This window comes from Streptomyces sp. NPDC093094, assembly GCF_044754345.1.
Classification (GTDB): Bacteria; Actinomycetota; Actinomycetes; order Streptomycetales; family Streptomycetaceae; genus Streptomyces.
Window position 1 is genome coordinate 110,973 of record NZ_JBIVOX010000003.1, and the last position, 55,224, is coordinate 166,196.

Consider the following 55,224-nt stretch of genomic DNA (forward strand, 5'->3'; position numbering starts at 1 on the left):
CCCCTCCTGGCTTCCGGGCCTCGGGTCCCGGGCCCCTCCTGGCTTCCGGGCCTCGGGTCCCGGGCCCCTCCTGGCTTCCGGGCCTCGGGTCCCGGGCCCCTCCTGGCTTCCGGGCCTCGGGTCCCGGGCTCTTCCCGGAGGTCGGGCCCCGGGCTCTTCCCGGCGGTCGGGTGCCGGGTCCCGGAACGCCGGAGGATCCGGGTCGCTCCCCGCGCCGAGTGGCCCGTACGGGGTGACCCGAATCCTGTGGTCGCCGGCTGCCGGGGTTCAGCCCGCCAGGACCGGCCGGCGGTCCGCCGCCGGTGCCTCCCGCGTCGAGCGGGCCTTCAGGCCGGCGCCCAGGAGCACCGCACCCAGGCCGATCACGGCCCACCAGGTCAGGGTCAGGGCCGGTCCGGCCGCGGCGGCGCCGTCGAAGTACGACACCGAGCGGATCAGGGTCGTGCCCGCGCCCGGTGGCATCCACTGGCCGACGGCCCCGGCGGGCTCCGGCAGCATCTGCGGGGCCGAGGCCGCGCCGGAGAACGGATTGCCCAGCAGCATCAGCAGCCCGGCCGTCACGCCGATCCCGGCCGGGCCGACGAGCGCGGCGAGGCCCGCGACCGCGCCGCCGACAGCGAGTGCCGAGAGGCCCAGCACCCCGGCCTCCGCCCACCAGTTGCCGGTGAGCACGCCCAGCCAGCTGTGCGCGAGGGCGGCGGTGACCACGCCCACCAGGGCCGCGGCGCCCACCAGTGCGGCCACCGCGCGCACGCCCCGCAGGCCGCTCAGGGTGACCAGGGAGCCCATCGCGATGCCGGCCAGGGTCAGCGGCAGCACGCTCGCGCCGAGTCCGGCGCCCCTCGGGTCCCGCTCGGGTGCGGCGACCACGTCGACCGTGCGCGGCGGGGTGCCGCCCGGGGCCTGCCCGGCCACCGCCTGCTGGAGCAGCTGGGCGACCAGCGGGCTCGCGGCCGAGGCGGTGAGCAGCTCGGGCCCCCGGCCGGTCACGACGACGGCGCCGTAGACGGCCCGGTCCTCGATCGCCCGGCGGGCGGCGGAGGCGTCGGCGTACCGGTGGACGTCGAAGGCGCCCCCGTGGCCCTCCAGCTGCCGCTCGACCTGTGCGGTCGCCGCGGCGGGCCCGGCCACCCCGACGGGCAGGTCGCGGGGTGCCGTCCGGGTGGCGGGCCAGGCGAAGGCCCACAGCGCGAGGGCGGCGACGAGCGGCACGAGCAGGACGACCGCGATCGCCCGGCGCGCGGGTGACAGAGGTGCGGCGGACATGGGTTCCTCCGGCATTTAAAAAGAAGGATCGTTCGTTTTACCTGTTCCACCGTGCGCTCCGGAGTGGCGGCTTGTCAAGAAGGAACGTTCGTTTTAACTTGCTGCACATGGCCCGCGTATCCCAGGAACACCTCGACGCCCGCCGCCGGCAGATCCTCGACGGCGCGGCGCTGTGCTTCGCCCGCAACGGCTTCCACGCCACGTCCATGCAGGACGTGCTCAGGGAGGTCGACCTGTCCGCCGGCGCGGTCTACCGCTACTTCAGCGGCAAGGAAGAACTGATCGCCGCGATCGTCTCGGAGGTGCTGGACGAGGTCCGCGCGGCCTTCGAGGCGGCGGCCGGGCAGACTCCGCCCCCGCCGCTGGACCGCCTGGTGGGCGCCGTCCTCGGCCGGACCCTGACCCTGCGCGAGAACCTGGTCCTCGACGGACAGCCCGCCTTCCCGCGCCTGGTCGTCCAGGTGTGGTCGGAGATCCCGCGCAACGACGAGCTGGCGGCCGTCCTGCGCGAGGGCTACACCGCCGTGCGCGCGGCCTGGGGACGGCTGGTCGAGCTCTACCAGGAGGACGGCAGGATGCGCGCGGACGTCCCGCCGGACCATGTCGCCCGCACGATGATCGCCGTCGTGCTCGGATTCATCGCGCAGCAGGCGCTGTTCGGGCCCGCCCCGGTCGACGTCCTGCGCGACGGACTGCGCGCCCTGATGAGCATGACGGACGCCGGGCCGGAGGCATGAGGGCCACCGGTCGTACGAAGCCCGGGGACCCCAGGGTGGTTAACGCGCCCGAAACGCGGCGCAACTAGCCTGCCCCACCACGCCACCAGGGACTTTGCCCCGTGGCCGCGGCATCCGGACCCCGCACGGTCCGCAGCGAGGAGGTGAGGTGGGTATGCAACTGACCCCGCACGAGCAGGAGAGGCTGCTGATCCATGTGGCGGCCGACGTCGCCGGGAAGCGCCGGGCCCGCGGTCTGAAGCTGAACCACCCCGAGGCCGTCGCCCTCATCACCTCGCACATCCTCGAAGGGGCCCGCGACGGACGCACCGTCGCCGAACTCATGGCCTCCGGACGGAAACTCCTCACCCGTGACGACGTCATGGACGGCATCCCGGAGATGATCCACGACGTCCAGGTCGAGGCCACCTTCCCGGACGGCACCAAGCTCGTCACCGTCCACGACCCGATCGTCTGAAGGGGCGGCGATGATTCCCGGCGAGATCCTGTTCGCGGACGGCCCGGTCGTCTGCAACGAGGGCCGCGAGGTCACCCGGCTCACCGTCCTGAACACGGCCGACCGTCCCGTCCAGGTCGGCTCCCACTACCACTTCGCCGAGGTCAACCCCGGCCTGGAGTTCGACCGCGCCGCGGCCCGCGGCAAGCGGCTGGACGTGGCGGCGGGGACGGCCGTGCGGTTCGAGCCCGGCATCCCCGTCGAGGTCGGACTGGTCCCGCTCGCCGGCGCGCGGATCGTGCCCGGACTGCGCGGGGAGACCGGAGGTGCCCTCGATGCCTGAGATCTCCCGCGCCGCGTACGCCGACCTGTTCGGGCCGACGACCGGTGACCGCATCCGTCTCGCCGACACCGATCTGCTGGTCGAGATCGAGGAGGACCGCTCGGGCGGACCGGGACTCGCCGGTGACGAGGCGGTGTTCGGCGGCGGCAAGGTCATCCGCGAGTCCATGGGCCAGGCGCGTGCCACGCGTGCGGACGGCACCCCGGACACCGTGATCACCGGCGCCGTGATCGTCGACCACTGGGGTGTGGTCAAGGCCGACGTCGGCATCCGCGACGGCCGGATCACCGGCATCGGCAAGGCGGGCAACCCCGACACCATGGACGGCGTCCACCCCGATCTGGTCATCGGTCCCGAGACCGAGGTCGTCGCGGGCAACGGGCGCATCCTCACCGCCGGCGCCGTCGACGCGCACGTCCACTTCATCTGCCCGCAGATCGCCGACGAGGCGCTGTCGTCCGGGATCACCACCCTCGTCGGCGGCGGCACGGGCCCCGCCGAGGGCTCCAAGGCCACCACCGTCACGCCCGGCCCCTGGCACCTCGCCCGGATGCTGGAGGCGATGGAGGCGTACCCCCTCAACATCGGCTTCCTCGGCAAGGGCAACACCGTCTCCCACGAGGCGATGCTGTCCCAGATCCGCGGCGGCGCCCTCGGCCTGAAACTGCACGAGGACTGGGGCTCCACCCCGGCCGTCATCGACGCCGCGCTCACCGTCGCCGAACGGACCGGCATCCAGGTCGCCATCCACACGGACACCCTGAACGAGGCGGGTTTCGTCGGCGACACGCTCGCCGCGATCGCCGGGCGCGGCATCCACGCCTACCACACCGAGGGCGCGGGCGGCGGGCACGCGCCGGACATCATGACCGTGGTGTCCGAGCCCCATGTGCTGCCCAGCTCCACCAACCCCACCCGGCCGTTCACCGTCAACACCGCCGAGGAACACCTCGACATGCTGATGGTCTGCCACCACCTCAACCCGGCCGTCCCGGAGGACCTCGCCTTCGCCGAGTCCCGGATCCGGCCCTCCACCATCGGCGCCGAGGACATACTCCACGACCTGGGCGCCATCTCGATCATCTCCTCCGACTCCCAGGCCATGGGCCGCGTCGGCGAGGTGATCATGCGGACCTGGCAGACCGCGCACGTGATGAAGCGGCGCAGGGGAGCCCTGCCGGGTGACGGCCGCGCCGACAACCACCGGGTGCGCCGCTACGTCGCCAAGTACACGATCAACCCCGCGCTCGCCCAGGGACTCGCCCGGGAGATCGGCTCCGTGGAGACCGGCAAGCTCGCCGATCTCGTGCTGTGGGAACCGGCGTTCTTCGGTGTGAAGCCGCTGCTCGTCCTCAAGGGCGGCCAGATCGCGTACGCGCAGATGGGCGACGCCAACGCCTCCATCCCCACCCCGCAGCCCGTCCTGCCGCGCCCCATGTACGGCGCGATCGGCCGGGCCCCGGCGTCCAACTCGTTCAACTTCGTGGCCCCCGCGGCGATCGAGGACGGACTGCCCGGACGGCTCGCGCTCGGCAAGAGGTTCGTCGCCATCGACTCCACCCGCGCGGTGACCAAGGCGGACATGCGGGAGAACGACGCCCGGCCGCGCGTCCAGGTCGACCCCGACAGCTTCGCCGTGCACATCGACGGCGAACTCGTCGAGGCCGCCCCGGCCGCGGAACTGCCCATGGCCCAGCGCTACTTCCTCTTCTGACGATGTCCAGAGCCGCACTGCTCGTCCTGGCCGACGGCCGCTTCCCCGCCGGAGGGCACGCCCACTCCGGCGGCGCCGAGGCGGCCGTCAGGGCCGGGCGCGTCACCGACGCCCGCAGCCTGGAGGACTTCTGCCGGGGCCGGCTGCACACGGCCGGGCTGGTCTCGGCCGCCCTCGCCGCGTCCGCCGCGCTCGGCACCGACCCTGGGGAACTGGACGCCGCCGCCGACGCCCGCACCCCGTCACCGGCCCTGCGCGCCACCGCGCGCAAGCTGGGCCGGCAGCTGCTGCGGGCCGCCCGCGCGACCTGGCCCTCGCCCGAACTCGAAGCGCTCGCGGGGCGGTTCCCCAAGGGAGCCCATCAGCCGGTCGTGCTCGGGACCGTCGCCCGCGCGGCCGGACTCGGGCCGCTCGACGCGGCGCACTGCGCGGCGTACGAGAGCGCCGGCGGGCCGACGACCGCGGTGGTACGGCTGCTCGGCCTCGATCCCTTCGAGGCGACGGCCGTGCTGGCCCGGCTCGCCCCCGAACTGGACCGGGTCGCGGACCGGGCGGTGGAGGCGGCCCGCCGCGCGCTCGACGAAGGCGTCGACGCGCTGCCCGCGGCCTCCGCGCCACTGCTGGAGATCTCGGCCGAACTGCACGCGGCGTGGCCGGTGCGGCTGTTCGCGTCCTGAGCCCGGCCCCCTCACGTACGACAGGAGCCCGAAGCCATGCACCTCGACCACGCCCACCCCGGTTCCCCGGCCATGAGCGCCGACGCGCGGCGGCCCGACGGGGCCCGCCGCGCCCTGCGCATCGGGCTCGGCGGGCCCGTCGGGTCCGGCAAGACCGCGACCGTCGCCGCGTTGTGCCGCGCGCTGCGCGACGAGCTGTCGCTCGCGGTCGTCACCAACGACATCTACACCCGCGAGGACGCCGAGTTCCTGCTGCGGGAGGCCGTGCTGCCGCCCGAGCGGATCACCGCGGTGGAGACGGGGGCCTGCCCGCACACGGCGATCCGCGACGACATCTCCGCCAACCTGGAGGCGGTGGAGGACCTGGAGGACGAGGCCGGGCCGCTGGACCTGATCCTCGTCGAGTCCGGCGGCGACAATCTCACCGCCACCTTCTCCAGAGGGCTGGTCGACGCGCAGGTCTTCGTGATCGACGTGGCCGGCGGCGACGACATCCCGCGCAAGGGCGGACCCGGTGTGACGACCGCCGACCTGCTGGTGGTCAACAAGACCGACCTCGCGCCGTACGTCGGCTCCGATCTGGCGCGGATGGCCGCCGACGCCAGGGCGCAGCGTGCCGGACTGCCGGTGGTGTTCCAGTCACTGAGGGACGGGACGGGCGTCGCGGACGTCGCCGCCTGGGTGCGCGGACAGCTCGCGGTCTGGCGGGCCCGCGCATGAGCGGCGTACGGGCCGCGGCCCGGGTCCGTGCCGTGGCCGACGGCCGCGGCGGCACCTCGCTGCCCGTCCTGGAGAGCGAGGGCCCGCTGGCGCTGCGGCGGACCCGGGGGCACGAGGGGGAGGCGAGCGTGATGCTCGTCGGCGCCATGAGCGGCCCGCTCGGCGGCGACCACCTCACCGTCCGCGCCGAGGCCGGCGAAGGCGCCCGGCTGCGCGTCGGCTCGGCCGCCGCCACGATCGCGCTGCCGGGCCAGTCCAAGAGCGCCGCCCGCTACGACGTACTCCTCGACGTCGCCGATGGCGCCGAACTGCACTGGCTCCCCGAGCAGCTGATCTCCGCCCGCGGCAGCGACCTGCACGTCACCACCCGGGCCGACCTCGCGCCGACGGCCCGGCTGGTGCTGCGCGAGGAGCAGGTCCTCGGACGGGCCGCGGAGGAACCCGGACGGCTCACCAGCCGTCTCACCGTACGGGTCGCCGGGCGTACGCTGCTCGACCAGGAGCTGGCCTGCGGGCCCGGGGCGCCGGGCGGCTGGGACGGCCCGGCCGTCCTCGGCGGACACCGGGCGGTCGGCCAACTGCTCGTCGTACGGCCGGAGTACGCCGCGCGGCCGGTGCCCGCGCGGACGCTCGGCGACGGCGCGGTCCTCGTGCCGCTGGCCGGTCCGGCCGTCCTCGTCGGCGCCGTCGCCCCGGACGCCCTGCGGCTGCGCCGGACCCTGGACGAGGCGTTCGCGCTGCTCGGCACCGATCACCGCTGAACGGAGACACGGGCCCGGTTATCGGATTGGCAAAGAAGCCCGGCCCCCTCTGTTGTCAGGGACCCCTCAGCCGAAAGGATCGCCCGTACTTGTGTCGAAACGTTGTACGGGGAGGCTTACTTGACAGGCAAGAGAGCGAAGGGGCGCACGGCCGCGATAGGTTCGGCCGGAACGCTGATCGCCGCCACGCTGATCGCCGGGGCAGTGACCGCGCCCGCGGCGAGCGCCAGCAGCACCGGCACCCGCCACCGCGCCCACAGCGAGGCCCAGGGCGTCGCGATCGCCGCGGCCCGCGCGGCCAAGGCCGGGATCGACTGGAAGGACTGCCCCGCCGACTGGGGCCTGGAGAAGCCGATCCAGTGCGGCTACGTCTCCGTCCCGCTCGACTACGCCAAGCCGTACGGCAAGCAGATCAAGCTCGCCGTCGACCGCATCGGCAGCACGGGCACCCCCGAGGAGCGCCAGGGCGCCCTCCTCTACAACCCCGGCGGCCCCGGCGGCTCCGGCCTGCGCTTCCCGCGCCGTGTCACCACGAAGTCCCCCGTGTGGGCCAAGACCTCCAAGGCGTACGACTTCGTCGGCTTCGACCCGCGCGGCGTGGGCAAGTCCGCGCCGATCTCCTGCGTGGACCCGCAGGAGTTCGTCAAGGCGCCCAAGCTGGACCCGGTGCCCGGCTCCGAGGCGGACAAGCGTGTGCAGCGGGGACTCGCCCGTGACTACGCCGAGGGCTGCCACGAGCGCAGCGGCGAGATGCTGCCGCACATGACCACGCCGAACACCGCGCGCGACCTCGACGTCATCCGCGCCGGGCTCGGTGAGCGCAAGCTCAACTTCCTCGGTGTCTCCTACGGCACCTACCTCGGCGCCGTCTACGGCACCCTCTTCCCGACCCATGTGCGCCGCATGGTCGTCGACAGCGTGGTCGACCCCTCCCGCGACAAGATCTGGTACCAGGCCAACCTGGACCAGGACGTCGCCTTCGAGGGCCGCTGGAAGGACTGGCAGGACTGGGTCGCCGCCAACGACGCCGCCTTCCACCTCGGCACCACCCGCGACGCCGTCCAGGCCAAGTGGCTCCAGCTGCGCGCCGCCGCCGCGAAGAGCCCCCTCGGCGGCGTCGTCGGCCCCGCCGAGCTGATCTCCTTCTTCCAGAGCGCCCCGTACTACGACTCCGCGTGGGTCTCCACCGCGACCGTCTTCAGCAAGTACGTCGCCGGTGACACCCAGGCCCTCGTGGACGCGGCGGCGCCCGATCTGACGGACATCGCCGGCAACGCCGCGTCGGAGAACGGCACCGCCGTCTACACGGCCGTCGAGTGCGCCGACGCCAAGTGGCCCACCAGCTGGAAGAAGTGGGACCGCGACAACACCCGGCTGCACAAGAACCACCCGTTCATGACCTGGGCCAACGCCTGGATGAACCTGCCGTGCGCCACCTGGCCCGCCAAGCAGCGCACGCCCCTGGAGGTCAGGTCCCACAAGGGTCTGCCGCCGGTGCTGATCGTCCAGTCCGAGCGGGACGCGGCCACGCCCTACCAGGGTGCCGTGTCGCTGCACAAGCGGTTCAAGGGCTCCCGTCTCATCACCGAGAAGAACGCCGGTTCGCACGGTGTCACCAGCCTGGTCAACTCCTGCATCAACGACCGGGTGGACGGCTACCTGCTGACCGGGGCGCTGGACTCGGCCGACGTGACGTGCGCGCCGCACGCCACGCCCAAGCCGTGACGCTCCGCTTCTGAGGCCGCGGATCCGCCGCGGATCCGCCGTGGCCGGTCGCTCAGGTGCCCGCGCCCCTCTCGGGGCGTCCTACCGGGCGGCCAGCCACGCGTCCTCGGCCGCGTAGTCGAAGAGATCGCCGTACGTGGCGTACATCTTCGGGTACGCCTCCCGCCAGTCCCGCCCTGCCAGGCTGCGTTCGATCCACCCGACCGTCTCCGGCAGGGCCTCGGCGTAGGTCGTCACCGGGCGGTGGCCCAGCTCCCGCAGCGCGGCCGACATGTCGCAGACGACCGGCGCCGGCACCGTCCAAGGGGTGTCCCCCACGGCCGGTGCCGGCGGCGGGCCGTCCACCAGGACGGTCTCCGTCTCCACACCCATCACCGCGTCGACCGACGCCGCGATCTCCGCGACCGTCGGAGCCTCGCCGTCACAGGCGTTGAGGACCCGTGAGCCCGGGCGGGCCGCCGCCAGACGGATCAGCTCGGCCAGCGTGTGCACGCTCACCGGGTGGAAACGGCTCTCGCCGCCGTGGGCGACGACGCGCCTGCGGCGGCCGTCCAGGTTGCGCTTGACGAAGTACAGCTCGCGCGGGGTGCGGCAGTGCGGGCCGTGCACCGCGCCGGCGCGCAGCAGCGTGGCCGGCAACAGGTCTCCGGCGGCGAGGAGTTCGCGCTCGACGGCGACCTTGCGCGTCCCGTAGGTGGCGTCGCCCGGGGCCACCGTCGCCTGGGTCTCCGGGATCGGCACCGGGTAGTGCGGGAAACCGCCGGGCTCGGACTGGGTGTCGAAGCCGCGGCCCTTGTCGTCCTCGTAGACCGCCACGCTGGAGATCACCACCGCCGAGCCGACCCGGCCCGCGAGCCGGGTCAGCTGCCGGGCGTGCCGCTCCCGGAAGGCGACCATGTCGACGAGCACGTCGCAGCCGTCGCCGATCACCGCCTCCAGGGCCGTGTCGTCCTCGCGGTCCAGCGTCACCGCGCGCACGCCGTCGGGCCAGGCCCCGTCACGGCCGCCGCCGCGGGAGGCGGCCGTCACCTCCCAGCCGTCGTGCGCCAGTGCCGCCACCGTCGGCCTGCCGATCTGCCCCGTCGCCCCGATCACCACAGCTCGTCCCATGGAGCGACCGTAGACGTACGACGGCCGGCGGGCCCAGGGGATCTGCTCCCGGCAGAGCCCGTCGCCGGGTCAGCGGAGCCGGGGGAACCTGCGCTCCTTCGTGGCCGCGGCCGCCGCCTCGGCCTCGGCCTTGGCCACGGCCGCGTACGTGTCGACGTACTCCTGCCCGGACAGCGACAGGATGGCGTACATGATCTCGTCGGTGACGGCGCGCAGCACCGCCTTCTCGTTCTCCATGCCGGCGTAGCGGGAGAAGTCCAGAGGTGCGCCGAAGCGGATGACGACGGGATGGACGTTCGGGATCACCTTGCCCGGCGGCTGCGCCTCGAAGGTGCCGATCATCGCGCACGGGATCACCGGCACGCCCGCCCTGAGCGCCATCACGGCCACGCCGACCTTGCCCTTGTACAGCCGGCCGTCGTGCGACCGGGTGCCTTCGGGGTAGATCCCCAGCAGCTCGCCCTTGTCCAGGACGCCGAGCCCCTCGCGGATGGCCGCCCGGCCCGCCTCCTTGCCCGAGCGGTCGACCGGGATCTGTCCCGCGCTGCGGAAGAAGAAGGCGGTCAGCCGTCCCTTGAGACCGGGGCCCGTGAAGTACTCCGCCTTCGCCAGGAACGTGATGCGCCGCTTCAGCACGGCCGGCATCAGGAAGTGGTCGGAGAAGGACAGATGGTTCCCGGCGACGATGGCCGCCCCCGAGGACGGCACATGCCCGAGACCCTCGATACGGGGCCGGAAGACCAGTCTCAGCAGCGGTCCCAGCAGCACGTATTTGAGTACGTAGTAGAACAAGGGGTCGCTCCTCACATGGGCGAATCGCCACAACCGCCGCGTCCTCGCAGGTCACCGGCCCGTTGGTGAGGTGACAGTCTAGGCGCGGGTGCCGTCCGCCGGAACAGCGCCCGGCGGACGGCGAGGAGTTTTCCCGGACGGACCGTCAGACCAGCACCTTCTCCAACGACCCGATCGCCGAGCGCAGTTCCTCCTCCGTGACGGTCAGCGGCGGGGCCAGGCGGATCGTCGAGCCATGGGTGTCCTTGACGAGGACGCCCTCCCGCATGAGGCGTTCGCTGATCTCGCGGCCGGTGCCGATGGCCGGGTCGATGTCGACGCCCGCCCACAGACCGCGCGCCCGGAAGCCGACCACGCCCTTGCCGGCCAGCGCGGACAGCCCGTCGCGCAGGACCGCGCCCAGCTCGGCGGCCCGGCGCTGGAACGCGCCCGTCTCCAGAAGTTCCACCACGGCCGTGCCGACCGCGGCGGCCAGCGGGTTGCCGCCGAACGTCGAGCCGTGCTCGCCCGGGTGGAGCACCCCGAGCACGTCCCGGCGTCCCACCACCGCCGACACCGGCACGATGCCGCCGCCCAGCGCCTTGCCCAGCAGCACCAGGTCCGGGACGACGTCCTCGTGCTCCACGGCGAGCGTGCGGCCCGTGCGGCCGAGGCCCGACTGGATCTCGTCGGCGATGAACAGACAGCCCTTGCGGCGGGTCAGTTCCCGTACCCCGGCCAGATAGCCGTCGTCCGGGATCAGGACCCCGGCCTCGCCCTGGATCGGCTCGATGAGCACCGCCGCGGTCGTCTCGTCGACCGCCGCCTCCAGCGCGGCCAGGTCGTTGTAGGGCACGACCTTGAAACCCGGGGTGAACGGGCCGAAGCCGGCGCGGGCCGTCTCGTCCGTGGAGAAGCTGACGATCGTCGTCGTACGCCCGTGGAAGTTGTCCGCGGCGACCACGATCGTCGCCCGGTCCGCGGGCACGCCCTTCACGTCGTACGCCCATTTGCGGGCCACCTTGATGCCGCTCTCCACCGCCTCGGCGCCGGTGTTCATCGGCAGCACCATGTCCTGCCCGGTCAGCGCAGCGAGCCGCTCGGCGAACTCGGCGAGCCGGTCGTTGTGGAAGGCACGCGAGGTGAGGGTGAGCCGGTCCAGCTGCCGGTGCGCCGCCTCGGTCAGCGCCGGGTGACGGTGGCCGAAGTTGAGGGCCGAGTAACCGGCCAGCATGTCGAGGTAGCGGTTGCCCTCGACGTCCTCCACCCAGGCGCCCTCGGCGCTCGCCACGACCACGGGCAGCGGGTGGTAGTTGTGCGCGAGCACCGGTTCCTCGGCCTGGATCAGCTCGGCGGAGGAACGGGCGCGGACAGGTGCGGTCATCAGCGGATCTCCTGGGTGCAGCACTTGATTCCGCCGCCGGCCTTGTGGAACTCCGACAGGTCGACGGGGACGGGGGCGTAGCCGTGGTCGGCGAGACGCCCGGCGAGCGCCTCGGCCTGCGGCGCGATGAAGACATGGCGGCCGTCGGACACGGAGTTCAGGCCGAACGTCATGGCGTCCTCGCGCGTGGCGAGCACCGCGTCCGGATACAGCCGGGCGAGCACCTCACGGCTGCCCGGCGAGAACGCCTCCGGGTAGTAGACGACATTGCTGCCGTCGGCGGAGTCGTCCAGGACGAACAGCGCCGTGTCCAGGTGGTAGAAGTACGGGTCCACCAGGCTCAGGCTGATCACCGGATGGCCGAAGAACTCCTGCGCCTCGCGGTGCGCCTCGCGCGTGGTGCGGAAGCCGTGTCCGGCGAGCACGTGGCGGCCCGTCCACACCAGGTCGCCCTCGCCCTCGCACACCGACTCCGGACGGTGCACGTCGTAGCCGGCCTGCTTGAACCAGGTGTCGTAGTGCAGGGACTCCGGACGCCGCTCGGGCGCGTGGAAGAGCGAGCCGAAGACACGGCCGTCGACGACGACCGCGGAGTTCGCCGCGAAGACCATGTCCGGGAGACCGGCGACCGGCTCGACGGTGTCGACCGCGTGCCCGTGGGAGCGGTAGACGCCGATCAGCGTCTGCCACTGCTCCTGGGCCAGGTCCACGTCGACCCGGACGTCGGGATGCATCCAGGGGTTGATCGCGTACTGCACGGCGAAGTGTCTGGGTTCGCAGACGAGAAAGCGCCGCCGGCGCGGCACACGGGTGTCGGTCACAGAGGGGTTCCTCCGCTTCCTGAGGCGATCCGTTGGGTTAATGACCAAGGTAGGAAGCGACGGATGTGTACGACAAGCAAGGAGAGCTGCGTGTCCGCGCAGGAATGCTGCGTGTCGATCAGGTCCGACGCACGTCTGCTGCGCTCTCGGGGGCGGGCTGGGACGCACCCGCCTCCGGACTCTCCGGGATCAGATGGGACAGCACCATCACACTGATCGTCTTGCGGATGAACGGCTCGGTACGGATGCGCTCCAGCACCTCCTCGAAGTGCTCCACGTCCCGCGCCCGCACATGCAGCAGCGCGTCCGCGCCGCCGGTCACCGTCATCGCGGCGGTGATCTCCGGATGGTTGCGCACCACCTCGGCCAGCCGCCGGGGCGGGGCCGCGCCCTCGCAGTACACCTCGACGTACGCCTCCGTGCGCCAGCCCAGTGCCGACGGCTGCACGGTCGCCGTGAACCCCGTGATCACCCCGGTGTCCCGCAGCCGGTCCACCCGTCGTTTGACCGCCGTCGCCGACAGTCCGACCGTCGCGCCGATCTCGGCGAAACTCGTCCTGGCGTTCGCCATCAGGGCGGTGATGATCTTCCGGTCGAGCTCGTCGAACGAGGCGGTCCTGCTGTTCACGCCGCCACTGTATCCAGCGGGAACGCGCCCCCGCGTGCGGCGCGGACGGGCCTCCCGCCCCAGGCCCGTGCCCGGCCGGTGCCGGGCCTGTGTCCGGCCCGTGCACGGCGGGAACGACCCGTGCCGGGCACGTGTCAGGGCAGCCGATCACCCCTACACTCCACCTTCATGCTGCGCGCCCTGGCTGTCGACGACGAACGCCCCTCGCTGGAGGAACTGCTGTACCTGCTCAACGCCGACCCGCGCGTCGGCAGCGCCGAGGGAGCGGCCGACGCCACCGGGGCCCTGCGCCGCATCAACCGCGCCCTGGAGTGCGGACCCGACGGTCCCGAGGCCATCGATGTGGTCTTCCTCGACATCAACATGCCGGGCCTGGACGGACTCGACCTCGCCCGGCTGCTCACCGGCTTCGCGCACCCGCCGCTGGTCGTGTTCGTCACCGCCCACGAGGACTTCGCCGTCCAGGCGTTCGACCTCAAGGCCGTCGACTACGTCCTCAAACCCGTACGCCGCGAACGTCTCGCGGAGGCCGTCCGGCGTGCCGCGGATGTGCGTGCCGCGGATGTGCGTGCCGCGGATGTGCGTGCCGGGAGCGTGCGGCCCACCGGCCCGCACGCCGGTGCCGCCCCGCGGATCCCCGTGCACGCACCCGACCCCGACCACATACCCGTCGAGCTCGGGGGAGTGACCCGGTTCGTCGCCGTCGCCGACATCACCCATGTCGAGGCCCAGGGCGACTACGCCCGGCTGCACACCGCCAGGGGCAGCCATCTGGTCCGCATCCCGCTGTCCGCCCTGGAGGAGCGCTGGCGCGCCCGCGGCTTCGTCCGCATCCACCGCCGCCACCTGGTCGCCCTGCGCCATGTCGGCGAACTGCGCCTGGACGCGGGCACGGTCAGCGTCATGGTCGGCGCCGAGGAGCTCCAGGTCAGCCGCCGCCACGCGCGCGAGCTGCGGGACCTGCTGATGAGGAGGGCCTGACCGTGCCGCAGGACCCCGCCGAGACCCGCGTCGTCGTCATCGGCCCTCCTCGCCGTACCCGCCGCACCCTGCACGCCTCGGGCTACTACCGTCCGCGCACCGAGATCGACGAGCAGACCACCCTCGGCCACACCTATGTCCGCTCCCTCATGCGCACCCAGCTGCGCGCCGGACTGACCGCCTTCGCCGTCCTGGTCCTGCTGGTCGGGCCGCTGCCCCTGCTGTTCGCCGCCCTGCCGGGAGCCCGCCGCCTGGAGTGGGGCGTCCTCGGCTTCGGCCTGTACGTCCCGCTGGTGCTGCTCGCCCGCTGGTACGTGCGCCGCGCGGAACGCAACGAACGCGACTTCGTCCGTCTGGTCGAGGACCGATGAGCTCCCCGGCGGCCGATGTCCCATGAATCCCGGCTACGCCGTGCCGGCCGTCGCCCTGGTGGTGGTCGCGACCGTCCTCGTCGGCGCCTTCGGCCTGCGCATCTCCCGCACCACCTCCGACTTCTACGTCGCCTCCCGCACGGTCGGCCCCCGCCTGAACGCCGCCGCCATCAGCGGCGAGTACCTCTCGGCCGCCTCCTTCCTCGGCATCGCCGGACTGGTCCTCGTCCAGGGCCCCGACATGCTCTGGTACCCGGTCGGCTACACCGCCGGCTATCTGGTCCTGCTCCTCTTCGTCGCCGCGCCCCTGCGCCGCTCCGGCGCCTACACGCTGCCCGACTTCGCCGAGGCCCGGCTCGCCTCCCCGGCGGTACGGCGGCTCGCCGGGGCCTTCGTCGTCGGCGTGGGCTGGCTCTACCTGCTGCCCCAGCTCCAGGGCGCCGGCCTCACCCTGACCGTCCTGACCGGCGCCCCCGACCGGCTGGGCGGCGTGATCGTCGCCGTCGTCGTCACGGTGACCGTGGCCGCGGGCGGCATGCGCAGCATCACGTTCGTGCAGGCGTTCCAGTACTGGCTCAAGCTCACCGCCCTGCTGGTCCCCGCCCTCTTCCTCGTCCTGGCCTGGCAGCACGACGGCGGCCCGAGCCGCGCCTTCGAGGAACCCGCCGCCTTCCGCGAGCAGCGCACGGTCCGGGTGGACGACCGCCTCGACCTCAAGCTGGACCGCCCCCTGACGGTCACCGTCAGCGGCACGGTCGACGGCCGCGCCCTCGACGACCGGCGCGTCACCCTGGACACCGGCACCCACCGCATCGGAGCGGGAACCCGCCTCACCTTCGCGGCCGGCACCGCCGTCCCCGACGCCGACCGGGGCGGTGACGGAGGCATGTCCACCTCACTGGCCGCGGGCCGCGCCGAACGCCCGCTGTACGCCACGTACGGGCTGATCCTCGCCACCTTCCTCGGCACCATGGGGCTGCCCCATGTCGTCGTCCGCTTCTACACCAGCCCGCACGGCGTCGCCGCCCGCCGTACCACCGTCGCCGTCCTCGCCCTGGTGGGCGGCTTCTATCTGCTGCCGCCCGTCTACGGCGCCCTGGGCCGGCTCTACGCCCCGGAGCTGACCCTCACCGGTGACGCGGACGCCGCCGTCCTGCTGCTGCCCGGCCGGATGATCGGCGGTGCCGGCGGGGACCTGCTGGGGGCGCTGCTGGCCGGAGGGGCGTTCGCCGCGTTCCTGTCCACCGCGTCCGGGCTGACCCTGGCGGTGGCGGGCGTCCTCACCCAGGACGTACTGCCCACCCGGGGCGTACGGCACTTCCGGCTGGGCACCGGCCTCGCCATGCTGGTGCCGCTCGCGGCGAGCGCCCTGGCCGGCGGGCTGCCGGTCGCCGACGCGGTGGGGCTGGCCTTCGCGGTGTCGGCGTCGTCGTTCTGCCCGCTGCTCGTGCTCGGCATCTGGTGGCGCCGGCTCACCCCGCCGGGCGCGGTCGCCGGGATGCTGGCGGGCGGGGGAGCGGCGTTCCTGGCCGTCGCCGCGACGATGTCCGGCTTCCCGGCGACGGGCGGACTGCACGCCCTGCTGGCCTGGCCCGCGCTGTGGTCCGTGCCGCTGGGCTTTCTCACCATGGTCCTGGTGTCCCTGGCGACCCCGGGCCGGGTCCCGGCGGGCACGGCCGCGATCCTGGCGCGGTTCCATCTGCCGGAGGAGCTGAGAGCCGAGGAACTGAGAACGGAGACGAAGGCGTGAGCGGCTTCATGGCGGGTCTGTGCGTGGCCGTCCTGCCCCTGCTCGCCACGGGCTTCTGGCTGGGCCGGCGCACGGCCCGCCCCGGCAGCCGGGGCACCGGCCTCGGCACGCCCGTCGAGCACGCCACGTTCCAGACCCTGCACACCGCGTCCCTCGCCGCGCCCCCGCTGCGGGCGGGCCTCACCGAGGAGACGGCCCGCAAGTCGGCCCGCGGACTGCGCTCGCTGCTCGGCACCGACGCGCTGTGCCTGACCGACGAGGAACGCGTCCTGGTGTGGGACGGGGCCGGCGCGCACCACCGTACCGAGATCATGGAACGGCTGGCCGGATCCCTGGACACCGGCCGCGGCGAGGCGTTCCCGCTGACCTGCGACACTCCCGACTGCCCGGTCCGCTGGGCCGTGGTCGCCCCGCTCACCGTGGACGACCGGGTCCACGGAACGCTGGTGGCCTGCGCGCCCCGTGAGTCCGCCGTCCTCGTGCGTGCCGCGGGGGAGGTCGCCCGCTGGGTCTCCGTCCAGCTGGAGCTGGCGGACCTCGACGACTCCCGCACCCGGCTGATCGAGGCCGAGATCAAGGCCCTGCGCGCCCAGATCTCACCGCACTTCATCTTCAACTCGCTCGCGGTGATCGCCAGCTTCGTGCGCACCGACCCCGAGCGCGCCCGTGAGCTGCTCCTGGAGTTCGCGGACTTCACCCGCTACTCGTTCCGCAGGCACGGCGACTTCACCACCCTCGCCGACGAGCTCCACGCCATCGACCACTACCTCGCCCTGGTCCGGGCCCGCTTCGGCGACCGCCTCTTCGTCACCCTGCAGATCGCCCCCGAGGTGCTGCCGGTGACCCTGCCGTTCCTCTGCCTCCAGCCGCTGGTCGAGAACGCGGTCAAGCACGGTCTGGAGGGCAAGGCCGGCGCCTGCCGGATCAGCATCACCGCGCAGGACGCGGGCGCCGAGGCCCTGGTGGTCATCGAGGACGACGGCGCCGGCATGGACCCCGCCCTGCTGCGCCGGATCCTCGCGGGCGAGGTCAGCCCCTCCGGAGGCATCGGCCTGTCCAACGTCGACGACCGTCTCCGCCAGGTCTACGGCGACCGCTACGGCCTCGTCATCGAGACCGCGGCGGGAGCCGGCATGAAGGTCACCGCCCGGCTGCCGAAGTACCAGCCGGGCGTGCACTCGGGGCCCCGGCTGTCCCGGGAGTGAGACTCAGGTGCTGCGCGTGGCCACCATGCCGAGGGTGATCAGGCCCAGCACGACCCAGCCGAACCACAGCCAGCCGTTGCTGCCGAGCACCGCCGTGTAGGCCGTCACCACGACGAGTCCGCCGACGGTGAGCACCCCCATGGTCTTCGTGGAGCTGTCCGTGGAACCGGGCATCGCGACACCCTTCTCGTCGTCCGTCCCCTCCATGGTGCCCCCGATCCGCCGCGATGCGCCCTGCACGGCGAAATGCGTGCCATGTCCAGGGGCCTTTGGGGCGGGGGCGACGCTCAGCGGCTGTTCGCGTTCAGCGAGGCCAGGTAGGCGTTGTACGCCTCCAGCTCCTTGTCCCCGTCACGGTCGGCGGCCCGGTCCTGGCGCCTGGCCTGCCGCTGGTCCGAGCCGTACCACTGGAACAGCAGGGCGATCAGCACGAGCACGGACGGGATCTCGCTGAACGCCCACGCGATCCCGCCGGCCGCGTTCTGGTCGGACAGCGCGTCGATGCCGAGCGAGGCGGGCGGGTTCGCGTACGTCTCCACCATCGGCGTCGAGCCCATCATCAGCGCGATGCCGAAGAACGCGTGGAACGGCATGCCCGCGAACAGCTCCAGCATCCGCATCAGATAGCCCGGCCGGTGCGGGCCCGGGTCCACGCCCATGATCGGCCAGAAGAAGATCACTCCGACGGCGAAGAAGTGGATCATCATCGCGGTGTGGCCCCCGCCGGTCCGCATCAGAGTGTCGAACAGCGGGCTGAAGTACAGCGCGTACAGGCTCGCGATGAACATCGGGATCGTGAACGCGGGATGCGTGATCACCCGCATGTACCGGCTGTGCAGCAGCGCCAGCAGCAGCTCGCGCGGCCCCTTGCGCCCCCGCCCCGCCACCGGCAGCGCCCGCAGCGCCAGCGTGACCGGCGCGCCCAGCAGAATCAGGATCGGCGACAGCATGCTGATCACCATGTGCTGCACCATGTGCACGCTGAACATGACCATGCCGTAGTCGTTCAGCCCGGTGCACATCACGAGCCCGATGGTCAGCACACCGCAGAGGAAGGCCGCCGTCCGCCCCGGCGACCATGCGTCCCCCCGGCGGCGCAGTCTCACGACGCCCCACAGATACAGTGCGATCCCCAGGAGGCAGGCGACGAGGAAGAACCCGTCCGGCGACCACTGGAGACCTCGTCCCAGCGTGAACGGCGGCAGATCCATGGTCGTGCCGTGCCCGCTGTGATCCATCGCGGTTCCTGCTTTCGTGGGGGGTTGTGCGCTTAAGTCCGGCACCAAGACTAGAACTGCCCCCGGCCGCACTTGCGACCGGGGGCAGAACAGCGCACCAGGGGCGCGGGGAACCGCGCGAGAAACCGCGACGGAGTCCGCACCCGCCGGACGGCCGGAACCCCGCCGGACGCTAGAGCACGCACTCCGCCTCGGCGTACCGCTCGGCCGGCACCGTCTTCAGCGTCTCGACGGCCTCGGCCAGCGACACCATCACGATGTCGGTCCCCCGCAGCGCGGTCATCATCCCGAACTCGCCGCGGTGCACCGCCTCCACCGCGTGCCAGCCGAACCGTGTGGCGAGCACCCGGTCGTAGGCCGTCGGCGTACCGCCGCGCTGCACATGGCCGAGGATGACCGGCCGGGCCTCCTTGCCGAGGCGCCGCTCCAGCTCGATCGACAGCTGCCGCGCTATCCCGGCGAACCGCTCGTGGCCGTAGATGTCCTTGCCGCCCTCGTCGAACTCCATGGAGCCGGCCCGGGGCTTCGCCCCCTCCGCCGCCACGACGATCGCGAACCGCTTGCCCGCCTCGAACCGCTCGCCGACCACCGCGGTCAGCTCGTCGATGTCGAAGGGCCGCTCGGGGACGACGATCGCGTGCGCGCCGGCGGCCATGCCCGAGTGCAGGGCGATCCAGCCGGTGTGGCGGCCCATGACCTCGACGACCAGCACCCGCTGGTGCGACTCGGCGGTGGTCTTGAGCCGGTCCAGCGCCTCGGTCGCCACGCCCACGGCCGTGTCGAAGCCGAAGGTGACGTCCGTGACAGCGATGTCGTTGTCGATGGTCTTCGGCACGCCCACGACGGGCAGACCGCCGTCCGACATCAGCCGGGCCGCCTTCAGCGTGCCCTCGCCGCCGATCGGGATGATGGCGTCGAGCCCGAGCTCCGCCACATGCCCCTTGGCCCGCTCCACACCGTCCCGCAGATGCGACGGCTGGACGCGGGAGGAGCCGAGGATCGTGCCGCCGCGGGCGAGGATGCCGCCCACCGCGTCGAGGTCGAGCTTCATGTAGTCGCACTCCAGGAGGCCCTTCCAGCCGTCCCGGAAACCGATGACCTCGTCGCCGTGGTCGGCGACGGCGCGGTGCACGACGGACCGGATGACGGCGTTCAGGCCGGGGCAGTCGCCGCCGGACGTGAGGACACCAATGCGCATAGCCCGAATACCTTTGCAACGTGGGCCGGGGACCGGACCACGTCGTCCGGCTCGATCCCGGTCACCCTACCGGCGCGAGGGGGTTCCACCGCACCGGGCGTCCGCCTGGTGGACGCGCCCGCACATGTGAGCGGACGGCCTGTCAGTCGGGCCCTCGCGCCGGTGTGCCAGGGCCCTCGCGCGGGCCTTCGGAACCCGGTCGGCGGCAGACGCGAAACCGCCCGGAGCCACGGGCTCCGGGCGGTTCGGCGGCGATCCGGCGAAACGGTTACGCGGGCTGCTGCGCGGCCGCGATGCGCTCGGTGCGCAGCGCCTCGTACCAGCGGTCGTCGATCGGCGGCAGCGCGTTGACGTCGAGCGCCAGCTTCAGCAGCAGGTCGGCGATCTGCGGGTTGCGGGCGAGCACCGGTCCGTGCATGTACGTGCCGAACACGGTGTCGTTGTACGCCCCCTCCGTGCCGTCCCCGGTGCCGTTGCCCCTGCCCAGGCGGACCTGGGCGAACGCACGGGCGGTGGGGCCGAGGTGGGTGACGCCCTGGTGGTTCTCGAAGCCGGTCAGCTGGGGCAGGCCCAGACGCGGGTCGATGTCCGCGAGGACGTCGCCGACGCACCGCTCGCCCGTCCCGCGCTCCGTGGTGACGTCCAGCAGACCGAGACCGGGCTCCCGCTGGCCGAGGTCGTTGACGAACTCGTGGCCGAGGATCTGGTACCCGGCGCACACCGCGAACACGATCGCGCCGTTCTGCACCGCCTGGTAGAGGTGCCCGTCGCGGCGCAGCCGCTCGGCGGCGAGCCGCTGGGGCCGGTCCTCGCCGCCGCCGATCAGGTAGATGTCGCCGGACGTCGGGATCGGCTGGTCGCTGCGCACGTCCATCCGGGCCACGTCGAGGCCGCGCTGGCGGGCCCGCCGCTCGACGACGAGCGCGTTGCCCTGGTCGCCGTAGGTGCTGAGCAGGTCGGGGTAGATCCACACCAGCCGCAGTTGGTTGTCGCTCATGAAGTGATCGTCCTCCCTGTTCAGTTGCCGACGATCCGGCGCAGGTCCTGGAACGCGGTGTAGTTCGCGATGACCTCGATCCGGCCGGGCGGGGCCTGCTGGACGGCCTGGTCGAGGTTCTCGCAGACCTGGAAGTGCTGGTTGGCGACCTCCAGACGCACCGCGAGGTCCAGCTTCCGGTCGCCGATCACGAAGATCGGATGGCCGGTCAGGCGCGTGTAGTCGACGTCCCACAGCCACGAGGTGTCGGTGCCGTCGGCGCCGCGCGCGTTCACGGACAGGATCACCGGGGTCGGCGGCGGGTCGATCAGGGAGAACGTCTCCAGCCAGCCCGCGGGGTTCTTGGCGAGCAGCAGACGCAGGTCGCGCTGCATGTACTGCACCACGTCGTAGCGTCCGGCGACGGCCTGCACCTGGTACATCCGCTCCAGCGCGACCTGCGGCGGCACCCCGAAGACGGCGGCGACGGCGGCCGAGGAGGCGGCGTTGGCCTTGTTGGCGCGGCCCGGCAGCTGGAGGTGGATCGGCCAGGCGGAGCCGTGCGGGTCGAGGACGTGGTCCCCGGACAGCGCCCAGGTCGGGGTCGGACGGCGGAAGCCGCAGTCGCCGCAGAACCAGTCGTCGCCGGGACGCTGCATCACACCGCCGCAGGACGGGCAGGACCAGGCGTCGTCCTTCCACATCTGGCCGGCCGCGACCCAGATCACGTTCGGGGACGAGGACGCCGCCCACACGACCAGCGGGTCGTCGGCGTTCGCGACGATCACGGCCTTGCAGCCCGCGAGCCCCTCGCGCCAGTTCTCCGCGAGCATGCGGGTCTCCGCGGCACGGTCGAGCTGGTCACGCGAGAGGTTGAGGAGCGCGATGCACTTCGGGTCGGTGTCCCGGGCGACACCCGCGAGGTACTTCTCGTCGACCTCGATCACGCCGAACTTCGACTCCGAGCCGCCCGCCAGCGCCGAGGTGATGCCGGCCGGCATGTTGGCGCCGAGCGCGTTGGACACGACCGGTCCGGCCGCGCGCAGCGCCTCGGCGATGAGCCGGGTGGTGGTGGTCTTGCCGTTGGTCGCCGAGACCAGGACCACGTCCAGGTTCTGCGCCAGCCGGGCGAGCAGGTCGGGGTCGAGCTTGAGGGCCACCCGGCCGCCGATCACCGAACCACTGCCGCGTCCCGCGGCACGGGATGCCGCCGCGACCGCCTTGCCCGCGGTCACGGCGAGCTTGGCCCGCGGCGTGAGCGGGTCCGAGTTGCCTGCCATCAGTCCTCGATCCTCCTTGCGTACGCGCCGCGCCGAAACGTCTCTACGGCCACGTGGTGTGACCTCAGCCTATCGAGATCCACTCACGTGCCTGAATCGCGGCACCGTCACGATCCAGGCACGCACCGGACGCGACCTGCCAGACCGTACCCTTGCGGACATGCGAAACGGCTCGATCCCGGGCGCCCGCGGGCGCGTCCGGCCCCTCACCCTGCTCGGCGGCCCGGCGCTCCACACCCCCTGCGCGGAGGTCACCGACTTCGGTCCGGAACTGGCGGAGCTCGTGGAGGACTTGTTCGCCACGATGTACGCCGCGAACGGGGTCGGCCTGGCGGCCAACCAGGTGGGCGAGCCGCTGCGGGTGTTCGTCTACGACTGCCCGGACGACGACGAAGTACGACATCTGGGGCATGTCGTGAACCCCCGCCTCGTCGCGGTGGACGGCGTGGAGATCCGCGGCCCGGAGGGCTGTCTGTCCCTGCCGGGCCTGGAGGCGGGCACGGTCCGCCACGACCACGCCGTGGTGGAGGGCTTCACGAAGGACGGCGAGCCGGTCACGATCCACGGCACGGGCTGGTTCGCCCGCTGCCTCCAGCACGAATGCGACCATCTGGACGGAACGGTCTATGCGGACAGGGTGAGCGGCTGGCGCCACCGAAGGCTGATGCGCCAGGTGTCGAAAGCACCCTGGAGCTGACGCGGTTCGGGGTGCGGGGCCGCGCCCGTGCGGCCCGCCGCACGGGACCCGTGTCCCGGGCCCCGCGACGCCGGCGTGATCCGGGCGGCGGCCCTGGGGCCCTTCCGGCGGATCTCCGCGGCGTCGCGGAGCTCCGCCGGAAGGCCCCTAGAAGCCGGGTCCCCCGACCCGGTCCCCGGCGGCGGCCAGCCGTCCCCACAGCAGGTCCGCGAGGCTCCGCACCAACTCCGCCCGGGAACAGGGCCGTTCCCCCAGCCACCAGTCCCCGGCCGCGTGCATCATCCCGACGATCCCGTGTCCCCACACCCGGGCCAGCTGCGAGGACCCGGGACCGAGGTCCAGCCGCTCCTCGATGACCGTGGCCAGTTCCTCGCCCATCCGCCGCAGCACCGGAGCGGAGTACTTGCCGACGTCGAACCCCGGGTCCCCCGGCTGTCCCCCCTCCGCGGGATGCATCAGGAACCGGTACACCTGGGGCCGGGCCTCGATCGCGGCGAGGTAGGTGTCGAGCGTCGCCTCCACCCGCTCCCGCCGGTCCGCCGGCGCGTCGAGCGCGGCCCGCAGCGAGTCCAGCAGGGCGTCCGTGTGCCGCATGGCGAGGGCGGCGTACAGGCCCCCCTTGTCGCCGAAGTGCCGGTAGAGGATCGGCTTGGTGATGCCGGCCTCCGCCGCGATCGCGTTCATCGACGCCTGCGGGCCGTCCCGGAGCACCACTCGGTCCGCGGCCTCCAGCAGCTCGCGCCGTCGGCGGTCGGCGGACCTCTGCTGCTCGGTCCGCTGCGTGGTGTCCATGTGCTCTCCCCACCCGTGCTGTTTCGGTGACGCCAGCGCAAACTAACACCCGCCACGCCCCCCGCATCGAACGGGCTGCCGACGGAGCGCGACGAGTTGACTTTTTCTACCCGCGAGTAACAGACTTCGGTTACCGCAAGTAACACGCAGGTGCCGCCGCTGGAGGGGACATGGCCGAGTTCACCATGGAGCTCAACGACGAACAGAAGGAGGTCCGTGACTGGTTGCACGGCTTCGCCGCCGACGTCATCCGTCCCGCGGCCGCCGAATGGGACGAGCGTGAGGAGACTCCCTGGCCGGTCATCCAGGAAGCGGCCAAGGTCGGCATCTACTCCCTGGACTTCTACGCGCAGCAGTACTTCGACCCGACCGGCCTCGGCATCCCGACGGCCATGGAGGAACTGTTCTGGGGCGACGCCGGCATCGCCCTGTCCATCGTCGGCACGGGTCTCGCCGCCGTAGGCGTCCTCGCCAACGGCACGGACGAGCAGATCGGCACCTGGATCCCCCAGATGTACGGCGACGCGAACGACGTCAAGGTCGCCGCGTTCTGCTCCTCCGAGCCCGACGCCGGATCCGACGTCGCCTCGATGCGGACGCGGGCCGTGTACGACGAGGCCAAGGACGAGTGGGTGATCAACGGCACGAAGACCTGGGCGACCAACGGCGGCATCGCCAACGTCCATGTCGTCGTCGCGGTCGTCGACCCGGAGCTGGGCTCCAAGGGCCACGCCTCCTTCATCGTCCCGCCGGGCACACCGGGTCTGTCCCAGGGACAGAAGTTCAAGAAGCACGGCATCCGCGCCTCGCACACCGCCGAGGTCGTCCTCGACCAGGTGCGGGTCCCCGGGTCCTGCCTGCTGGGCGGCAAGGAGAAGCTGGACGAGCGCCTCGCCCGGGCACGGGAGAGGGTGAGGTCGGGCGGCGAGCGCGTGAAGAACGCGGCGATGGCCACCTTCGAGGCGAGCCGCCCCGCGGTGGGGGCCATGGCGGTCGGCACCGCCCGCGCCGCCTACGAGGTGGCGCTGGAGTACGCCATGACCCGGGAGCAGTTCGGCCGCCCGATCATCGACAACCAGGGCGTGGCCTTCCAGCTCGCCGACATGCGGACGTCGATCGACGCGGCCCGGCTGCTGGTGTGGCGCGCGTCCTGGATGGCGGTCAACGGCAAGCCGTTCACGGCGGCCGAGGGCTCGATGTCCAAGCTGTTCGCCTCGGAGACCGCCAAGAAGGTCACGGCCCAGGCGGTCCAGATCCTCGGCGGCAACGGCTTCACCCGGGAGTACCCGGTGGAGCGGATGCACCGCGACGCCGCGATCTACACCATCTTCGAGGGCACCAGCGAGATCCAGCGCCTGGTGATCGCCCGGACCCTGTCCGGGATGTCCATCCGCTAGCGGGGAGGGGGCGCGGGAGCCGCGCCGGTGGTCAGCTCCGCCCGCTGCTGTGGGCGATGCAGGCCACGTCGATCCGGTCGGCGAGCTTCGCCAGCTCGATCGTCAGCGCGGCGACCGTGTCCTCGTCGAGGCCGTCGTCCCCGGCCTCGACGAGATGCACCCACCGTGCCCCCACCGTTCGCAGCAGCTTGCTCACATCGGCCGCAGCCACCTGGAGGGCCCCGCGGTCATCGACGATCAGAGGCAGAGTCACTTCGCGGTTCACACCGGCGATCGTAGCCGCGCGGTGCTCACGCACCGTGCCAAACCGTGGTGATGTTGCAGAACTCGCGGATTCCGTGCCCGGACAGCTCACGGCCGTAGCCCGACCGCTTCACGCCGCCGAACGGGAACGCCGGATGCGAGGCGGTCATCCCGTTGAAGAACACCCCGCCCGCCTCCAGATCCCGGGCGAACCGGTCGGTCTCGGCCTCGTCTCGGGTCCACACGTTCGAACTCAGCCCGAACGGCGAGTCGTTCGCGATCAGCACCGCCTCGTCCAGGTCCCCGGCCCGGTACAGCGTGGCGACCGGTCCGAACGCCTCCTCGCGGTGGATGCGCATCTCGCGGGTGATCCCGGCCAGCACGGTCGGCGGGTAGTACCAGCCGGGCAGCTCCGGCCGGCGCAGCCGGTGACCGCCGCACAGCACCTGGGCCCCGGCGCGCGTCGCGTCGTCGACCAGCTCCTCCAGGTCGTCCCGCCCCTGCTCCGTGGCGAGCGGACCGATCTCGGTGTCCTCCTCGATCGGGTCGCCGACCTTCAGCGCCTTCATGCCGGCCACGAACCGTTCGGCGAAGGCGTCGTAGACGTCCGTGTGCACGATGAACCGCTTCGCGGCGATGCACGACTGCCCGTTGTTCTGTACCCGCGCGGTCACCGCGGTCCGCGCGGCCCGGTCCAGGTCGGCGGACGGCATCACCACGAACGGGTCGCTGCCGCCCAGCTCCAGCACCGTCTTCTTGATCATCTCCCCGGCGGTGGAGGCGACGGCCCGCCCCGCGGGTTCGCTGCCGGTCAGGGTGGCGGCCTTCACGCGCTCGTCGCGCAGCACGGCGTCGACCTGGGAGGAGCCGATCAGCAGGGTCTGGAAGCAGCCCTCGGCGAAGCCCGCCCGGTGGAAGAGGTCCTCCAGGTACAGCGCGGTCTGCGGCACGTTCGAGGCGTGCTTGAGCAGGCCCACGTTGCCGGCCATCAGCGCGGGCGCGGCGAAGCGGATCACCTGCCACAGCGGGAAGTTCCACGGCATCACCGCCAGGACCGGGCCGAGCGGCCGGTAGCGCACCCGCACCCGGGACGCCCCCGAGTCCGCCGCGTCCGAGGCGGCGGGCTCCTCGTCGGCGAGCAGCGCTTCGGCGTGCTCGGCGTACCACCGCATGGCCTTGGCGCACTTGGCGGCCTCCGCGCGGGCCTGCTTCAGCGGTTTGCCCATCTCGGTCGTCATCACCCGGGCGATGTCCTCGTCCTCGCCGAGGAGGCCGGCGGCCCGTTCCAGCAGGCGGGCGCGGTCGGCGAAGGCGCTCGTACGGTACGTGCGGAAGGTGGCCTCGGCGAGCTGGAGCCTGCGTTCGAGCTCCTCCTCGCCCATGGGCTCGTACGTCTTGAGCGTCTCGCCGTTCGCCGGGTTCACCGTCGCGATGGGCATGACCGGACCTCCCTGGGTGCGCACTGTGATTCGACCTTCGCGCGCCGCGGGCCGGGCCGCAACGCGTGGGCGTCTGCTCAGGGCGAGTGCTCCGCCAGCCGGTCGAGAAACGCGGCCTGGGCGGCGACGATCAGCTCGCGCGCCCGGTCCAGCCCGTACCAGGCCACCCGGTCCAGCTCGGGGAACTCCTGCACACGGCCCGAGCGCGGCGGCCACTCCAGGGTGAAGGTGCCCGGGACGACCGTGCCCGGGTCGAGGTCGGCCTCGATCGCCCACACCGTGACGGTCTTGCCGCCCCGCTGCCGGACCTCGCCCAGCAGGACCGCCTCACCGTCGGGCGGCTCCAGACCCAGCTCCTCGCGGAACTCGCGCCGGGCAGCCTCCCAGGCGGGCTCGTCCGGCTCGTACTCGCCCTTCGGGACGGTCCACGCCCCTGCGTCCTTCTTGGCGTAGTAGGGGCCGCCCATGTGCCCCAGCAGCACCTCCAGCCGGCCGTCGGAGCGCCGGAACAGCAGCAGGCCCGCGCTGCGCCGGCCCGCCGTCACGGCCGCACCTGCGGATGCGCGGCCAGCAGCGTCTCCACCGTGTCCGCCTCCTGCGGCCGCTTGTCCTCCCGGTAGCGCACCACGCGGGCGAAGCGCAGGGTGACCCCGGCCGGATAGCGGGAGGAGCGCTGAAGGCCGTCGTAGGCGATCTCGACGACGAGCTCGGGGCGCACGGTCACCCCCCAGCCGTGCTCCCGCACGGCGAGCCCGCGCAGCCGCTCGGTCTGCCAGGCCAGCATCGCGTCGGTCATGCCCTTGAACGTCTTGCCCAGCATGGCGTACGAGCCGTCCGCGCGCAGCGCCCCCAGATGGAGGTTGGACAGTCTGCCGGTACGGCGTCCGTGGCCCCACTCGGCGGCGAGCACGACCAGGTCGAGCGTGTGCACGGGCTTGACCTTCAGCCAGGACGCGCCGCGCCGGCCCGCGCTGTAGGGGGCGTCGAGCGCCTTGGCCACGACGCCCTCGTGGCCGCGCCGCAGGGTCTCGGCGAGGAACGCCTCGGCCGCGGGCGTGTCGTCGGGGCCTTCGGCCAGCGCACGGCGCACCCGCATGGGCTCCGGCACCAGCCGGGCCAGTTCCGTGTGCCGTGCGGTGAACGGCAGGTCGAGCAGGTCGCGGCCGTCGACGGACAGCGCGTCGAAGAAGACGGGGGAGACGGGCACCGCCTCGGCGGCGGCCCCCACGTCGACGCGGGAGCCGACCCGTCCGGCGGTCTCCTGGAAGGAGCGGGGCCGGCCCTCGGGATCGAAGGAGATCACCTCCCCGTCCAGCACGAACCGCTCCCCGGCGAGCCCCAGCGCCGCCGCCGTCACCTCGGGCAGCCGGTCGGTGATGTCGTCGAGGGCACGCGTGTACAGGCGTACGTCGTCGCCGTCGCGGTGCACCTGGACGCGGATGCCGTCCAGCTTCTCCTCCACCGCGCACGCGCCGAGCCTCTCCACCGCCTCGGCCACCGAGGACACGGAGTGCGCGAGCATCGGCAGGACCGGGCGGCCGACGGTGAGCCGGAAACGGTCCAGCGCGGGCGGCCCGTCCGCCAGCAGCGCCCCGGCGACGGCCTGGAGGGACCCGGCGAGCATCACCGCCCGCCGCACGTCGGCGGGCGGGGCCCCGGTCGCCCGGGCCAGCCCCTCGACGGCGACCGCGTCCAGCGCGCCCTGGCGGACCTCGCCGGTGATCAGCCCCAGCAGGAACCGCTGCTCGCCCTCCGTGGCCAGACCCATCAACTCGCCCACCAGCCGGGACCGTTCGGCCTGCGAACCGGTGCCGGAGACCGCGCCGAGCGCGGTGAGCCGGGCGTCGGCCTCCCGCACGGTCAGACCCGGCGCGGCGGCCGGCGGGACCGGTCGGCCCAGCACCTTCCAGCCGACACCGAGCCGCCCCTGCGGCAGCCGGCCCGCCAGATACGGGATCACGATCGGCACGTCCTCGGGCTCCGCCTCCCGGAACAGCTCCGCGAGCAGGGCGGTCTTGCGGGAACGCGCCGAGGCGGCGGCGACCTCCCGGGACACGTCGGCGAGCCGGGCGAGCAGCATGCAGCCATGGTGCACCGCGGACGCAGGGACTACACCCCGGCCGCCGCGTCCAGGTCCGTCATCAGCAGCTCCGCGTTGATCGCCGCCCCGGCCCGGTAACCGCGGCCGGCCGCGTTCACCACCTGCTCGGCGAAGCCCGAGACGTTGCCGGCCGCCCACAGCCCGGGCACGCCGGTCAGACCCCGCTCGTCGATCACGGGGTAGGAGCCGAAGGGCGTCTCGGTCATCTCCGCGCCCAGCTTCACGAACAGCTCGCCCTGCGGCACGGCCCGCGGCGCGACGAACACCACCTCACGCCCGTACGCCGTCCCGTCGGCGAGGCGTACGCCGGTGAGCCGGTCGTTCTCGACGGTCAGCCCGGCCACCGGGCCGGGCACGACCTTCACCCCGGCCGCCGCGAGACGCCGCAGGTCCTGCTCGGACAGCTCGGACTCGGCGACCTCGTGCAGGAAGAGGACCACGTCCTTCGACCACTGGCTCACCATCAGCGCCTGGTGCACGCCGAGCGGGTTCGCCGCGAGCACGCCGAAGGCCCGGTCGCGGACCTCCCAGCCGTGGCAGTAGGGGCAGTGCAGGACGTCCTTGCCGAAGCGTTCGGCGACGCCCGCCACCTGCGGCAGCTCGTCCTTCAGCCCGGTGGCCACCACCAGCCGGCGGGCCCGCACGGTGCGTCCGCTCTCCAGCGCCAGCGTGAAGTGCTCCTCGTCGCGCGCCACGTCCACCGCCCGGTCCCGGACCAGGTCCACGCCGTAGCGGGCGATCTCCTCGCGGCCGACCGCCAGGAACTCGGCCGGCGGCATCCCGTCCCGGGTGAGATAGCCCTGCATGTGCGCGGCGGGCGCGTTGCGCGGCTCACCCGCGTCGACGACGAGCGTGCGGCGCCGGGCGCGGCCCAGCACCAGTGCCGCGGACAGGCCCGCCGCGCCGCCGCCGACGACGATCACTTCGTAGGTTTCCGGGTTCTCGGTCATAGGGACCACCTCCATGGCCGACGGTCGCGCGCCCGCTGCCGTATTGACAAACGAAGTTGCCGAAACTGCAATCTCTGTCATGACGACCGATGACGTACTGGCGGAAGTGGGACCCCGGCTGCGCAGACTGAGGAGGGAGCGGGAGGTGACCCTCGCCGGGCTCTCGGAGGCGACCGGCATCTCCGTGAGCACCCTGTCCCGGCTGGAGTCGGGCCGGCGCAAGCCGTCCCTGGAACTGCTGCTGCCGATCGCCCAGGCCCATCAGGTCCCCCTGGACGAGCTGGTCGGCGCGCCGCCGGTCGGCGACCCGCGGGTGCGGGCCGCCCCGATCGTGCGGCACGGCCGGACCCACTGGCCGCTCACCCGCCAGCCGGGCGGCCTCCAGGCGTTCAAGGTGCTCGAACCGCGGCGGGTCCAGGATCCGGATCCGCGTACGCACGAGGGCTACGAGTGGCTGTACGTCCTTTCGGGGAGGCTCAGGCTGGTGCTCGGCGAGCACGACGTGGTGCTCACGGCGGGGGAGGCCGCCGAGTTCGACACCCGGGTGCCGCACTGGTTCGGGTCGACGGGTGAGGGGCCGGTGGAGTTCCTCAGCCTGTTCGGGCCGCAGGGGGAGCGGATGCATGTGCGGGCGCGGCCGAAGCAGGACTGATCCGGTCGGGACGGATGGCCGGGACGGATGGTCGGGACGGATGGCCGGGACGGTTCCCCGATCTGCCCGGAGCAGTTCCCCGATCTGCCCGAGACTGTTCCCTGATCGGCAAGCGACCGCTTAGTATGCGAGGCGACCCGGTCGGACGAAGCAGTCTGTGGAGGCCCCGCATGCAGGCATGGCGAGTGCACGAGAACGGCGAGCCGAACGAGGTGATGCGGCTCGACGACGTCGAGCGGCCCACGCCCGGCGACGGCCAGGTCCTGCTGAGGGTGCGTGCAGCCAACGTCAACTTCCCGGACGCGCTGCTGTGCCGCGGCCACTACCAGGTCACGCCGCCGCTGCCGTTCACCCCGGGCGTCGAGATCTGCGGCGAGACCGAGGACGGCCGCCGCGTGATCGCCAACCCGGTGCTGCCCCACGGCGGTTTCGCCGAGTACGCCGTCGCGGACGCCCGGGCCCTTCTGCCCGCCCCCGACGCCCTGGACGACGCCGAGGCGGCCGCGCTGCACATCGGCTACCAGACGGGCTGGTTCGGCCTGCACCGGCGCGCTCGCCTGGAGGCCGGCGAGACCCTGCTGGTCCACGCCGCCGCGGGCGGGGTGGGCAGCGCCGCCGTCCAGCTCGGCAAGGCCGCGGGCGCCCGCGTCATCGGGGTCGTCGGCGGCGCCGGCAAGGCCGCCGTCGCCCGGGAACTGGGCTGCGACGTGGTGATCGACCGGCGCGAGGAGGACGTCGTCGCCGCCGTCAAGGAGGCCACCGGCGGCCGGGGCGCCGATGTGATCTACGACCCCGTCGGCGGCGCCGCCTACACCCAGTCCACCAAGGTCGTCGCCTTCGAGGGCCGGATCCTGGTCGTGGGCTTCGCCGGCGGGACCGTCCCCACCCCGGCCCTCAACCACGCCCTGGTGAAGAACTACTCGATCCTCGGCCTGCACTGGGGCCTGTACAACACCAAGAACCCCAAGCTGGTCCTGCGCTGCCACGAGGAGCTCACCGAACTGGCCGCCCGGGGCGCGATCAGGCCGCTGGTCAGCGAGCGCGTCCCGCTCGACGGTGCCGCGGCGGCCGTGCAGAAGGTGGCGGACGGACTGACGACCGGCCGGATCGCCGTCGTGACGGGCGGGGAGGCGGCATGACCGACGCCGCCGGACTGCGCCGCCTCACCCAGGAGTTCCTGGCCGAGCATCCGCCCGCGACGGCCGACCGGACGGAGTTCCTGCGGGCCCGCTTCGACGCCGGACTCGCCTGGGTGCACTTCCCCGAGGGCCTCGGGGGACTGGGCGCCCCGCGCTCCCTCCAGGCCGTCGTGGACGCCGAGCTGGCTGCCGCGGGCGCCCCCGACAACGACCCGCGCCGCATCGGCATCGGCCTCGGCATGGCCGCGCCGACGATCCTCCAGTACGGCACCGACGAGCAGAAGCAGCGTTTCCTGCGGCCCCTGTGGACCGGCGAGGAGGTCTGGTGCCAGCTCTTCAGCGAGCCCGGCGCCGGATCGGACCTGGCCGCGCTCGGCACCCGGGCCGTCCGCGACGGCGACGTGTGGGTGGTCGACGGCCAGAAGGTGTGGACCTCCAGCGCCCATGTCGCCCGCTGGGCCATCCTCATCGCCCGCACCGACCCGGACGTGCCCAAGCACCGGGGCATCACCTACTTCGTGTGCGACATGACCGACCCGGGCGTCGAGGTGCGCCCGCTGCGCCAGATCACCGGCGAGGCGGAGTTCAACGAGGTCTTCCTCACCGGCGTGACCGTCCCCGACTCCCGCCGTCTCGGCGAGATCGGCGACGGCTGGCGGGTCGCCCAGACCACGCTGAACAACGAACGCGTCGCCATCGGCGGCATGCGCCTGCCCCGCGAGGGCGGCATGATCGGCCCGGTCGCGAAGGCGTGGCGGGAACGCCCGGAGCTGCGCACCCACGACCTGCACCAGCGCCTGCTCGGGCTCTGGGTCGAGGCCGAGGTCGCCCGGCTCGCCGGTGAACGCCTGCGCCAGCAGCTCGTCGCGGGCCAGCCGGGCCCCGAGGGCGCCGGCATGAAGCTCGGCTTCGCCCGCCTCAACCAGGAGATCAGCGGCCTGGAGGTGGAACTCCTCGGCGAGGAGGGCCTGCTGTACGACGACTGGACCATGCGGCGCCCGGAGCTGGTCGACTTCACCGGCCGCGAGGCCGGCTACCGCTATCTGCGCTCCAAGGGCAACAGCATCGAGGGCGGGACCAGCGAGATCCTGCTGAACATCGTCGCCGAGCGCGTGCTGGGCCTGCCCGTCGAGCCGCGCACCGACAAGGACGTCGCCTGGAAGGACCTCGCCCGATGACCGATCTGCTCTACTCGGAGGAGGAAGAGGCGCTCCGGTCCGCCGTACGGGATCTGCTGCGCGACCACTGCGACACGGCCGGGGTCGTCGCCCGTGCGGAGTCGGACGCGCCGCACGACCTGGCGCTGTGGAAGTCCCTCGCCGACGGCATGGGCCTGGCCGGACTGCTCGTCCCGGAGGCGCTGGGCGGGCAGGGCGCCTCCCACCGCGAGGCCGCGCTCGTCCTGGAGGAGCTGGGCCGGGCCGTCGCCCCCGTGCCCTATCTGACCAGCGCGGTCGTCGCCACGGAGGCGCTGCTGGAGTGCGGGGACGAGGACCTCCTCGCACAGCTGGCCTCGGGCCGGACGATCGGCGTCCTCGCGGTGGGTCTGCACCTCGCGCCCGGCGCCCCCTTCGCGGCCGTACAGGTGACGGACGGTCTGCTGCACGGCGAACTGACCGGCATCGCGGACGCGTCGGCCGCGGACGTCCTGCTCGTGCCGGCCGAGGACGGCGGGCTCCACGCCGTGGCCGCGGACGCCGCCGTGATCACCCTCCGGCCGTCGCTGGACCTGACCCGGCCCGTGGCGACCGTGACCCTGGACGGTGCGCCCGGCCGCCGTCTGGGCGACGCCGGACCCGCCGTGCACCGTGCCCTGCGGGCCGCCGCCGGGCTGCTGGCGTCCGAACAGCTCGGCGTCGCGGACTGGGCGCTGACCGAGACCGTGCGCCATCTGAACGAGCGCACCCAGTTCAACCGGCCCGTCGGCGGCTTCCAGGCGCTCAAGCACCGGCTCGCCCAGCTGTGGCTGGAGGTGGTCAGCCTCCGTGCCGCCGCACGGGGCGCGGCCGACGCCCTCGCCACCGGCGAGGACACCGACGTGGCGGTCGCCGTCGCCCAGGCGTACGCCGCCGGGGTCGCCGTGCACGCCGCGGAGGAGGCCGTGCAGCTGCACGGCGGCATCGGCATGACCTGGGAACACCCCGCCCATCTGTACCTCAAGCGGGCCAAGGCCGACTCGATCGCCTACGGCACGGCGGGCGCGCATCGCACGGCGCTGGCCGAACTGGTCGACCTGCGAGCTCCCTGACGCCCGTCCGGCACCACCCTGGAGAAGCCCGCCCCGCACGGGGCGGGCTTCTTCGTGCCACGGGCGCGTCGCGCCGTGGCACAGGGACCGGCTCCCCCGTGCGCGCCCGCGCGGGCGGCCGGTGAACGGATGACGGCGATCCGGCCAACTCCCGCTCCGCACAACCTGCTTGAGGTGTCCACGTCGCATACTCGCCGGGACCGGCACGGCATCCACCCAGGGAGTCAGCGCATGGCCCTCACCACCCGCCGCAGAGCCCTCACCACCCTCGGCGCCGCCCTCGCGGGCACGGGCGCCCTGCCCGGCGCCACCGCCCTCGCGGCCGAGCGCGGGAAGCACCGCCCCTCGCCCCTGTGGCGAGCCCACGCACACAACGACTACGAGCATCCGCGCCCGCTCCTCGACGCCCTCGACCACCGGTTCGGCAGCCTGGAGGCCGACATCCACCTGGTCGGCGGCCAACTCCTGGTCGCCCACGACCCGGAGGACCTCGACCCCTCCCGCACGCTGGAGTCCCTCTACCTGGAGCCGCTCGCCGCCCGCGTCCGCGCCCACCACGGCTCGGTGTACCGCGGGTACCGCAGGCCCCTGCAGCTGCTCGTCGACATCAAGACCGAGGGCGCCTCCACCTACCTCGAACTCGACCGCCGACTGAGCCGCCACCGGCACCTGTTCACCACGTACGCCCACGGCCGCGTCCACCGCGGTCCGGTCACCGTGGTCGTCTCCGGCGACCGCGCGGCTCGCGCGCCCATGGAGGCCCAGACCGTCCGCCGGGCCTTCTACGACGGCCGTCTCGCCGACCTCGGCGGCGCCGCGCCCGCCTCCTTCGTCCCGCTCATCAGTGACAGCTGGGCCCGTCTCTTCACCTGGTCGGGCACCGGCCCCTTCCCCGACGCCGAGCGGCGGACGCTGCACGCCGTCACCGGAGCCGCCCACGAGCGCGGCCGGACCGTCCGCTTCTGGGCCACGCCCGACGTGCCCGGCCCGGCGCGCGACGCGCTGTGGAGCGAACTGCTCACCGCGGGCGTCGACTTCCTCAACACCGACGATCTGGCCGGCCTGGAGGCGTTCCTCGACGCCCGCCGGGACGTCTGACCCGCTCCGACATCACACGTTCGGAGGACACGTCAGCCGCCCGGACGAACCCTCCGCTACGCCACACTTGCGGCCGAACGCCGTGAACCGGGCGTCACCGGTGTGGCGGAGGAGGTTGACGATGGCGATTTCCATCTCAGTGGTGCTGCTGCTGTTGATCCTGACAGTGATCTTCCTGCGCAACGGGGGGCTGAAGGTCTCCCACGCGCTGGTGTGCGCGCTGCTCGGCTTCTATCTCGCGAGTTCGAGCATCGCGCCCACCATCCACAGCGGGTTCACCGCGACGGCGGGGCTCGTCGGCAGCCTGAGTCCCTGACCCTCAGCCGCCGGAGAACACCCCGATGCCGTTGGGCACCGGCCGTTCCACGCCGCCGCTCGGGTGGTTGAGCGGGGCGACGCCGTCCGCGGTGCGGGCGACCAGGGTCGTGGAGCCGCCGCCGTCCAGGCTGAAGGCGTGCTCCGCGCCCAGGTCCCGCAGCGTCCGGGCGAGTTCGGCGACCGTCAGGCCCGTGCGGTACTCGGGCGAACCGTCCAGCGCGAACAGCAGCACCCGCCGGCCGCCGTCGGCGATGCCCACGGCGGTACGGACCGCGGCGGTCCGGTCGTCCAGACCGGGCAGGGGCAGCCCGTCCCGCAGCACCGGGTAGCCACCGACGGCGAAGCCCAGCGGGACGGGCGACACGGCCGCCCCGAGCCGGTGCGTGACCGTGACCGGCTCACCGGGCAGGAGCGTCCGCAGCCGCCGGGCGCCCGCCTCACGCCCGACGAGGACGGTCGTGCCCTCGGGGATCGGCCCGTCGCCGGGGACGCCGGCCGTGGACGCGACCTTTCCGTCGCGGACCGTCACCTCGTAGGTGTCCGTGCTGCAGGGGGCCGCCCGCTCGGTGTCGGTGCCGCAGACGGCCCGCATCCGGGAGGCGCTGCCCCAGTCCGCGGTGAACGCCCCGACGGAGCCGACCGGGAGCGCGTACTGGTTGAGGCCGCCGAGCGGCAGCCGGTCCTCGGCCGTGGTGACCGTGCCGTCCAGGGTCAGCCGGTCGAGCCGGGCCCTGTGGTCGCGGCCCACGCCGATGACGTCCTCGGTGATCGTGCCCGGCGGCAGGGCGGGACCGAACCGCTGCCCGTTCGGCACCGCCGCCTTCAGCGCCCGGCCGTCCGCGATCGCAGGGCCCACGCTCGCACCCGTGGCCGGGACGCCCGGATGCTGTGTCTCGGTGATGTTGAAGAAGTCGCCGTTGACCCCCGCGACGGCGTCCTGGGCCGTGGCGAGCTGCGACACGGCGGCCCGCGCCGCCACCGCTCCCGGGTGCAGCAGGCCCAGCCGTAACCGGGGCTGGTCCAGGTCGACGTCCAGCACATGGGCGCGCACCGGACCCTGCGCGCCCCGGAGGTCGTACTGCTCGTGGACGAGCCCCGGCGCGAGCGTGCGGGGCGCCGCCCGCTCACCGGCGCCGGCCGGTGCCGCCCCTGTCAGGGCCGCACCGGCCAGCGCGCCGCACAACGCGAGAACCCTCAGTGCCCGCCCACCCGCGTGGAACCGTCCGCGCCGACCCGCCACAGCACCCCCTGATGTCCCGTCAACTGTGGCAGGGCCGGGGGAGGGGCCGCCAGAAGGCCCACCCGTGCGGGTGACTACGTCCCGATCACCCGGGACCGCGTCAGGAAACGCACCCCCTCCGGCGCCTCCAGCGAGAACCCGCTGCCCCGGCCCTCGACGACGTCGACGATCAGCCGGGTGTGGCTCCAGAGGGCGTACTGGCTGCGCGACATCCAGAACGTCACCGGCTCGGCGACACCGTCCACCGCCAGCTCGGCCAGCAGGACGTCCGCGTCACCGGTGCGGAACTCGCCCGCCGGGTAGCACATGGGCGCGCTGCCGTCGCAGCAGCCGCCGGACTGATGGAACATCAGCGGTCCGTGCCGGTCCCGCAGCCGGCGCACCAGATCGGCGGCCTCGGCGGTGAACTCGACGCGGGGGATCTCCTCGGACATGGCGGGCCGCTCCTAGAAGAAGCCCAGCCTGCGCGGGGAGTAGGACACCAACAGGTTCTTGGTCTGCTGGTAGTGCTCCAACATCATCTTGTGCGTCTCACGGCCGATGCCCGACTGCTTGTAGCCGCCGAACGCGGCATGCGCCGGATAGGCGTGGTAGCAGTTGGTCCACACCCGGCCCGCCTGGATCGCACGGCCCGCGCGGTACGCCGTGTTGATGTCCCGCGTCCACACGCCCGCGCCCAGCCCGTACAGCGTGTCGTTGGCGGTCTTGATCGCGTCGTCGAAGTCGTCGAACGACGTCACGGACACCACCGGCCCGAAGATCTCCTCCTGGAAGATCCGCATCCGGTTGTCGCCCTCGAAGATGGTCGGCTGCACGTAGTAGCCGCCCTTCAACTCGCCCTCGTGCTCGATGCGTTCACCGCCGGTGAGCACCCGGGCGCCTTCCTGGCGGCCGATGTCCAGATAGGAGAGGATCTTCTCCAGCTGGTCGTTGGACGCCTGCGCGCCGATCATCGTCTCCGTGTCGAGCGGATGGCCCGGCCTGATCAGCTCGGTGCGGGCGACGGCCGCTTCCAGGAACTCGGCGTAGTGCCCCCGCTGGACGAGCGCCCGCGACGGGCACGTGCACACCTCGCCCTGGTTGAGGGCGAACATGGTGAAGCCCTCCAGTGCCTTGTCACGGAAGTCGTCGTCCTGCGCCCAGACGTCGTCGAAGAAGATGTTCGGCGACTTCCCGCCCAGCTCCAGGGTGACCGGCTTGATGTTCTCCGAGGCGTACTGCATGATCAGCCGCCCCGTCGTGGTCTCGCCCGTGAAGGCCACCTTCGCCACCCGGGGGCTGGACGCCAGCGGCTTGCCGGCCTCCACGCCGAACCCGTTGACCACGTTCACCACGCCCGGCGGCAGCAGGTCCGCCACCAGGCTCAGCCAGTAGTGGATCGACGCCGGGGTCTGCTCGGCCGGCTTGATGACGACCGCGTTGCCCGCGGCCAGCGCCGGAGCCAGCTTCCATGTCGCCATCAGCAGCGGGAAGTTCCACGGGATGATCTGCGCGACCACACCCAGCGGCTCGTGGAAGTGGTACGCCACCGTGTCGTCGTCGACCTCGCCCAGCGAGCCCTCCTGCGCCCGGATCACCCCCGCGAAGTAGCGGAAGTGGTCGATGGCCAGCGGGATGTCCGCGGCCAGCGTCTCCCGCACCGGCTTGCCGTTCTCCCAGCTCTCCGCCACCGCGAGCGGCTCCAGGTACGCCTCCATGCGGTCGGCGATCTTCAGCAGGATGTCGGCGCGCTCGGTCACCGACGTGCGCCCCCAGGCCGGCGCGGCCGCGTGCGCCGCGTCCAGCGCCCGCTCCACGTCCTCCGCGGTGCCCCGCGCCACCTCCGTGAACGGCTGCCCGTTCACCGGGCTCGGGTTCTCGAAGTACCCGCCGCGGGCCGGCGGCACGTACTCCCCGCCGATGAAGTGGTCGTAGCGCGACTGGTAGGAGACGATCGCGCCCTCCGTGCCGGGCGCCGCGTAACGGGTCATGGTGGTCTGCCTCCCGGTGAACCGCTGCCCGCCGTTGGGCAGCTTCCGGCCGTGAGGCTAGGGACGGCGAGGTTGCGAGGACGTTGCGTGCGTGCGGGGGAACGGGGCTCGGCCACGGGGCGGGGCTGCGCAGGGAGCTGCGCGGAGGCGGAGGGGCGGGTGCGCCGTGGGACGGGGCTGCGGGGCAGGCGGGAGCCGGGCGGTGGGGCGGGGGCTGCGGAGAGGGGAGCGGGTCCGCGCAGGGGAGCGGGGGCCGCACGAAGGGGGTGCCCGGTCACCCGGTGTGTCTCGGCGGAGGCACGCCTCGCAGCCGGGCGGCGGCTCTTCCCGCCGGTCCTGGGGGACGGCCCGGCGCGCGGAGGCCGCCCGCCCCGGCCGGGTCGCCGCCCTGCCGTGCAGGGGTGCCGCCCGGCGGCCGGAGCGCAGGTGCGGCAGGTGCGGTCAGCTCGGCCTCCAGCGAGGTGAGCCGTGCATGCACCGCTGCGGTCGGGCGCACCGCGGCCAGCGCCCGCCACGCCTCCAGGTCCTCCTCGCCCCACGGCGCGTACGCCCAGTCGGCCAGCAGGTCGGGATCCGCGCGGTCGATCAGCGCGCCGCGCAGCCCGTCCGCGATCCGGCGCCGCAACCGGACCACCGCCGGGGCCCGGGAGGCCGGGAGCAGTGGGCCGGTGTAGGCCGCCGCGGCCGCCGTCACCGCGCCGCCCACGAGCCGCCGCTCCACCATGCCGACGTCCGACCGCACCGGCACCGTCAGCCGGTACGGCCGCGACGCCAGCAGCCCCGCCCCCAGCACCCCGCGCAGCCGCGCCAGTTCGGCCCGCAGGGTCACCGGGGTCACCGACTCGTCCTCGTACAGCGCGCACAGCAGCTCGTCGCCGGTCAGCCCCTCCGGATGACAGGCCAGCAGCACCACGATCTCGCTGTGCCGGCGGCCCAGCCGGACGCTCCGGCCACCGGTGCGCAGCCCCGCCTCGTCCCGGCCCAGCGCGGTCAGCTCCAGCACGTCCCCGTCGTCGGAGGAGGGCCGCTGCGGGGCCAGCAGGGCCAGCTGGGACTCGGCGGCCCGCGCCACCGCCTGCACGAACCCCAGGCTGTGCGGGTGCGCCAGCCCCTCCCCGCCGGTGATGTCCACCGCGCCCAGCACCCGCCCGGTCCGCGGGTCGTGCACCGGAGCCGCCGCGCAGGTCCACGGGTGCACCTGCCGGCTGAAATGCTCCGCCGCGAACACCTGCACCGGCCGGTCCACCGCGACCGCCGTGCCCGGGGCGTTCGTCCCCATCACGGACTCCGACCAGCGCGCACCCGGCACGAAGTTCATCCGCCCCGCCTGGCGCCGTGTCGAGGCATGGCCCTCCACCCACAGCATCCGGCCGTGGGCGTCGCACACCGCGAGCAGGTGCTCCCCGTCCACCGCGAACGTGCCCATCAGCTCCCGCACCAACGGCATCACCCGTGCCAGCGGATGCTCGGCCCGGTACGCGCCCAGCTCGCCGTCCGTCAGTTCCACGCTGGCGGTGCCGTCCGGTCCCACACCGGCCCGGGCCGAGCGCCGCCACGAGTCCGCCACCACGGAGCGCACCGGGCGGGGCACCGTGCCCGCGCGGGTGAACGTCTCGTGCGCGCGGCGCAGCATCCGCGCATGCTCGTCGGGGTCGGCACCTGGCTCCAGGGCCACCCAGGGATCGGTCAACTCGGCCTCCCGGAAGGCGATGCGGATGGGGACATCGTCACTCCGGGTGTCCGCCCCGACAACCGTTTCGACGGTGCTCACCCGATCGACGGTCCGGGAACCGGCCGGGGGAGGGCGGGGACCCTGCGGTCGGTGGGGCGGGGTCCCGGTCCGGTGTGCCCGGTCAGGCGCGGCGGACGAGTCTCATGTACCGGTCCCAGTCCCAGTGGCGGCCGGGGTCCGTGTGGTCGCTTCCCGGGACCTCGTGGTGGGCGATGATGTGCGAACGGTCCCGGGGAATGCCGTACTTGGCGCAGATCACCGCGGTCAGCCGGGCCGATCTCTCGTAGAGGGCGTCGGTGAAGCAGGCGGGCCGGTCGATCCAGCCCTCGTGCTCGATGCCGATGCTGCGGGTGTTGTAGTCCCAGTTCCCCGCGTGCCAGGCGATGTCGGTCTCCGGGACGCACTGCGCGACATGACCGTCCGCCGAGCGTACGACGTAGTGGGCGGACACCTGCTTCCTCGGGTTCTGGAAGACGCCGAGCGTGGTCGCGTACGAGGCTTGGGTGACATGCACGACGACGAAGTCGATCGGGTGCCCGGTGGGGCGGTTCGCACGGGTGAGGTTGTGCCGCGTCGCGGGCTCCCAGGTGGCCTGGGGGTAGTCGATGCCCTGGATGCGCGCGTCCGCCCGGGTCTCGGGCAGCAGCGCGTACGGTACGGCTGCCAGGGCGGCGCCCTTCAGCAGACGGCGTCTGCCGGGGTGGGGGGTTGTGGTCGTCGGGGGCGCTGTGGCCCGTTCCAGCGGGGTGGCCGGTTCCATGGAGGTGTGCCTTTCGGAGTCTCGGGCGGCTCGTCGGAGAGGAACTTGTTCATCTGGGAGAGCCGATCCGCCCAGGGGACGGTTCGTCCGAGGGCTGATCCGTTTCAGAGCTGGTTCGTTCGAGGGCTGGTTCGTCGGGGAGCCGGTCCGGTCGGCGGGAGCCGGTTCGTCCGACGGAGTCGGGTTCGTCCCAGGGGCCGGTGCGATCGCGGGCAGGCCGGTGACCGCGGGCAGGCCGGTGGCAGGGGCAGACGGCAGGAGCAGGGGCGCGAGAGGTGTGCGGTGGCTGCGCACATCGCCTCGCGTGAATCACCGTACGGTGCGCGACGGCCGGGAAGAAGGACGACATCGCGGCCGGTGGACGACGGGGTGGGTGTGGACAACTCGCTCACCCACAAGGGTGATCGGGCTCGGCGCGGCGACGGAGCTCTCCGGGTCTGCGGCTCGGCCGCCCGCGGCACGTGAGGGCGGTCCGCTCCGAGGCCGCCCGGCACGTACGCCGCGCCGCCCGCCCTTCACGCTCGCTCGGCGATCCCCGCCGGATCGTCCAGCACCCCTCGCACCACCCAGTGCGCCGCCCCCAGCAACGGCCCCTCCGGACCCAGCCGGGACACGGACACCGGGCAGGCCGGGCCGGCCGTACGCCCGGCCAACTCGGCCTCCAGGGAGGGCAGCAGCCACGGCGCGAGACCGGCCAGCGCACCGCCGAGCACGACACCCCGGGGGTCCAGCAGGTTGACGGCCCCGGTCAGTGCGATGCCGAGCGCCTCACCCGCCTCGCGCAGCGCACGGCGCACGTCGGTGTCCCCGTCCGCCGCCCGCCCGGCGAGCAGGCCGACCCGGTCACCGCCCGGCTCCAGCCCGGCGGCACGCAGCACGGCCTCCTCGCCGGCGTACTGCTCCAGGCACCCGCGCCCGCCGCACGCGCACTTCGGCCCGTCGGGCCGGACGGGGACGTGTCCCAGCTCGCCCGCGAAGCCGCGTGTCCCGCGCAGCAGCTGCCGGTCCACCACCACCGCGGCACCGATGCCGATCTCGGCCGAGACGTGCAGGAAGTCGGGAGGGGTGTCCTCACCGAGCCAGAGTTCGGCGAGTCCCCCGAAGTTGGCCTCGTTGTCCACGGTCAGCGGATACGGCACCGGCAGCAGGGCGCCGAGGTCCACCTCGTGCCAGTCGAGGTTGGGGGCCCGTACGACGGTGCGGGCGTCCCGGGCCACCAGTCCGGGCACGGCGACGGCCAGCCCGGCCGGCCACAGGCCCTCGGCGTCCGCCTCGGCGACCACGCTCCGCACCAGCTCGGCCAGCTCGGCGACGACCGGCTCGGGGGAGCGGCCCCGGTTGGTGCCGTGCCGTACCGTTCGGACCCGGACCCGGCCGCGCAGATCGACGGCGCACACCGCCAGGTGGTCCACGCCGATCTCGGCGCCGATCCCCGCGGGGCCCTGGCCGCTGACGGCGAGGGCGGAACCCGGCCGGCCCACCCGGCCCGGACGCTCGGGGCCCAGCTCCTCCAGCAGACCGGTCCGGATCAGTTCGTCCACCAGGGTCGACACCGCCGCCCGGGTCAGCCCGATGCGTGAGGCGACCGCGGCCCGCGACAGCGGCCCCTCGTCGTTCACCGCGTGCATCACCCGCGCCAGATTGCGCCGGCGCATGCCTTGCTGGGTGTCGGGCAGCGCCCGTGCGGGACCGTCGGAACGGGCTTCGTGCGGCGATGCGGTCATGCCTCCGTCAGTCCTCAGTGCGTGCCGGTGCGATGCCGGCGGGTGGTCTCCGTGTGCCGGTGCGGTTCGGCGGCCGGCCCCCGAGGCTTCCGGAGGCCGGGATCCGGGATCCGAGGTCCCCGGGCCCGGAGTCCGGGGTCCGGGGACGTACCCGGGCTCCCCGGGCGGGGCGGTGCCGGGCTGTCCGCCGGGCCGGCCCGGCCTCGGTGCCGGAGCCTTCGGTGCCGGGCCGTCCGCTCGTCCGGCCGGCCGGCTTCGGCACCCTGTTCTCATTCTCCCCCCGGGCCCCGCCCCAGCAGCGGGCCCGCGTCGGAGAGTACCCCGGCGATCCTGGCCAGCGTCTCCTCGTCCCGCGGCACCGCGTCCAGCACAGGTCCGCGTGCGGTGTCCCAGCGCCGTGCGACGGCGGCCGGGTCCTCGCCGGTGAGCACCCCGGCCGCCTGCGCGGCGGCGCCGAGCGCGACCAGCTCCCGGGCCTCGGGGATCTGGACGGGCCGTCCCGACAGCCGTCGTACGGTCTGCTGCCAGGCCGTGCCCCGGGCGCCGCCGCCGATCAGCAGCAGCGGGGCGAAGCGGTCGGCGTCCTCGTCGAGGACCAGGTCCAGCGCGCCCAGCAGGGAGTGCACCGCACCGTCGTAGGCCGCCTGGAGGAGCTGTCCCGCGGTGGTGTCGTGGCGCAGCCCGTGCAGCAGTCCGGCGGCGTTCGGCAGATCGGGGGTGCGCTCGCCGTCCAGGTACGGCAGCAGGGTCACGGCGGGACCGGCCTCGACGGCCTCGCGGTCCAGACCCAGCAGTGCGGCGATCCGGTCGACGGCGAGCGTGCAGTTGAGGGTGCAGGCCAGCGGCAGCCAGTCGCCGCGCGCGTCGGCGAAGCCCGCGACCGTGCCGCTGGGGTCGGCCGGGCGGCGCCGCGACACGGCGTACACCGTGCCGGACGTGCCGAGGCTCAGCACCGGTGTGCCCGGCCGCAGCCCGAGCCCGAGGGCGGCGGCGGCGTTGTCGCCGGTGCCGGGCGCCACCAGGGTGCCCTTGGAGAACGGCAGGTCGTGGCTGTCGCGCACGGTGCCCACCACCTCGCCCGGCCGGGCGACCCGTGGCAGCAGTGCCGGGTCCAGGCCCACCCGTCCGAGGATCTCCTCGTCGTACGACTCCGTGGCGGAGGCCCACCACCCCGTGCCGGACGCGTCGCCGCGGTCGGTGGTGGCCAGGCCCGTGAGACGTTCGGTCAGGTAGTCGTGGGGGAGGCGCACCGCTCTGGTGGCGCGGACCGCGTCCGGCTCGTGCTCGGCGAGCCATGCCCACTTCGTGACCGTGAACGACGCCCCGGGCACGCTGCCGGTGCGCTCCGCCCATGCCTTCGGCCCGCCCAGTTCCTCCACCAGCCGGCGTGCCTGGGGAGCGGACCGCACGTCGTTCCACAGCAGGGCCGGGCGGACCGGTTCCCCGTGCCCGTCCAGTGTCACGAGGCCGTGCTGCTGGCCGCCGATCGAGACGGCCGCCGCCTCATGGGCCGCGTCACCGCATCGGCGCAGTGCCTCGCACAGGGCGTCCCACCACTGGCGGGGGTCACTCTCACGGCCCGACCCGGTGGACACGCTGTGCGGGGCCTGCCCGCTCGCCACCACCTCACCGGTCGACGCGTCGACGACCAGTGCCTTCGTGGACTGGGTGGACGTGTCCACACCGACGACGAGCGGACCCTCGGCTGCTGACATCGGGCTCTCCCTCCTGCTGCGGCTCTGCACGATCTGACCTGCTGCTTTTCCATGGAGTCCAGGGCCCGGGGACCCGACTCCGCGTCTCGGGGACTTCTTGTCTCTTCCCTGGAACGCGTGGGCATACTAATTTGTAAAGCGCCATGACGAAATAGTCCGAGCGAGCGAGGAGCCGCAGCATGAACTACCAGCCCACCCCCGAGGACAGGTTCACCTTCGGCCTGTGGACCGTCGGCTGGCAGGGAAGGGACCCCTTCGGCGACGCCACGCGACGCGCCCTCGACCCCGTCGAGACGGTGCAGCGCCTGGCCGAGCTGGGCGCCTACGGCGTCACCTTCCACGACGACGACCTGATCCCCTTCGGCTCCTCGGACACCGAGCGCGAGTCGCACATCAAGCGCTTCCGCCAGGCGCTCGACACGACCGGCCTGACCGTGCCGATGGCCACCACCAACCTCTTCACCCACCCCGTCTTCAAGGACGGCGCCTTCACCGCCAACGACCGCGACGTCCGCCGTTACGCGCTGCGCAAGACCGTCCGCAACATCGACCTCGCCGTCGAACTCGGCGCCGAGGTCTACGTCGCCTGGGGCGGCCGTGAGGGCGCCGAGTCCGGTGCCGCCAAGGACGTGCGCGTGGCGCTGGACCGCATGAAGGAGGCGTTCGACCTCCTCGGCGAGTACGTCACCTCCCAGGGCTACGACCTGCGCTTCGCCATCGAGCCCAAGCCGAACGAGCCGCGCGGCGACATCCTGCTGCCGACCGTCGGCCATGCGCTCGCCTTCATCGAGCGCCTGGAGCGGCCCGAGCTGTACGGCGTGAACCCCGAGGTCGGCCACGAGCAGATGGCCGGGCTGAACTTCCCGCACGGCATCGCCCAGGCCCTGTGGGCGGACAAGCTGTTCCACATCGACCTCAACGGCCAGTCCGGCATCAAGTACGACCAGGACCTGCGCTTCGGCGCCGGTGACCTGCGGGCCGCCTTCTGGCTCGTCGACCTGCTGGAGGACGCCGGTTACGCCGGTCCCCGCCACTTCGACTTCAAGCCGCCGCGCACCGAGGACCTCGACGGCGTGTGGGCCTCCGCCGCGGGCTGTATGCGCAACTACCTCATCCTCAAGGAGCGCTCGGCCGCCTTCCGCGCCGACCCGGAGGTGCGGGAGGCCCTGCGCGCATCCCGGCTCGACGAACTGGCCCGGGCGACCGCGGCGGACGGTCTGCAGGCCCTCCTCGCCGACCGCTCGGCCTTCGAGGACTTCGACGCGGACGCGGCCGCCGCGCGCGGGATGGCCTTCGAGCGGCTGGACCAGCTGGCCATGGACCATCTGCTGGGGGCGCGCGGCTGATTCACCTGTGCTTCGACAGGGGGTCGCTCCAGGCGGCCGGTGCGGGGATCCTTGGCGGTATGGCCATGCCGCCCGCACCGCCGCAGCCGCCCGCCGGCACCCCGCCCCCGGGCGGTGGTTTCGGCCCACCGTCCCGGCGGCGCCGGGGCCCGCTGCTCGCCGTCCTGGCGCTGCTCGCCGCCGCCGGCGCGGCGGCGGCCGTCGTGATGACGGGCTCGTCCGACGACTCGCCGGACGAGCCCGGCCCCGGCGCGAGCAGCGAGGGCCGTTCACCGAGGCCCTCCTCCGGGATCCCGACGGAGGTGCCGACCGAGCTGCCCAGCGCACTGCCCACCGCTGTCCCCTCGCTGCCGTCCGGCGTGCCCTCCCTGCCGTCGGATGTCCCTTCTCTGCCGTCCGGGTTCCCGACCGAGCTGCCGAGCCATCTCCCCAGCGGACTGGAGTCGCTCATTCCGTCGCTGGACGGAGCCGGCGTGCCGTAGGGGGTCCGGACCGCCGGCCCCGCTGCTCCCCTCGCGCCGCGTCACCTTGCGCGGCAGCGGCAGCCGTGTGTCCTCCGCCTCCGCGGGCGGCGGCATGCCGCCGCGCGGCACGGGGGAGCCGCTCCGGGGCGCGTCGACGACGAGCGTGAGCACATGGCCGAGCGCCGCGCGGTGGGCCGCGCGGCGCTCGTCGCACCAGGTCCCGTCACACCCGCGACGCCGGCGACGGGCACCGACGACGCCCCGGTCCACGGACGGCCGCGAGCACCCCGGTCAGATGTCCCGCGGCAGCCGGACGTAGAGGACCTTCGTCTCCACGCCGCTGTCCACCAGACGCCCCTGGGCGTCGAAGGCGCCCGCGCCGTCCGTCATGCCGAAGTCGTTGTCGTTGACGACGGCGATCGTGTCGTCGTCCACGAGCGCGACGCCCTCGATCTTCCCGGGGACCCCCGCGACCGTGCCCAGGTCGACCAGGAGCCGCTTGGCGAGGACCGGGACACCGGCCGCCGCCGGGTCGTCGAGCTGCTCCAGCGACGGCGACGTCGACGCGTCGTCCCAGCGGCCGCCGAGGACGTTCGCGGCACGGTCCAGCCGTACGACGTGCAGGCGGGCGGTCCGGTCCGTGCGCTCCTGCACCAGCAGGCGCTCCCGGCCCACCGCGACCACCGAGGAGATCTTGAGCTCGGACGTGTCGTCCTCACCCGGGTCCACCACGCCGACGGGGTCGAAGCGGTACACGTACTCGGCGACGACGGCCCGCTTCTTCGGCGAGAAGCGCACCAGGCGTGTGGTGCGCGAGGCGTTCCCGGCGTCGGTGTCCGGCAGCGACAGCGGACTCTGCAGCGCCATCACGAGGTCACCGCCCGGGAGCAGGGCGAGTCCCTCGAAGCCGCGGTTGATCTTGCGGTGCAGCAGGACGGACGGCAGCGCCTCCACCACCGGGTAGCCGGCACCGGTGAGCTCCAGCCCCTTCGGCACGTACCGGGCGAGCACCTTCCCTCGCGTGGAGACGTGCAGCAGGGAGGGCCCGTACTCGTCCACCAGCCAGAACGAGCCGTCCGCGGCGCGCACGATCCCCTCGGTGTCCAGCCCGTCCGGGTCGTACGGGAGCGGGGTGGAGGCGTCGTAGGAGTACGGGGCCTCGTCGCGCCCCGCCTGGTCGGGCAGGCCGGTGACCGGCCTGCCCGACGTCGTCGTGAGGGGGAGCGCGGACAGCACCCGGAGGGTGTCGCCGGTGACCCGGATCCTCACGATCGCGGGGTCGAACCCGGGCACGGGGAACGTGCGGCGCTTGCTCCCGCCCACCTTGATCTGGCCGTTGGGCCCGCGGTCGGTGACCGTCCAGAACTCGCCCTTGCGGCCGGCGGGGTAGAGGTCGCTGCCGATGCCGCCGAGGTCCACGCCCCGGTCGTCGTCCACCGTGCCCGGCAGCAGGGCGTTGCTGAACGCCGCGAGCGGAATGTCCCCGAGCGTCGCCGCACGGACGACCCGGGCCTCCTTGTCCGGGGACGCCGACGCGGGAACGGCGGCCGTGAGGGCGGCCAGGACGGCGAGCGGCAGGCCCGCCGCGAGGGAACGGGGGACGGGGCGCCGGCCGGCGGTGTACGGGAACATCGGGCCTCCTGGGGCAAGTTCGCAGACAGCGGCCAGATTTCAACCCCCGGGGGAGAACGCGGTGGCACGCGCGCGTGAACGCCCGGTGTCGGCTGCCGGTCGAGCCGAGACCGGGCGTCCCTCAGGCCGGCCGCTTCCCTCAGTCCGCTTCCGCGCCGGGCTCCAGCGAGGCCAGGGCCGTCGCCGGATCCAGGGCGGCGGGACCGGCCGGCACCCAGCGTCCGCGTTCCTTGCGGTAGGGCCACCAACGGCCGTCACGGCCGAGCCGGAGCTGATGCGGGGCGTCCGTGACGGTCCACCGGTTGCCGCGTGCCCGCAGCCGGGGCCGCTCGTCGGCGTCCCAGGCCGAGTCCAGCGCGGCACGCGCGCGTGCGAGGGCGTCGCCCCGGACGGCCCACTCCTCCTCGCACACCGAGAGCGCTGCCGCGCCTCCCAGCCGCCACGCCCGTACGGCGACGGCGAGCGCCTCGGGCGTACGGCCCGAGCCGTCGGCGAGCCGCCGTGCGGCCTCCGGGGCCGGACCCGCGGCGGCGAGGCGGACCGCGTCCTGACCGGGCGTCGGTTCCGTGTCGGCCGGGGGACGTCCGAGCCCGGGCGGCAGCGTCTCGGCCGACAGCGTCTCGGCCAGCAGCCGGTGTGCCCGCCCGGCCGCGCACGACGCCAGGAACTCCAGGGCGGCCGGATCGACACCGGCCGGGACGGACACGTCGGTGTCCAGGGACGGCGGTACGCCCGGCGCGTCCGGCAGCCACGGCAGGGCGGGCAGTTCCGGCAGGACGTCCCCGGCCGCGTACGCCTCGGCGGCGTCCACGCCCTCCGGCTCGCGGGACTCCTCGGCCCGTGCGGTGCCGCGCCGCTGGAGATCCTTCAGCAGGGCGGACTCGCCGCGTCCGCGCAACAGCATCAGCACGAGCGGATCCTGGTCGAGCAGCAGAGCCACCTGGTAGCTCAGTGCCGCCGTGTGACGGCAGTGGTCCCAGGCCCCGCAGTCGCACTCCGGTTCCAGGTCACCCAGGCCCGGCAGCAGGTCGACCCCCGCGGCGGACGCGTCCTCCACCAGGTGGGGCGGCATCTCCCCGTCGAGCAGCGCCGCCACATGGCCGGCCCGTTCCACCGTCATCTCCAGGAAGCAGTCCCACTGCGCGGCGGACAGCTCCTCCACGAGGACGTCGGCGCGGTGCGCCGTACGGTCGCGGTCCTGCACGACGGCGGTGATGCGGCCCGGCCGCACCGACACCGCTCCGACGCCGCCCGCGCGGGCGAGGCGGCGGCCCGCCCTCACCTGCTCCCCGTCCAGCGCCCCGTCCTCCAGCGCCTGCAGCCAGGCCCGCCCCCACCAGGTGCGGGCGAAGCCGCGCCCGTGTGCGGGCGGCAGCGCGGCGAAGGTGCGCTGGGTGTCGTCCTGGGCCCTCGTCATCGCGTACCCCCTCGCAGCTCTACCAGGTCGGCGAGCTCCGCGTCCGTCAGTTCGGTCAGCGCGGCCTCGCCGGAGCCGAGGACGGCGTCCGCCAGCGCGCTCTTGCGGGCGAGCATCTGCGCGATGCGGTCCTCCACGGTGCCCTCGGCGATCAGCCGGTGGACCTGCACCGGGCGTGTCTGCCCGATGCGGTGGGCGCGGTCGGTGGCCTGTGCCTCGACGGCCGGGTTCCACCAGCGGTCGTAGTGCACCACATGCTCCGCGCGTGTGAGGTTCAGTCCCGTGCCCGCGGCCTTCAGCGACAGCAGGAACACCGGCACCTCACCGTCCTGGAAACGCCGCACCAGCCTCTCGCGCTCGGCGACCGGCGTTCGGCCGTGCAGGAACTGCGAGGGCACGCCACGAGCGGCCAGATGCCGCTCGATCAGGCGGCCCATCTGCACGTACTGGGTGAACACCAGGACGCTCTGCCCCTCGGCGAGGATCGTGTCCAGCAGCTCGTCCAGCAGCTCCAGCTTTCCCGAGCGGCCCTCGACGCGCGGCCGGTCCTCCTTGAGGAACTGCGCGGGATGGTTGCAGATCTGCTTGAGCCCGGTGAGCAGCTTCACGATCAGCCCGCGGCGGGCCATGCTGTCCGCGACGGCGATCTCCTCCAGCGTCTCGCGCACCACCGCCTCGTACAGGCCGGCCTGTTCACGGGTGAGCGACACCACGCGGTCGGTCTCGGTCTTCGGCGGCAGTTCGGGTGCGATCCCCGGGTCGGACTTGCGGCGGCGCAGCAGGAAGGGGCTCACGAGCCGGGACAACCGTTCCGCCGCAGCGGGCTCCCGGCCGCCCTCGACGGCCTGCGCGTACCGGGTGCGGAACGTGCCCAGACGGCCCAGCAGTCCGGGAGTCGTCCAGTCGAGGATCGCCCACAGTTCGGACAGGTTGTTCTCCACCGGGGTACCGGTGAGCGCCACGCGCGCGCGTGCGCCGATGGAACGCAGCTCCCGCGCGGTCGTCGAGTACGGGTTCTTCACGTGCTGCGCCTCGTCCGCCACGACGAGCCCCCAGGCCACCTCGGCGAGGCGGCGGGCGTCCAGCCGCATCGTGCCGTAGGTCGTGAGCACGAACTCCCCGTCGGCCAGGCCGGTGAGGTCGCGCCGGGAGCCGTGGAAGCGGCGGACCGGTGTGCCGGGAGCGAACTTCTCGATCTCGCGCTGCCAGTTGCTCATCAGGGACGTGGGGCACACCACGAGCGTCGGTCCGGCGGTCTCGTCCTCGCTCTGGCGGTGCAGATGCAGGGAGATCAGTGTGATGGTCTTGCCGAGGCCCATGTCGTCGGCCAGGCAGCCGCCCAGGCCCAGGGACGTCATCCGGGCGAGCCAGTCCAGGCCCCGGCGCTGGTAGTCGCGCAGGGTGGCGGCCAGTGCCGCGGGCTGGGCGACGGGCTCGCGCGTGTACGGGCCGGCGAGCTGTTCCTTCAGGGTCGCCAGCCATCCGGTCGGCTGCACCTCGGCCCTGTGGCCGTCGACCTCCACGGAGCCCGTCAGGGCGGCGCTCAGCGCGTCGACGGGTGTGACCGTGCGGTCCTTGCGCTCGCGGGCCCTGCGGACCTCCTGAGGGTCGATGAGCACCCACTGGTCACGCAGGCGTACGACGGGCCGGCTCGCCTCGGCCAGGCGGTCGAGCTCCTCGCGTGTGAGCTGCCGGTCGCCCACGGCGAACCGCCAGTCGAAGGCGAGCAGCGCGTCGGGGGACAGCAGGGACGGCAGGCCCGAGGACCCTTCGCCGGGCCGGGGCGTGTCGTCCGGCGGGCCCACCACCGCGCGGGAGGTGAGTTCGCGCGTGAGCTCCTTGGGCCAGTGGATGTCCACACCGGCGCCGTTCAGGGCCGGGGCCCCCTCGCCCAGCAGTCCGGCGACCTCCTCGTCGGCGAGGTCGACGGCCGTCGGCACCGCGGCGGACAGCAGGGGCGCGAGCGGCGGCCAGGCACGTGCCGCCCGGCGCAGCGCGAGCAGGGCGTCCACGCGCGCGCGTGGACCGAGGGCGGCTCCCATGACGTCGTCGGCCGCCCAGACCTCGGCGGCGTCCACGACCAGCGCGGGGTCGTTCACGCTGTGGACCTGCGGCACGAGGCGGAAGACGGGCGAGGCCGCGTCGGGATCTGCGTCGTCGAGCCCCGACACCTCCACGCGCAGCGAGATCCGCACGCCCGCGTCATGGCCGGCGGCGAGGTCCGCGGACCAGGCCCGCAGCCCGGGAAGACGCCGGGGCTCGCGGGCGGTGAAGGCCGGCCCGGCCGTCACGAGGGCCGCGGCGGGGGAGCGGGGCAGCGTGTCGGCGACGGCGTCGAGGAACGCGCGCAGCAGCCCCTCCGGCTCGGGCAGCCGCGGCACGCCGGTCCGTCCGACCGGTACGGCGTGCGCCTCGGGCGGCATCGAGGCCGCCAGCCGGCGCAGACGGGCCAGATCCTCGGGATGCAGCGGGCCGACGCGCCAGGCGTCGTGGTCGCCGGCGGACAGGCCCGGCAGCAGCAGCCCGCGAGCCGTGAGGTGCAGGGCGAACACGGCCGCGGCGCCCCAGAACGCGACGGCCCGGTGGACGCCCGGCGCGACACGCGCGCGTGCGAGGACCGGCAGAGCGGCGTCCACCGGCAGCAGCAGGGCGGGAACGGTCCCCCGGCGCACGCCGTCCTCCGTCGGCAGGACGACGGACAGGTCGGCGACGGATCCCGCCGCGGCGGCGGGCGGAGTCCCGCCGTCGGGCCGCCAGAAGGCCACGGTGCCGGTCCGTGCCGGGTCGCCGGGCATGAACACGGCGTGGCAGCAGGCCGGTTCGGAGATTCCGGAGGGTGGTGCGACGGAGGTGCTCTGCAGAGTTATGGCGTATTCCTCAAATTTGACTACTGGGTCGGAGTCGTCGATGGTACAGCATCGAGCGGCCGATCCAGGGAAAGTGAAGCGTGACGCGCGTCACCTCTCTGCGGGTGGGGGAGGTGTCTCAGGGATGAGTAGGGGGCGAGCGTCAGGGATGTCTCAGGGACGCGGTCCGGAACCGTGCCCGGCGCGGACCCGTTCTCAGAACAGAGAGCGGCAGTGGCCGCGAAGGAGGCGACAGATGTCGAACAACGCGAAGATCGCCGCAGGAGGTGTGGCGGCCGGGCTCATCCTGCTGATCTGGCTGCCCTGGTGGGCCGCACTGCTGATCGTGCTGGGCGTCCCGGCCGCCGCCTACCTCGCGCTCGACCCGTCACAGCGGCGGCGCCTGCGCCGTGCGACCCGCAAGGAGCTCGGCCGCTGAGGCGTCACCGTCCGCGGGCGCCGGCACCGTCCAGGTCGCAGGAGTCGACCACGTCGCCGCCCGCGGGCGTGCTCACGGCCCGGTCGGCGGGCGGTGTCGTGCCGTGCTCCACCCAGGCCACGAGCGCGTCGAACGCCTGCCGGTAGCAGGGCAGGATCGGCCGCAGCCGGTCCGGGTAGGTGTCGTGGAGCCCGTCGACGTGCGTGCCGCCCGGCACCGTGTAGTAGCGGTGCAGCCCCCCTCGGCCCCGCTCGTCGATCATCCGCGCGTACACGTCGGAGTCCGCGGCCCTCGGCAGCAGCGCGTCCAGATCGCCGTGCAGCGTGATCATCGGCCGCCCGATCCGCCCGGTGAGAGCCACCCTGGCCACGGCCCGGTGCACGGAGGCGGGGCGCGAGGCGTAGTCGTAGGCGGCGTCCGAGGCGCAGGGCGCGAGGATCCGGTCGACGCTGTCACCCGCCGAGGCACCCGGACAGCCCGGATCGTACGACGGGTCGAACTCGGCGCGGTAGATCTTCTGGGTCAGCCCCCAGTATGCCTTCTCGTGGTACGGCCACAGGAACTCCGAGCCGCGCGCGAACCCCGCCGCGTAGAGATCCTCGTCCCGCGCGGAGCCCGCCGCCCGCGCCACGGTGACGGGCAGGGAGGTGAGGAGGTTCGGCCCGTCCGCCGTCCACAGGGCCCCTTCCCAGTCCACGCCCCCGTCGTACAGCTCCGGGTGGTTCTCCAGCTGCCAGCGGGTGAGATAGCCGCCGTTGGAGATGCCGGTCATGTAGGTGCGCCGCGGGGCGTGCCCGTAGCGCTGCGCCACGGCACGCCGGGCCGCCCGGGTGAGCTGCGTGGTGCGCGCGTTCCACTCGGCCACCGCGTCCCCGGGCCGGGCTCCGTCGCGGTAGAAGTCCGCCCCGCTGTTGCCCTTGTCCGTGGCCGCGTACGCGTAGCCCTGCGCGAGCACCCGGTCGGAGATCGCCCGGTCCGTCGCGTACTGCCTGCGTGTGCCCGGGGCGCCCGTCACGACGAGTCCGCCGTTCCAGCGGTCCGGCATACGGATGACGAACTGAGCGTCGTGCCGCCATCCGTGCGTGGCGTTGAAGGCGGAGGTGTCGGGGAAGTAGCCGTCCACCTGGACGCCCGGAACCCCGGACGGGCTGCGGGTGCCCCCGGCCGTCAGCCCCGCCTGGTCGGCGGTGTCGGTGTACGGGGTGCCCGCGAGCCCCGTGGTGGTCAGATCGGCCAGGCACGCGCTCGTCTGGAACTCCGCGCCCGGCACGCGCACCCGCTCCTGGCGCGCGCAGTGACCGTCCGCGGCCGCTCGGGCCGCGGGTGCCGGGCCGGTGACGGTCACCGCGAGCAGCGCAGCGACGAGCGGGACACCTCGGGACAGACGCATGGACAGCCTCCAGGGCGGTCGACGGTGGAGACCCGCGGCGAGCGAGCGCGCGGGTCGCCCCATCGTGTTGCCCTGCCCCTGCACCGGCCATGGGTCGGCACCACATGCCATGAACCCTGCGTCTGGTGGTTCGTCACACGACGCACCGCGACCGGCCGGCCCGGTGGGCCGGCCCCTCCCGTCCGTGCACCCTCGAGGCCGACCGCGGTGCGGTGTCGAGGCCGACCGCGGTGCGGCGCCGGCGTCAGCTCGGGCGGACGGCCATCTTGTCGAGCGCCTCCAGCAGGGCCGGAAGCTCCGGACCCCGTCCCACCGGGAGGACCTCCCCCGGCATGTCGTCGAGCAGGACGAATGCGATGTCGTCGGTCCTGGCCACGAGCGACCAGCCGGGACCGTCGGCCCGCAGCGTCCGGGCGCCGCCCGGGGCGAAGGACGACCGCACCCGGCCGAGCGGCGGGGGCGTGTCCACGTAGGCCCGCGCCTCCGCCAGCACGCGCCGCACACCACTGGGCGCACCGCCGGACTCCCGGCCCGGTTCCTCGGCCCCGACCGGCGCGGGCCCCTCGCCCTCGTCCTCGTCCGGTACATCCGTCTCGCCGGACGTCTCGCCGGACGTCTCGCGGGTCGTCCCGCCTTCGGTGACGAAGCGGGAGTCGTCGATCTGCTCGCGCCACAGCGCCCACTGCAGCGCCACCTCGTCGGCACCCATGCGGCGCTGTGCCGACCCCCAGCCCGAGGCGTCCGGCGGGGTCAGCGCGGGCCGGTCCCCGGGCTCCGGAGCGGGGTCGTGCGGCGCCGGCACGCCGGGAGCCGCGACGGCGACCGCCAGGGGCCAGCCGGGCAGCGCCACCACGACCGTGTCCTCGGACGGGGACAGGTCGTACTCCATGCCGCAGTCCCAGGAGGCGATGGCCACGGCGACCAGGGAGACGTCGTCGGTCACGATGGTCCACCGCGAGCCTTCGCCGTCCTGGCCGAGCACCAGGCCGTAGCCGTCGGCGAGCGGCGCCAGCCCGAGCGCCGCGCATGCCTCCGGGTAGTCGTCGCCCAGCACGCTCGGGAACTGTGCCGGTGTCAGCAGTACCGCCGTGAGCACATAGAGCGCGTCGTCCGCGGCGGCGGCGGCTTCCTCGCCCGTCCCGGCCATCCCAGCCTCCCAGTGGTTCGTCCAACCGCGCGCACACTAATGCGCACCGGACACGCTTGTCACGACTGCCCCGACCGGCCGGAGCTGCGGCTGTCCGACGTCACGGGACGAATCGCCCTCGCCGCCGAGCGCTCCGTCGCCGGGTGCCCCGCCGCCCGGTGCCGCCGGGCCGGGCCCCTGCCGCCGGGCCGCCTCCCTCCGGAGGCCGGTGCGCCGCCCCTGACGGAGGGCGGATC

General features: G+C 73.5%; 52 protein-coding genes. 23 read left to right on the forward strand and 29 right to left on the reverse strand.

Annotation, left to right across the window (positions count from 1 at the left end; all coding sequences use genetic code 11):
- Positions 1-267: 267 nt before the first annotated feature.
- Positions 268-1,266 (reverse strand): ABC transporter permease, encoded by a 999-nt coding sequence (locus ACIQGV_RS06535; protein ID WP_402491358.1) that lies wholly within the window; start codon positions 1,264-1,266, stop codon positions 268-270.
- A 107-nt stretch (positions 1,267-1,373) separates the two neighbouring features.
- Here ACIQGV_RS06535 and ACIQGV_RS06540 point away from each other — a divergent pair, with 107 nt between their 5' ends.
- The 8 genes from ACIQGV_RS06540 to ACIQGV_RS06575 all read left to right on the forward strand — a co-directional run bounded on the left by ACIQGV_RS06540 (position 1,374) and on the right by ACIQGV_RS06575 (position 8,379).
- Complete coding sequence (locus ACIQGV_RS06540; RefSeq protein WP_402491361.1) at positions 1,374-2,003, forward strand: TetR/AcrR family transcriptional regulator; 630 nt, start codon at positions 1,374-1,376, stop codon at positions 2,001-2,003.
- A gap of 154 nt (positions 2,004-2,157) precedes the next feature.
- Positions 2,158-2,460 carry an urease subunit gamma gene (locus ACIQGV_RS06545; RefSeq protein WP_402492397.1) on the forward strand — a complete coding sequence of 101 codons (303 nt, stop codon included), beginning with the start codon at positions 2,158-2,160 and terminating at the stop codon, positions 2,458-2,460.
- A 10-nt stretch (positions 2,461-2,470) separates the two neighbouring features.
- Complete coding sequence (locus tag ACIQGV_RS06550) at positions 2,471-2,782, forward strand: urease subunit beta (protein ID WP_402491364.1); 312 nt, start codon at positions 2,471-2,473, stop codon at positions 2,780-2,782.
- Positions 2,775-4,496, forward strand: a complete 1,722-nt coding sequence (locus ACIQGV_RS06555; protein ID WP_402491365.1) for an urease subunit alpha — start codon at positions 2,775-2,777, stop codon at positions 4,494-4,496. Before ACIQGV_RS06550 ends, ACIQGV_RS06555 begins: the two co-directional genes overlap by 8 nt.
- Positions 4,497-4,498: 2 nt before the next feature.
- Positions 4,499-5,173 carry an urease accessory protein UreF gene (locus ACIQGV_RS06560; protein WP_402491368.1) on the forward strand — a complete coding sequence of 225 codons (675 nt, stop codon included), beginning with the start codon at positions 4,499-4,501 and terminating at the stop codon, positions 5,171-5,173.
- A gap of 36 nt (positions 5,174-5,209) precedes the next feature.
- Positions 5,210-5,893, forward strand: a complete 684-nt coding sequence (gene ureG, locus ACIQGV_RS06565) for an urease accessory protein UreG (protein WP_402491371.1) — start codon at positions 5,210-5,212, stop codon at positions 5,891-5,893.
- The gene (locus ACIQGV_RS06570; RefSeq protein ID WP_402491374.1) at positions 5,890-6,654 is read left to right on the forward strand and encodes an urease accessory protein UreD; all 765 of its coding nucleotides are present in this window, start codon (positions 5,890-5,892) and stop codon (positions 6,652-6,654) included. The genes ureG and ACIQGV_RS06570 overlap by 4 nt, the downstream gene beginning before the upstream one ends.
- Before the next feature lie 120 nt (positions 6,655-6,774).
- Positions 6,775-8,379, forward strand: a complete 1,605-nt coding sequence (locus tag ACIQGV_RS06575) for an alpha/beta hydrolase (protein WP_402491376.1) — start codon at positions 6,775-6,777, stop codon at positions 8,377-8,379.
- Positions 8,380-8,460: 81 nt separating this feature from the next.
- On the opposite strand, the gene ACIQGV_RS06580 is transcribed toward ACIQGV_RS06575, so the two are convergent.
- The 5 genes from ACIQGV_RS06580 to ACIQGV_RS06600 all read right to left on the reverse strand — a co-directional run bounded on the left by ACIQGV_RS06580 (position 8,461) and on the right by ACIQGV_RS06600 (position 13,093).
- A complete protein-coding gene (locus ACIQGV_RS06580; protein ID WP_402491378.1) occupies positions 8,461-9,489 on the reverse strand; it encodes an NAD-dependent epimerase/dehydratase family protein in 1,029 nt (342 codons plus the stop codon).
- Positions 9,490-9,558: 69 nt separating this feature from the next.
- Positions 9,559-10,281: a lysophospholipid acyltransferase family protein gene (locus ACIQGV_RS06585; protein WP_402491381.1), complete on the reverse strand. Its 723-nt coding sequence runs from the start codon at positions 10,279-10,281 to the stop codon at positions 9,559-9,561.
- A gap of 145 nt (positions 10,282-10,426) precedes the next feature.
- Positions 10,427-11,644 carry an ornithine--oxo-acid transaminase gene (gene rocD / locus ACIQGV_RS06590; protein WP_402491384.1) on the reverse strand — a complete coding sequence of 406 codons (1,218 nt, stop codon included), beginning with the start codon at positions 11,642-11,644 and terminating at the stop codon, positions 10,427-10,429.
- Positions 11,644-12,465 carry a dimethylargininase gene (gene ddaH, locus ACIQGV_RS06595; protein ID WP_402491385.1) on the reverse strand — a complete coding sequence of 274 codons (822 nt, stop codon included), beginning with the start codon at positions 12,463-12,465 and terminating at the stop codon, positions 11,644-11,646. Before ddaH ends, rocD begins: the two co-directional genes overlap by 1 nt.
- 118 nt (positions 12,466-12,583) lie before the next feature.
- Positions 12,584-13,093 carry an Lrp/AsnC family transcriptional regulator gene (locus tag ACIQGV_RS06600; protein ID WP_402491388.1) on the reverse strand — a complete coding sequence of 170 codons (510 nt, stop codon included), beginning with the start codon at positions 13,091-13,093 and terminating at the stop codon, positions 12,584-12,586.
- A 168-nt stretch (positions 13,094-13,261) separates the two neighbouring features.
- Between ACIQGV_RS06600 and ACIQGV_RS06605 the strand changes: the two genes are divergently transcribed.
- The 4 genes from ACIQGV_RS06605 to ACIQGV_RS06620 are packed head-to-tail and all read left to right on the forward strand — an operon-like array spanning position 13,262 to position 17,400.
- Positions 13,262-14,074: a LytR/AlgR family response regulator transcription factor gene (locus ACIQGV_RS06605; protein ID WP_402491391.1), complete on the forward strand. Its 813-nt coding sequence runs from the start codon at positions 13,262-13,264 to the stop codon at positions 14,072-14,074.
- A 2-nt stretch (positions 14,075-14,076) separates the two neighbouring features.
- Positions 14,077-14,445 carry a hypothetical protein gene (locus tag ACIQGV_RS06610; RefSeq protein WP_402491394.1) on the forward strand — a complete coding sequence of 123 codons (369 nt, stop codon included), beginning with the start codon at positions 14,077-14,079 and terminating at the stop codon, positions 14,443-14,445.
- A gap of 22 nt (positions 14,446-14,467) precedes the next feature.
- A complete protein-coding gene (locus tag ACIQGV_RS06615) occupies positions 14,468-16,195 on the forward strand; it encodes a cation acetate symporter (protein WP_402491395.1) in 1,728 nt (575 codons plus the stop codon).
- Entirely contained in the window at positions 16,192-17,400 is a 1,209-nt protein-coding gene (locus tag ACIQGV_RS06620) for a sensor histidine kinase (protein ID WP_402491398.1), read from the forward strand. The genes ACIQGV_RS06615 and ACIQGV_RS06620 overlap by 4 nt, the downstream gene beginning before the upstream one ends.
- Positions 17,401-17,403: 3 nt before the next feature.
- On the opposite strand, the gene ACIQGV_RS06625 is transcribed toward ACIQGV_RS06620, so the two are convergent.
- From ACIQGV_RS06625 to ACIQGV_RS06645, 5 genes are all read right to left on the reverse strand, one after another.
- Positions 17,404-17,640, reverse strand: a complete 237-nt coding sequence (locus ACIQGV_RS06625; RefSeq protein WP_402492436.1) for a hypothetical protein — start codon at positions 17,638-17,640, stop codon at positions 17,404-17,406.
- 47 nt (positions 17,641-17,687) lie between these two features.
- Positions 17,688-18,638 (reverse strand): cytochrome c oxidase assembly protein, encoded by a 951-nt coding sequence (locus tag ACIQGV_RS06630; RefSeq protein WP_402491401.1) that lies wholly within the window; start codon positions 18,636-18,638, stop codon positions 17,688-17,690.
- Positions 18,639-18,810: 172 nt separating this feature from the next.
- A complete protein-coding gene (locus ACIQGV_RS06635; RefSeq protein ID WP_402491403.1) occupies positions 18,811-19,836 on the reverse strand; it encodes a 6-phosphofructokinase in 1,026 nt (341 codons plus the stop codon).
- Positions 19,837-20,104: 268 nt separating this feature from the next.
- Positions 20,105-20,833 (reverse strand): type 1 glutamine amidotransferase, encoded by a 729-nt coding sequence (locus ACIQGV_RS06640; protein ID WP_402491405.1) that lies wholly within the window; start codon positions 20,831-20,833, stop codon positions 20,105-20,107.
- A gap of 20 nt (positions 20,834-20,853) precedes the next feature.
- Positions 20,854-22,092 (reverse strand): MurT ligase domain-containing protein, encoded by a 1,239-nt coding sequence (locus ACIQGV_RS06645; RefSeq protein ID WP_402491408.1) that lies wholly within the window; start codon positions 22,090-22,092, stop codon positions 20,854-20,856.
- Between the two features lie 160 nt (positions 22,093-22,252).
- Between ACIQGV_RS06645 and def the strand changes: the two genes are divergently transcribed.
- Positions 22,253-22,789: a peptide deformylase gene (gene def / locus ACIQGV_RS06650; protein ID WP_402491411.1), complete on the forward strand. Its 537-nt coding sequence runs from the start codon at positions 22,253-22,255 to the stop codon at positions 22,787-22,789.
- A 147-nt stretch (positions 22,790-22,936) separates the two neighbouring features.
- Here the strand turns inward: def and ACIQGV_RS06655 are convergent, their stop codons facing one another.
- Positions 22,937-23,581 (reverse strand): TetR family transcriptional regulator, encoded by a 645-nt coding sequence (locus tag ACIQGV_RS06655; protein ID WP_402491414.1) that lies wholly within the window; start codon positions 23,579-23,581, stop codon positions 22,937-22,939.
- Between the two features lie 170 nt (positions 23,582-23,751).
- Here ACIQGV_RS06655 and ACIQGV_RS06660 point away from each other — a divergent pair, with 170 nt between their 5' ends.
- Positions 23,752-24,978 (forward strand): acyl-CoA dehydrogenase family protein, encoded by a 1,227-nt coding sequence (locus ACIQGV_RS06660; protein WP_402491416.1) that lies wholly within the window; start codon positions 23,752-23,754, stop codon positions 24,976-24,978.
- A 31-nt stretch (positions 24,979-25,009) separates the two neighbouring features.
- Here ACIQGV_RS06660 and ACIQGV_RS06665 read toward each other — a convergent pair whose 3' ends face one another.
- The 5 genes from ACIQGV_RS06665 to ACIQGV_RS06685 all read right to left on the reverse strand — a co-directional run bounded on the left by ACIQGV_RS06665 (position 25,010) and on the right by ACIQGV_RS06685 (position 29,711).
- On the reverse strand, positions 25,010-25,243 hold the full coding sequence (locus ACIQGV_RS06665) for a DUF6213 family protein (RefSeq protein WP_402491419.1): 234 nt from the start codon (positions 25,241-25,243) through the stop codon (positions 25,010-25,012).
- Between the two features lie 25 nt (positions 25,244-25,268).
- Complete coding sequence (locus tag ACIQGV_RS06670) at positions 25,269-26,660, reverse strand: NADP-dependent succinic semialdehyde dehydrogenase (RefSeq protein ID WP_402491422.1); 1,392 nt, start codon at positions 26,658-26,660, stop codon at positions 25,269-25,271.
- A 77-nt stretch (positions 26,661-26,737) separates the two neighbouring features.
- Positions 26,738-27,205, reverse strand: coding sequence for an NUDIX domain-containing protein (locus tag ACIQGV_RS06675; RefSeq protein ID WP_402491424.1), 468 nt, complete (start codon positions 27,203-27,205; stop codon positions 26,738-26,740).
- A complete protein-coding gene (locus ACIQGV_RS06680) occupies positions 27,202-28,740 on the reverse strand; it encodes an ATP-dependent DNA ligase (RefSeq protein ID WP_402491427.1) in 1,539 nt (512 codons plus the stop codon). Before ACIQGV_RS06680 ends, ACIQGV_RS06675 begins: the two co-directional genes overlap by 4 nt.
- A gap of 29 nt (positions 28,741-28,769) precedes the next feature.
- Positions 28,770-29,711: an NAD(P)/FAD-dependent oxidoreductase gene (locus tag ACIQGV_RS06685; RefSeq protein WP_402491430.1), complete on the reverse strand. Its 942-nt coding sequence runs from the start codon at positions 29,709-29,711 to the stop codon at positions 28,770-28,772.
- 79 nt (positions 29,712-29,790) lie between these two features.
- On the opposite strand from ACIQGV_RS06685, the gene ACIQGV_RS06690 reads away from it, so the two are divergent.
- From ACIQGV_RS06690 to ACIQGV_RS06715, 6 genes are all read left to right on the forward strand, one after another.
- Entirely contained in the window at positions 29,791-30,363 is a 573-nt protein-coding gene (locus ACIQGV_RS06690; protein ID WP_402491432.1) for a helix-turn-helix domain-containing protein, read from the forward strand.
- 170 nt (positions 30,364-30,533) lie between these two features.
- The gene (locus ACIQGV_RS06695) at positions 30,534-31,502 is read left to right on the forward strand and encodes an NADPH:quinone oxidoreductase family protein (RefSeq protein WP_402491435.1); all 969 of its coding nucleotides are present in this window, start codon (positions 30,534-30,536) and stop codon (positions 31,500-31,502) included.
- On the forward strand, positions 31,499-32,680 hold the full coding sequence (locus ACIQGV_RS06700; protein ID WP_402491438.1) for an acyl-CoA dehydrogenase family protein: 1,182 nt from the start codon (positions 31,499-31,501) through the stop codon (positions 32,678-32,680). Before ACIQGV_RS06695 ends, ACIQGV_RS06700 begins: the two co-directional genes overlap by 4 nt.
- Complete coding sequence (locus ACIQGV_RS06705; protein WP_402491441.1) at positions 32,677-33,750, forward strand: acyl-CoA dehydrogenase family protein; 1,074 nt, start codon at positions 32,677-32,679, stop codon at positions 33,748-33,750. Before ACIQGV_RS06700 ends, ACIQGV_RS06705 begins: the two co-directional genes overlap by 4 nt.
- A 231-nt stretch (positions 33,751-33,981) precedes the next feature.
- The gene (locus tag ACIQGV_RS06710) at positions 33,982-34,848 is read left to right on the forward strand and encodes a phosphatidylinositol-specific phospholipase C/glycerophosphodiester phosphodiesterase family protein (RefSeq protein ID WP_402491444.1); all 867 of its coding nucleotides are present in this window, start codon (positions 33,982-33,984) and stop codon (positions 34,846-34,848) included.
- A 121-nt stretch (positions 34,849-34,969) separates the two neighbouring features.
- A complete protein-coding gene (locus ACIQGV_RS06715) occupies positions 34,970-35,164 on the forward strand; it encodes a hypothetical protein (protein ID WP_402491447.1) in 195 nt (64 codons plus the stop codon).
- Between the two features lie 3 nt (positions 35,165-35,167).
- Here ACIQGV_RS06715 and ACIQGV_RS06720 read toward each other — a convergent pair whose 3' ends face one another.
- From ACIQGV_RS06720 to xylB, 7 genes are all read right to left on the reverse strand, one after another.
- Positions 35,168-36,349, reverse strand: a complete 1,182-nt coding sequence (locus ACIQGV_RS06720; protein ID WP_402491450.1) for a phosphodiester glycosidase family protein — start codon at positions 36,347-36,349, stop codon at positions 35,168-35,170.
- Positions 36,350-36,480: 131 nt separating this feature from the next.
- Positions 36,481-36,840, reverse strand: coding sequence for a DUF779 domain-containing protein (locus ACIQGV_RS06725; RefSeq protein ID WP_402491453.1), 360 nt, complete (start codon positions 36,838-36,840; stop codon positions 36,481-36,483).
- Positions 36,841-36,852: 12 nt separating this feature from the next.
- Positions 36,853-38,376 (reverse strand): aldehyde dehydrogenase family protein, encoded by a 1,524-nt coding sequence (locus ACIQGV_RS06730; RefSeq protein ID WP_402491456.1) that lies wholly within the window; start codon positions 38,374-38,376, stop codon positions 36,853-36,855.
- 274 nt (positions 38,377-38,650) lie between these two features.
- Positions 38,651-40,066 carry a GAF domain-containing protein gene (locus ACIQGV_RS06735; protein WP_402492399.1) on the reverse strand — a complete coding sequence of 472 codons (1,416 nt, stop codon included), beginning with the start codon at positions 40,064-40,066 and terminating at the stop codon, positions 38,651-38,653.
- Positions 40,067-40,229: 163 nt separating this feature from the next.
- Positions 40,230-40,868 (reverse strand): N-acetylmuramoyl-L-alanine amidase, encoded by a 639-nt coding sequence (locus tag ACIQGV_RS06740; RefSeq protein WP_402491460.1) that lies wholly within the window; start codon positions 40,866-40,868, stop codon positions 40,230-40,232.
- A gap of 515 nt (positions 40,869-41,383) precedes the next feature.
- Positions 41,384-42,592, reverse strand: coding sequence for an ROK family protein (locus ACIQGV_RS06745; RefSeq protein WP_402491463.1), 1,209 nt, complete (start codon positions 42,590-42,592; stop codon positions 41,384-41,386).
- A 269-nt stretch (positions 42,593-42,861) separates the two neighbouring features.
- Positions 42,862-44,307 carry a xylulokinase gene (gene xylB, locus ACIQGV_RS06750; RefSeq protein WP_402491465.1) on the reverse strand — a complete coding sequence of 482 codons (1,446 nt, stop codon included), beginning with the start codon at positions 44,305-44,307 and terminating at the stop codon, positions 42,862-42,864.
- A 179-nt stretch (positions 44,308-44,486) separates the two neighbouring features.
- Between xylB and xylA the strand changes: the two genes are divergently transcribed.
- On the forward strand, positions 44,487-45,653 hold the full coding sequence (xylA, locus tag ACIQGV_RS06755) for a xylose isomerase (protein ID WP_402491467.1): 1,167 nt from the start codon (positions 44,487-44,489) through the stop codon (positions 45,651-45,653).
- A gap of 59 nt (positions 45,654-45,712) precedes the next feature.
- Positions 45,713-46,135, forward strand: a complete 423-nt coding sequence (locus tag ACIQGV_RS06760) for a hypothetical protein (protein ID WP_402491470.1) — start codon at positions 45,713-45,715, stop codon at positions 46,133-46,135.
- A 273-nt stretch (positions 46,136-46,408) separates the two neighbouring features.
- On the opposite strand, the gene ACIQGV_RS06765 is transcribed toward ACIQGV_RS06760, so the two are convergent.
- The 3 genes from ACIQGV_RS06765 to ACIQGV_RS06775 form a co-directional block, all read right to left on the reverse strand.
- On the reverse strand, positions 46,409-47,749 hold the full coding sequence (locus ACIQGV_RS06765; protein WP_402491473.1) for an esterase-like activity of phytase family protein: 1,341 nt from the start codon (positions 47,747-47,749) through the stop codon (positions 46,409-46,411).
- A gap of 139 nt (positions 47,750-47,888) precedes the next feature.
- Positions 47,889-49,166, reverse strand: coding sequence for an SWF or SNF family helicase (locus tag ACIQGV_RS06770; RefSeq protein ID WP_402491476.1), 1,278 nt, complete (start codon positions 49,164-49,166; stop codon positions 47,889-47,891).
- Complete coding sequence (locus tag ACIQGV_RS06775) at positions 49,163-51,961, reverse strand: SNF2-related protein (protein WP_402491479.1); 2,799 nt, start codon at positions 51,959-51,961, stop codon at positions 49,163-49,165. The genes ACIQGV_RS06770 and ACIQGV_RS06775 overlap by 4 nt, the downstream gene beginning before the upstream one ends.
- 307 nt (positions 51,962-52,268) lie before the next feature.
- On the opposite strand from ACIQGV_RS06775, the gene ACIQGV_RS06780 reads away from it, so the two are divergent.
- Positions 52,269-52,451, forward strand: coding sequence for a hypothetical protein (locus tag ACIQGV_RS06780; protein ID WP_402491482.1), 183 nt, complete (start codon positions 52,269-52,271; stop codon positions 52,449-52,451).
- 4 nt (positions 52,452-52,455) lie between these two features.
- On the opposite strand, the gene ACIQGV_RS06785 is transcribed toward ACIQGV_RS06780, so the two are convergent.
- Positions 52,456-53,841, reverse strand: coding sequence for a tannase/feruloyl esterase family alpha/beta hydrolase (locus ACIQGV_RS06785; RefSeq protein ID WP_402491485.1), 1,386 nt, complete (start codon positions 53,839-53,841; stop codon positions 52,456-52,458).
- Between the two features lie 244 nt (positions 53,842-54,085).
- Positions 54,086-54,988: a hypothetical protein gene (locus ACIQGV_RS06790; RefSeq protein ID WP_402491488.1), complete on the reverse strand. Its 903-nt coding sequence runs from the start codon at positions 54,986-54,988 to the stop codon at positions 54,086-54,088.
- Positions 54,989-55,224 lie beyond the last annotated feature (236 nt).

What these genes read in the sequence shown, in the direction of transcription:
- ACIQGV_RS06535 (WP_402491358.1), bottom strand. Translation starts at nt 1,266, where the DNA reads ATGTCCGCCGCACCTCTGTCACCCGCGCGCCGGGCGATCGCGGTCGTC.
- ACIQGV_RS06700 (WP_402491438.1), top strand. Translation starts at nt 31,499, where the DNA reads ATGACCGACGCCGCCGGACTGCGCCGCCTCACCCAGGAGTTCCTGGCC.
- ACIQGV_RS06710 (WP_402491444.1), top strand. Translation starts at nt 33,982, where the DNA reads ATGGCCCTCACCACCCGCCGCAGAGCCCTCACCACCCTCGGCGCCGCC.
- ACIQGV_RS06580 (WP_402491378.1), bottom strand. Translation starts at nt 9,489, where the DNA reads ATGGGACGAGCTGTGGTGATCGGGGCGACGGGGCAGATCGGCAGGCCG.
- ACIQGV_RS06775 (WP_402491479.1), bottom strand. Translation starts at nt 51,961, where the DNA reads ATGCCCGGCGACCCGGCACGGACCGGCACCGTGGCCTTCTGGCGGCCC.
- ACIQGV_RS06760 (WP_402491470.1), top strand. Translation starts at nt 45,713, where the DNA reads ATGGCCATGCCGCCCGCACCGCCGCAGCCGCCCGCCGGCACCCCGCCC.
- ACIQGV_RS06780 (WP_402491482.1), top strand. Translation starts at nt 52,269, where the DNA reads ATGTCGAACAACGCGAAGATCGCCGCAGGAGGTGTGGCGGCCGGGCTC.
- ACIQGV_RS06655 (WP_402491414.1), bottom strand. Translation starts at nt 23,581, where the DNA reads ATGGACACCACGCAGCGGACCGAGCAGCAGAGGTCCGCCGACCGCCGA.
- ACIQGV_RS06540 (WP_402491361.1), top strand. Translation starts at nt 1,374, where the DNA reads ATGGCCCGCGTATCCCAGGAACACCTCGACGCCCGCCGCCGGCAGATC.
- ACIQGV_RS06730 (WP_402491456.1), bottom strand. Translation starts at nt 38,376, where the DNA reads ATGACCCGTTACGCGGCGCCCGGCACGGAGGGCGCGATCGTCTCCTAC.
- ACIQGV_RS06690 (WP_402491432.1), top strand. Translation starts at nt 29,791, where the DNA reads ATGACGACCGATGACGTACTGGCGGAAGTGGGACCCCGGCTGCGCAGA.
- ACIQGV_RS06695 (WP_402491435.1), top strand. Translation starts at nt 30,534, where the DNA reads ATGCAGGCATGGCGAGTGCACGAGAACGGCGAGCCGAACGAGGTGATG.
- xylB (WP_402491465.1), bottom strand. Translation starts at nt 44,307, where the DNA reads ATGTCAGCAGCCGAGGGTCCGCTCGTCGTCGGTGTGGACACGTCCACC.
- ACIQGV_RS06570 (WP_402491374.1), top strand. Translation starts at nt 5,890, where the DNA reads ATGAGCGGCGTACGGGCCGCGGCCCGGGTCCGTGCCGTGGCCGACGGC.
- ACIQGV_RS06715 (WP_402491447.1), top strand. Translation starts at nt 34,970, where the DNA reads ATGGCGATTTCCATCTCAGTGGTGCTGCTGCTGTTGATCCTGACAGTG.
- ACIQGV_RS06680 (WP_402491427.1), bottom strand. Translation starts at nt 28,740, where the DNA reads ATGCTGCTCGCCCGGCTCGCCGACGTGTCCCGGGAGGTCGCCGCCGCC.
- ureG (WP_402491371.1), top strand. Translation starts at nt 5,210, where the DNA reads ATGCACCTCGACCACGCCCACCCCGGTTCCCCGGCCATGAGCGCCGAC.
- ACIQGV_RS06560 (WP_402491368.1), top strand. Translation starts at nt 4,499, where the DNA reads ATGTCCAGAGCCGCACTGCTCGTCCTGGCCGACGGCCGCTTCCCCGCC.
- ACIQGV_RS06605 (WP_402491391.1), top strand. Translation starts at nt 13,262, where the DNA reads ATGCTGCGCGCCCTGGCTGTCGACGACGAACGCCCCTCGCTGGAGGAA.
- ACIQGV_RS06640 (WP_402491405.1), bottom strand. Translation starts at nt 20,833, where the DNA reads ATGAGCGACAACCAACTGCGGCTGGTGTGGATCTACCCCGACCTGCTC.
- ACIQGV_RS06545 (WP_402492397.1), top strand. Translation starts at nt 2,158, where the DNA reads ATGCAACTGACCCCGCACGAGCAGGAGAGGCTGCTGATCCATGTGGCG.
- ACIQGV_RS06705 (WP_402491441.1), top strand. Translation starts at nt 32,677, where the DNA reads ATGACCGATCTGCTCTACTCGGAGGAGGAAGAGGCGCTCCGGTCCGCC.
- def (WP_402491411.1), top strand. Translation starts at nt 22,253, where the DNA reads ATGCGAAACGGCTCGATCCCGGGCGCCCGCGGGCGCGTCCGGCCCCTC.
- ACIQGV_RS06745 (WP_402491463.1), bottom strand. Translation starts at nt 42,592, where the DNA reads ATGACCGCATCGCCGCACGAAGCCCGTTCCGACGGTCCCGCACGGGCG.
- ACIQGV_RS06630 (WP_402491401.1), bottom strand. Translation starts at nt 18,638, where the DNA reads ATGGATCACAGCGGGCACGGCACGACCATGGATCTGCCGCCGTTCACG.
- ACIQGV_RS06770 (WP_402491476.1), bottom strand. Translation starts at nt 49,166, where the DNA reads ATGACGAGGGCCCAGGACGACACCCAGCGCACCTTCGCCGCGCTGCCG.
- ACIQGV_RS06635 (WP_402491403.1), bottom strand. Translation starts at nt 19,836, where the DNA reads ATGCGCATTGGTGTCCTCACGTCCGGCGGCGACTGCCCCGGCCTGAAC.
- ACIQGV_RS06550 (WP_402491364.1), top strand. Translation starts at nt 2,471, where the DNA reads ATGATTCCCGGCGAGATCCTGTTCGCGGACGGCCCGGTCGTCTGCAAC.
- ACIQGV_RS06725 (WP_402491453.1), bottom strand. Translation starts at nt 36,840, where the DNA reads ATGTCCGAGGAGATCCCCCGCGTCGAGTTCACCGCCGAGGCCGCCGAT.
- xylA (WP_402491467.1), top strand. Translation starts at nt 44,487, where the DNA reads ATGAACTACCAGCCCACCCCCGAGGACAGGTTCACCTTCGGCCTGTGG.
- ACIQGV_RS06670 (WP_402491422.1), bottom strand. Translation starts at nt 26,660, where the DNA reads ATGCCCATCGCGACGGTGAACCCGGCGAACGGCGAGACGCTCAAGACG.
- ACIQGV_RS06740 (WP_402491460.1), bottom strand. Translation starts at nt 40,868, where the DNA reads ATGGAACCGGCCACCCCGCTGGAACGGGCCACAGCGCCCCCGACGACC.
- ACIQGV_RS06765 (WP_402491473.1), bottom strand. Translation starts at nt 47,749, where the DNA reads ATGTTCCCGTACACCGCCGGCCGGCGCCCCGTCCCCCGTTCCCTCGCG.
- ACIQGV_RS06660 (WP_402491416.1), top strand. Translation starts at nt 23,752, where the DNA reads ATGGCCGAGTTCACCATGGAGCTCAACGACGAACAGAAGGAGGTCCGT.
- ACIQGV_RS06785 (WP_402491485.1), bottom strand. Translation starts at nt 53,841, where the DNA reads ATGCGTCTGTCCCGAGGTGTCCCGCTCGTCGCTGCGCTGCTCGCGGTG.
- ACIQGV_RS06790 (WP_402491488.1), bottom strand. Translation starts at nt 54,988, where the DNA reads ATGGCCGGGACGGGCGAGGAAGCCGCCGCCGCCGCGGACGACGCGCTC.
- ACIQGV_RS06645 (WP_402491408.1), bottom strand. Translation starts at nt 22,092, where the DNA reads ATGGCAGGCAACTCGGACCCGCTCACGCCGCGGGCCAAGCTCGCCGTG.
- rocD (WP_402491384.1), bottom strand. Translation starts at nt 11,644, where the DNA reads ATGACCGCACCTGTCCGCGCCCGTTCCTCCGCCGAGCTGATCCAGGCC.
- ACIQGV_RS06615 (WP_402491395.1), top strand. Translation starts at nt 14,468, where the DNA reads ATGAATCCCGGCTACGCCGTGCCGGCCGTCGCCCTGGTGGTGGTCGCG.
- ACIQGV_RS06555 (WP_402491365.1), top strand. Translation starts at nt 2,775, where the DNA reads ATGCCTGAGATCTCCCGCGCCGCGTACGCCGACCTGTTCGGGCCGACG.
- ACIQGV_RS06685 (WP_402491430.1), bottom strand. Translation starts at nt 29,711, where the DNA reads ATGACCGAGAACCCGGAAACCTACGAAGTGATCGTCGTCGGCGGCGGC.